A 57,671-nucleotide genomic window follows, 5' to 3' on the forward strand; every position below is an offset into this window, starting at 1 on the left:
CCTCCTCGCCGCCTTCGGCGCCTCCGCAGCCCTCCCCGCCTCCTGGTCCTGGCGGCGGTGGCGCTCCCCGCAGGCCCGGGCACTGTTCGCCGGCATCGCCGCCCACGCCTTCACACCCCTGCACCACCCGGCCTCCTCCGCCGCCGGCACACTGCTCACCGTCGCCGGACACCGGCACGGATGGCCGGTCGCCGTCGGCGGGTCACAACGCATCGCCGACGCCCTGGTCCGCGCCCTCCACGACGCCGGCGGCACCGTGCTCACCGGCACCCCGGTCACCACCCTGTCCCAGATCGGTGACGCCGACATCGTGCTGCTCGACACCTCGGTGGAGTCCGCCGCCGGCATCCTCGGCGACCGCGTGCCGCCCCGGATCGCCCGCGCATGGTCCAGGTTCACCCGCGGACCGGCCGTCGCCAAGCTCGACGTCGTACTCGACGGAGACGTCCCCTGGACATCCACCGACGCCCGGCGCGCCGGGACGGTGCACCTCGGAGGGACCGCGGAGGAGATCGCCGCCGCCGAGCGGGACTGCTGGGAAGGACGCCTCCCCGACCGCCCGTTCACCCTGGTGGGCCAGCAGTACCTCGCCGACCCCTCACGCAGCCGGACGGTCGACGGACGGCGACTCAACCCGCTGTGGGCGTACGCACACGTCCCCGCCGGATGGGACGGCACCGCTGCCGAGACCTTCGACCTCGTCGCCACCCAGATCGAGCGCGCCGCCCCCGGCTTCCGCGACACCGTCGTCGACTGGGCCGCCACCCCGCCCTCCGCGGTCGAGGCACACAACGCCAACAACATCGGCGGCGACATCTCCGGCGGCGCCAACCACCTCAGACAACTCGTGGCCCGCCCCCGGTTCAGCCCGGACCCCTACTTCACCGGGGTTCCCGGCGTGTACCTGTGCTCCTCCTCGACCGCCCCCGGCGGCGGGGTGCACTTCATGTGCGGGGTCCGGGCGGCGGAACGGGCGCTCAGGAACGTGTGACAGCGCCGGGGCGGCCACCCCACAGCCCGACGGCCAGGGCCACGCCCCAGAGCAGGAACATCGGGTCCCACAGCCAGGCGTGACCGATCATGCCCTCCCGGTCGTATCCCCCGTCCGGGACGACGACCCCTCCCAGGACCAGGTTCCCGGTGACCGTGTTCAGCCCTCCCCAGGCGACCAGCACCGCAGCCCCGGCCCAGCTGACTCCCCGCAGTGCGCGACGCAGGACGCGCCGCCGCCCGCCCCCGGTGACCCGGGTCAGCAGCAGAAGCGGGGCAAGGGCGGCCAGGATCTTGACCAGACCGACCGGGACCAGCAGGACCGCGTGTCGCCGCCACAGGTCCACCAGCTCCTCCCCGAGAGTCCCGACCAGCCATTCACCCCCGGCGCTCCAGTAGAGACTGACGAGCCCGTGGAGCGTCCCCACGACGGCGGCAGTGACCAGGGCGGCCTTCCCCCTCCTCACCGGCGGGTGCTCCAGGACCATGTCCCCAGACTACAGGGCGCTCCTGGTCACCGGCGCCCGGTCAGTCGCGCAGCCCGTAGGTCAGCACGGCGTTCCCGCTGGACGTCTGCGTCACGTCCAGTAGACGCAGACGTGTGACCGGAACGGAGTCGTCGAAGAGGTGCCGGCCCTCCCCCGCGATGACCGGGTGCGTGGTCAGGGTGAGCCGGTCGATCATCCCGGCGAGAAACAGTGACCGTACGGTGCCGACACCGCCGAGAACGGCGATGTCGCCGCTCCCGGTCTCCTTCAGTCTCCTCAGGTAGTCGACGGGGTCACCGGTGACCAGGGTGCTGTTCCACGGCAGACCGTCCGGGTACTCCGCGGCCAGCGTGGAGGAGATGACGTGCTTACGCGCCGGGTTGATCCATCCGACGAAGTCGTCGGGCTCGTCTGCGCGTTCAGCGGCGGGCCAGTGGCCCAGCCACTCCCTCCACAGTGTCCCTCCGATGACCGCGTCAGTCACGGGGGCGAGACTGGCGTCCATCGCCGTGCCGTCCTCCTCCCCGAAACAGTCGAACTGCCACAGGTGGGGGTCCTCGACGACACCGTCGAGGGAGTGGAACAGGTGGGCGATCGTCGTGCGGCTCATGGCCGTCTCCTTTCAACCGGTGGTCCCCCGGGGTGGAGGACCTGTCATGTATGAGACGGGACAGGACGTCAGAACTCGTCGGTGTCCGAGAGAATTTCCGGCACACCGAGGTCACCGAACAACCCGGACACCCCCGGCCCCATGAAGTGGGTCAGCCCTGTGATGCGCCCCGCCCTCGTCTCCGGGACGTGGAGGGCGAACGGAGTCCACACCCCGGGCCCGGCGGCGTGGTACACCGCCACCGCCGGGGTGCCGTTCGCCGACGCCGGGAAGGTCCTGGAGTTCCGGCAGACCTGACCGGGCCCGTTCCACCACTGCCTGATGGCCTCCTTCCCCCGCAGCCAGAGTGTGTAGGGCGGCATGCTGAACGTGGCGTCCTCGGCGAGGAGGGCGACGAGTGCCTCCACGTCGAAGGCCTCGAACGCCGCCACGTACCGCTCGAGCACGTCCACGTCGTACTCCGCGGGCGTGTCGGGAAGCCGTCCGCGCAGCGTGGTGCGGGCACGCGCGAGCGCTGAGTTCACGGCGGTGACCGACATACCCAGCAGGTCCGCACATTCTGCGGACCGCCACGCCAGCACATCCCGGAGGATCAGGATCGCCCGCTGCCGCGGGGGCAGGTACTGCAGCGCGGTGATGAACGCCAACTGCACCGTCTCCCTCCGCACCGTCACCTCGGCCGGATCATCGGCCAGACGGGCCGAAGGTATCGGGCTGATCCAGACCGCGGCACCGGCAGTGGCGAGCACCCCCGGCTCCCGCGGGACCCCGCCCGGCCCCGAGAGGTCCGCCGGAAGACTCCGGCGCTGGCGCGCCCTGCCCATGTCGAGGCAGACATTCGTGGCGATGGTGTACAGCCACCGCCGTACCGACGCGCGTCCCTCGAACCGGTCCCGCGCCTGCCACGCCTTGACCAGCGTGTCCTGCACCGCGTCCTCGGCCTCGGCGTGGCAGCCGAAGAAGCGGTAGCAGTAGGCGACGAGTTCGCCCCGGTAGGACTCCAGGCGCTCCTCACACAGGTCAGGCGTCGTCTGACGTCGCTTACCGTTCATGACTGCATACTATCCGCTTCCCACCGTCGGCTCTGGTGGTTCACCCTGTCCTCGGCTACGGTGGATGCCATGGGAACTCTGATCAGCTAGATCTGGACGCCGCGTCGAGAGCTCTCCGCGGCGGGTCCTGAGCACACCTGCGCCGTCCACCGGCCGGCGGGTGTGAGGCCCACCGTCCCTCCTGACGAAGGAGATGAGTCCCTCATGTCCAGACCCCTGTACACACCCCTGTCCGCGTCACCTTCCACGTCGGCTTCCACGTCATCTTCCACAGCCACGCGTGCCCACCGCTCCTGCCTGCTCCGCGGGGTGACCGTCCGCTACACCGACCGTACCGTCCTGGACGGTGTCGACCTCTCCGTCCACCCCGGAGACAGGCTCGCCGTCATCGGCGACAACGGCGCCGGCAAGTCCACACTCCTCGGCGTCCTCGCCGGAACCGTCCCCGTCGACGACGGGGAACGGCACGTGGAGATCCCCGGCGGCATCGCCCTCGCCGAACAGAACCCTGTCTTCGCGCCGGGCGCCAGCGTCGCCGACGCCGTCGACCACCTCGCCCGGGACGTGCGGGCCCTCGAACGGGAGATCACCGGGGTCTCCACACGACTCGCCACGGCCCCGCCCGACGAGGTCCCGCACCTCCTCGAACTGCTCGGGGAGGCCACCGACCGGTTCGAGGCCCGCGACGGCCACCGTTTCGACCTGCGCGTCACCAGGGCCTTCGACGAACTCGACCTGGGAGGACTCGACCGGCGTCGCCCCGTCGCCACGCTCTCCGGAGGCCAGCGCGCCCGGCTCTCCCTCGCCGTGGCACTGTCGTCCCGGGCCGAACTGCTTCTGCTCGACGAACCGACGAACGACCTCGACCACCGCGCCCTCGACTGGCTGTCACACCGGATGGCCGCGCACCGTGGCGGTCTCGTGGTCGTCAGCCACGACCGTGAACTGCTCCACACCGCGGCCCGGGACATCCTCAGCGTGGAGGACGGCACCCTGCAGCGTCACGGCGTCGGATACCGCGGCTACCTTCGGGCCCGCGAGACCGCACGCCGACGGCAGCTTCGCGCCCACGAACAGTGGAAACAGGACGTCACACGGCACGAGTCGCTCCTCGCGACCACGTCGGCACACCTGCGCGCCATCCCCCGCAAGCAGGAGCGTGCAGCATTCGGCCACGGCGCCTTCCGCGCCCGAAGCAGCGACCACGGGGCCACCGGCCGCATCCGTCAGGCGAAGGACGCCCTGGAGAAACTCCGGGCCCACCCCGTGCCACCACCGCCGCAGCAGCTTGCCTTCACCCCTCACTTCCCGCCCGGAACCGAGTCAGGTCCCCTGGTCACCCTGGACCCCGGGCGGGTCACCGGCGCGGGCGAACCCGGGCTCTCGGTGGCCCCGTCCACCGGCGGACTGCAGATCCGGGCCGGCGACCGGTGGCTGGTCACCGGCCCCAACGGTGCCGGGAAGACCACCCTCCTCCGGGCACTCGCCGGGGAGACGGGACAGGTCGGGACGGTACGGCGACGCGCCGGGACCAGGGTCGCGCACCTCCGCCAGACCACCGGGCTGCAGGGGAGCCGGACGTTGCGGGACACCTTCGCCGCGGCTGTCGGCCTGGCACCCGACGACGCCACGGAGGCTCTGCTCACTCTCGGGCTGTTCACCGCCCGGGACCTTCGGACCCCCGTCGGTGAACTGTCTGCGGGACAGCGGCGACGCCATGAACTCGCCGTCGCCGTGACCGTGGACAGCGACGTCATCCTGCTCGACGAACCGACGAACCTCCTGGCCCCGGACCTGGTCGAGCAGATGCACGACGCCCTGTCCCGCTACCCCGGGGCGGTGGTGACGGTCACCCACGACCGACGGTGGCTCGCGGACACCGCCCGGCTCACCCCCGCCGGGCGGCTTCGCTACGCTACCGTGACCCCGACCTGCACCGGTGGACTGGTCGACACCCCGTAGTCTCCCCCAAAGACTCCCCGAAATACGCCCCGGTCAGTGCGCGAAGTGGCGCTCCCCGGTGAGGTACATGGTGACACCGGCCGCCACGGCCGCGTCGACGACCTCCTGGTCACGCACGGAACCGCCGGGCTGGACCACGGCCCGGACACCCGCCGCGGCGAGGGTCTCGAAGCCGTCGGCGAAGGGGAAGAACGCGTCGGACGCGGCGACCGCGCCCTCGGAACGCCGGTCGTCGCCGGCGAGGGTGTTGGCGCGCTCCACGGCGATCTTCGCGGAGTCGACGCGGTTGACCTGCCCCATGCCCACGCCGACGGTGGCGCCGTCCTTGGCCAGCAGGATGGCGTTCGACTTCACCGCGCGCACGGCACGCCAGGCGAACTCCAGCTCGGCGAGGGTCGCGGCGTCGGCGGCCTCACCGGCGGCCAGCGTCCAGTTCGCCGGGTCGTCACCGGGGGCGTCGACCAGGTCTCGTTCCTGGACGAGGACTCCGCCGGAGATCTCACGGTGCTCCACGGCGCCCTCCTTCACCGGCGGGGTGGTCTGCAGGATCCGGATGTTCTTCTTGCGGCTCAGCACCTCCACGGCACCGTCCTCGTAGCCGGGGGCCACGATGACCTCGGTGAAGATGCCGGCGACCTGCTCAGCCATCTCCACGGACACCGGCCGGTTCACCGCGATGACCCCGCCGTAGGCGGACACCGGGTCGCAGGCGTGGGCGGAGCGGTGCGCGGCGGCCACGTCGTCGGCCACCGCGATACCGCAGGGGTTGGCGTGCTTGATGATCGCCACACAGGGACGCTCGTGGTCCCAGGCGGACCGCCAGGCTGCGTCCGCGTCGGTGTAGTTGTTGTAGCTCATGGCCTTGCCGTGGAACTGCTCGGCGTTGGCGAGCCCGCCCTCCTGCCCGGGGGAGGTGTACACAGCGGCGGCCTGGTGCGGGTTCTCCCCGTAGCGCAGGGAGTGGACCCGCTCGGTGACCTGGCCGATCCATTCGGGAAACCGGGAATCGCCGTCCTCCTCCCCCGCCTGTTCCGTCATCCACGACGCCACGGCCACGTCGTAGGACGCGGTGTGTCGGAAGGCCTCGGTGGCCAGACGGGTACGGGCGGTGCGGGTAAAGCCACCGGCCTCCACGGCGGTGAGGACGTCGCCGTAGGCGGCCGGGTCCACGACCACGGCGACGGAGGGGTGGTTCTTCGCCGCCGCGCGGACCATCGACGGCCCCCCGATGTCGATCTGCTCGACGCAGGCGTCGAAGTCGGCCCCGGAGGCCACGGTGTCGGTGAACGGGTACAGGTTCACCACCACAAGGTCGAAAGGTTCGACGCCGAGCTCCTTGAGCTGGGCGAGGTGGTCATCCTTGCGGGTGTCCGCCAGGATCCCCGCGTGGACACGCGGGTGCAGCGTCTTCACACGCCCCTCGAGACACTCGGGGAACCCGGTGAGGTCCTCGACCCGCACCACGGGCACGCCCGCGCCGGCGATCGTCGCCGCCGTGGATCCCGTCGAGACGATCTCGACACCGGCGCGGTGCAGGCCGGTGGCGAGGTCCTCCAACCCGGTCTTGTCGTACACGCTGATCAGGGCGCGGCGGATGGGGCGGGTGGTTTCAGTCATTGATCCAGGCCTTTCGTCCTTCGATGGTGTAACCGCTCTCCGCGGTCTGGTGGAGCACGTCGACGATCAACGCGCGCTCCACGGTCTTGATCCGTTCATGGAGCGTCTCCTCGGTGTCGTCCCGGAGCACCGGGACGGCCCGCTGGGCGATGATCGGTCCGGTGTCCACCCCGTCGTCGACGATGTGGACGGTGGAGCCGGTGAGTGTGACACCGTAGGCCAGGGCGTCCGGCACGGCGTGGGCGCCGGGGAAGGACGGCAGCAGGGCCGGGTGGGTGTTGATGATCCTGCCACGGAAACGGTCGACGAGACCCGCACCGAGAATGCGCATGAACCCCGCACTGACGACCACGTCCGGGGAGAAGGCGGCGATACGCCCGGCCAGGCGGGTGTTCCACCCCTCCCGGTCGTAGCCGGCGACCCGGTCCGGGTTGTAGTCCTCGCGGAACACCGGTACCCCGGCCTGACCGGCGCGCTCGAGCGCCGCACACGGGCGGTCAGCGCCCACGGCGACGATCTCGACCGACGGACCAAGGTCGTCCAGCATGGCCTGCAGCAGAGTGCCGCTGCCCGACGCCAGGACGACGACCCGGAGCGTGTCGCCCCGGTGCCGGACGGTGAGGCTCGCGGGTGCGGAGGCACGCACGGCGTCATCTCCGGCGGTGCCGCCGGACGGTGCAGGGGTTACGGGCTCACTCACGGTGAGTCAGCTTACTGTGTCGTCTCCTCATCCTCGACGTCGGTCTCGTCCTGCTCCCCCGGACCGGAGGCCCCGGTGGCCCCGGTGCCGTCGTGCCCGCCCGGCTCGTTCAACTCATCCTGGGAGTCGGCGCCTCCGGTGTCCCCGCTACCAACCGTGGCGTCAGCGGTATCTGTCGCTTCCGGGTCACCGTCGTCACCGGCGTCACCGGCGTCACCGGCGTCACCGGCAGTGTCCGATTCCCCGGACCCGTCGATGCCTTCTTCCCCGTCTTCTTCCCGGCCTTCTTCCCGGCCTTCTTCCTCCGGTTCCACGGCGTCCGCCCCAGCCCCGGCTCCGGAGTCGTCACCTGAGCCGTCGTCTGCGTCGTCGTCTGCGTCGTCCACGTCCGTCTCCGCATACTCGGCCCCGGCTTCGTCGGAACCGTCGGCACCGTCCGCACCGTCGTTTGGGTAGTCCTCGTCCTCCGCGTACTCTCCGTCCTCTACGTACTCTCCGGCTTCCCCTGCCTCCGGGTCGTCCACGGCATCCGCCGCCGTCTCCCGGACACGGGCGCCCTGCCGCTGAACCCACGCGAACACCAGCAGCGCCGGGACCACGAGCCAGCAGGCGAACACCAGCGGAGTCAGCCACAGCAAAGGCCCGGCGGCCCCGTAGACCCCCAGTGTCCCGCCGGCGGCGAAACTCACCAGCAACCCCAGGACACCCGACGCCACACCGGCGCCGAGCGCCGTGAACACCGGCGACTCCACGAAGGTACGCGTCGTGAAGAAACGGTGGACGATCACCAGCGCAACCACGGCCGGGACCACGAGCAGGAGCTCACCGAACCGCAGCCCGGAATGGGGCAACGCCGCCAGCACCGGAAGCGGGGGAAGATTGGCGTTGGTGACCGCGAAGAGTGACGCCGAGGCGTCACCGACATGCATCTCACTGCCCATGAGGATCCCGGCCGCGCCGACGGCGAGGTTCGGGACATAGAGGACCGACAGCACACTCAACCCGATCCTCCCCCAGGCGTCCGGCGCGATGGAATACGCGTCAGTGAACACGGAGATGTTGAAGACCAGCTGCACCAGCAGTGCCACCAGGCCGGCGACCAGCATCCACCGCACGAAGATCCCCGCCAACCGCACCGACTCCACCGGCCAGGTCGGCAGACCCCGGCGCAACAGAAGGGCACGCCAGATCTTCGGCCCCAGGCCCAGCACGAACACGAAGCCGTTCAGCAGCGCGGTGGACAGCAACGCCACCGCGAGATTCGGCGGCGCGATGGCGAAGACCTTCGAGGCGTCCCACAGCACCAGCCAGGCCAGCACCGTGAGGAGCATCGGCACGCCGACGGCGAGGACCGCGAAGACACGGATGTTACGGACGGTGATCCGGGTGCCGCAGGCCGCCCGGATCCTCCGCGAATGGACGAGGACGATCAACAACGCGGGCAACAGGGGGACGATGCCGAGCTGTGCCCCGGTGAACTCCACCGGCGCGAGGTTGGCGACCATCCAGAAGGAGCCCACCATGGCGGGCACAGCGGTGAAGGTCTCCCCGATACCGACGATGACCGCCAGCGCGATGGCCACCGCCAGGGTGACCGCATGGCTGACCAGGACCGTGGGGGCGAACCGACGGACGTGCGGACCCCACAGGCCCCACCACGACGCCAACGCCCCGCGGACACCCCGGGCCTCCACGACCGGCGCGGCACCGTCCCCGGGGCCCGGCGGGGTGTCGGCGGCCCGCCGCACGGAGGCCTCGGTGGCGCGGGACGGGACCCGCCCGTTCTCCCCCGCCACGAACCGTTCTGCCCCTGTCGTCGACGCGGCTGTACCACGTCCCGGGTCACGCCGCCGAGCGTCCGGACCCCGTCGGGTCCCACGGCGGGGCCGTTGTCGTCTCGAAGTCGGTCGCTGGGATTCGTTGCTCACCTGTCCCATTGTGCACAACGCCCGGACAGTCACCGGGCAGGCACGCCCACGCACGAGTGTTACATCACACCTACCCCCGTCACACCTGTCACACACCGCCCGTGACCTGCTCGTTATGAAGTCCCGTGTGCACCACGCCCCCTCGCCACCCCTCGGCACCGATACCGATTCGTGACCTTTTTCCCGAAACGGCTTGCTCGGGGCGGGGCATGCCGATAGTGTTACGACTCGTTGATAACGATCCGGTCACGATTTGAGACCGATCAGATGACGGCAAGACCGCAAGACTACGGAGAGGTTCACTGAGAATGACTGTTGCACGGCGAGGCGGAGCCCACCGCAAGCTGGACACCGCTGCCAAGCGTCGCATGGCGTTCGTCGCGATCGCCGCCACCGGCGTCGCCGCCGCCGGGGCCACCGGTGCCGGCGCCGCCACTGTGCAGGAGTCCTCCGACCGGGACGGTCAGGGCAACGACATCTCGCTGGCCTCCAACACCGAGGTCCTGGCGCAGGGCGCCGAGGGAAGCGCCGCCGGTGCCGACGTCGACACCGCCGCCGCGCAGATCCTGGCCCTGCCGCAGACCACCCAGATCGAGAACCTCTCCGGTCAGCTCTCCAGCGCCCTGGAGTTCGACGCCGAGCGCGCCGCCGCCGACCTGCTCTCCCGCACCCCCGAGGTCGTCAAGCCCGCCGAGGGCAGTTACACCTCCCCCTTCGCCATGCGCTGGGGCACCATGCACAAGGGCATCGACATCGCCAACGCCATGGGCACCCCGATCGTGGCCGCCATGGCGGGCACCGTGATCGACGCCGGCCCTGCCTCCGGCTTCGGCAACTGGGTCCGTATCAAGCACGACGACGGCACCATCACCGTCTACGGACACATGGCCACCATCGACGTCACCGTGGGCCAGCAGGTCCAGGCCGGCCAGAAGATCGCCGGCATCGGCAACGAAGGCTTCTCCACCGGCCCGCACGTCCACTTCGAGGTCTACCCGACCGAGGGCAATGCCGTGGACCCGGAGCCGTGGCTCCGCGAGCGCGGCGTCGAGCTCTAGGTCCCCTCCCCGTCATCAACACCGGGTACGCACCCGCTGCCTGACCGTCCCCACGGACAGGCAGCGGGTTTTTCCGTGACGTCATGCCGCCCACCCGGCGCAGGAGGCTGCAGGAGGCGACAGGAAGCGGCAGTCGGGCCGGAGGGCCCCCCTTCCTCTCCTGCGACCGTCCCCTACAGTTTCTCCATCGGGACCCCGCCGATGAGCATGAGCCGCACGGTGCCGTTGCTGCCGAAGTCGATCATCACTGTCGCCCGCACACCCTGGCCGTCCACACTCTTCACCGTGCCCAGACCGTACTTGTCGTGGTTGACCCTGTCCCCTACCTCGAGTTCGAGCTGCTTGCCCGACGGACGCAGCACTCCCGAGGACCGCGACGGACCAGGGGACGCCTTCTTCGGTGAGCTGCGCCGCGACGCGCCCGGGGAGGACCAGCCGCCGCCACCGAAACTCGTGCCGTCGGCGTAGCCGCCCGAGGACCCCCAGCTGTCGGACCACGCCGGTGCCGGTTCCTCACGGATCCAGTCGACGAGGTCGGCGGGGATCTCACCGAGGAACCGCGACGGAGGGTTGTTCTGCGGGGTGCCCCAGCTGGAACGGGTCATCGCGCGGGTGAGGTAGAGGCGCTGACGTGCACGGGTGATGCCCACATAGGCCAACCGCCGCTCCTCGGAGAGCTCCGTGGGGTCCCCCAGTGCCCGCATGTGCGGGAACTGCCCGTCCTCCCAGCCGATCAGGAAGACCACGGGGAACTCCAGGCCCTTGGCCGTGTGCAGTGTCATCAGCGTGACCATGTCCTGGTCCTCGGCAGGGATCTGGTCGGCGTCGGCGACGAGGCTGACCCTCTCCAGGAAGGCCTGCAGGCTGCCGGGCTCCGGCTCCCCCTCGGCCAGCACGGCGTCCTCCGCCCCGTCGGACGCGGCCCCCGTCGCCGGCCGGTCGGCCGGTTCCGACGCCCCGGAGGGCATGGCCTCGTAGGCGGCGAGGTTCGCCGCCTCCTGGGAGAACTCGTGTCCCACGGACACCAGCTCGTTAAGGTTGTCCAGTCGGGTGCCGTCCTGCGGGTCGTTCGACGACTCGAGCTCCGAGGTGTAGGACGTGGCGTCCAGGACCGCGCGGACGATCGCACCGACGTCCGGGATGCCGAGCGACTCCCCGTCAGAGGTGCGCATCACCGCGGCCTCGGCCTCCGCACGCAGCGCGTCCATCATCTCCAGGAACCCGGCGATCGCGTTCCTGCCCCGGGCGCTGAGCCCCGGCACCTCGCCACGCCCCGCAGCGGCGAGCCCACCGGCGAAGCTCAGACCCATGTTCTCGGCGTGGACCCGCACCTGCGACAGCGCCCGGTCACCGATGCCCCGGCGAGGGGTGTTGATGATGCGCCGCAGCCCCATCGTGTCGTCGGGGTTGTCCAGGACCTTGAGGTAGGCGACGATGTCGCGGATCTCCTTGCGCTCGTAGAAGCGCGTACCGCCGACGACCTTGTACGGCAGCCCGGAGCGCACCAGGACATCCTCCACCACACGGGAGGAGTTGTTCGTCCGGTACATCACCGCGATATCGCCGTAGGTCGCCTCTCCCCGGTCGACGAGTTCGTCGATGGTCTGGGCGATGAACCTGGCCTCGTCATGTTCGTTGTCCGCGACGTAGCCTCCGATCAGCTCACCGTCGCCGGAGTCGGTCCACAGGTTCTTGTCGCGCCGGCCCTGGTTCCGGGAGATCACCGCGTTGGCCGCGGAGAGGATGTTCTGGGTGGAGCGGTAGTTCTGCTCGAGCAGGATGGTGCGCGCGTGGGGGTAGTCGCGTTCGAACTCCTCGATGTTGCGCACGGTCGCGCCACGGAAGGCGTAGATGGACTGGTCGGCGTCACCGACGACACAGAGTTCACCCGGCTCGCCTGCCTCACCGTCCTGCCCGACCAGCGTGGACACCAGCACGTACTGGGCGTGGTTGGTGTCCTGGTACTCGTCGACGAGGATGTGCCGGAAGCGGCGACGGTAGTGGTCGGCGATGCCCCGGTTCTCGCGCAGCAGACCGACGACCTCGCCGATGAGGTCGTCGAAGTCCACGGCGTTGGCCTGGCGCAGTCGCACCTGGTACTCGCGGTAGACCTGGGCGATGGTCTCGCGGTGCCGGTTGCCGTCCTCCTGCGCCTCACGCAGAGCCTCCCCGGGCCCCTGGAGCTCGTTCTTCCAGTTCGAGATGACGCTGAGCACCGCACGCGGTGCGAACTCCTTGGCGTCCAGGCCGCGGTCGCGGAGGATCATCGTGACCAGGCGCTTCATGTCGTCCGAGTCGTAGATGGTGAAGTTGGAGTTCAGCCCGTCGACCAGCTGAGCATTGGCGCGCAGGATACGCACGCACACCGAGTGGAAGGTGGACACCCACATCCGTTCGGCCGCGGGGCCGACCAGGCCGGCGATACGTTCACGCATCTCCGCCGCGGCCTTGTTGGTGAAGGTGATCGCCAGGACCTGCCACGGCGCCACTCCCCCGGCCAGCAGCCAGGCGATACGCCGGGTGAGCACGCTGGTCTTGCCCGACCCCGCACCCGCGACGATGAGCAGGGGCGACCCGGTGTGCGTCACCGCCTCACGCTGGGCGGGGTTGAGGCCCTCGAGAAGCTGGTCGCGGGTCTGCGTGCTCATCACCCGCCCCTGTCCGTCCACCCCGGCCGACGGTGCCCCGGCCCGGCCCTGCACGGCCGGCACGGCCGGCAACGGCGCCAGGTGCGACGCCGTCTCGGCCATCTCCGCAAGGAGCGCGGCGGCGTCCTCCGGAGGCCGGTCCTCCTCGTCCGGCGGCGGTTCCCACAGCCCGTCCTGACCGTCCCACGGTCCCGACGCGGGCTCCGCGGGAAGGGGGATCTGGTCGTAGGCGTCGGATTGGCCCGGATTCACTGTCGCGTTCTCCTGTCGGTAGGGGTCATGTTCACCCTACAACCCCGTACAGACGTAGAATCAGGGCCATGACGAACGACATGGAGTTCTCCAGCGGGACCGATGATCCGTTGTCCGACGCCCAGATCCAGGACTACCGCAAGGAAATCAACGAACTGGACAGGACAATCATCGAGTCGGTCAAGCGCCGGTCGGAGATCTCGAAGCTGATCGGTCGTACCAGGACCGCGTCCGGGGGGACGAAGCTGGTGTACTCACGGGAGACCGCGATCCTCAACCAGTTCCGCGAGGAGCTCGGCCCCGAGGGAGTCGCCATCGCCAACGCGCTGCTGCAGCTCGGGCGCGGACGCCTCGGCGCCTGAGCCTCGTCCGGAGTTGGCCCGGTCAGGCCAGGCGGAACCCGGCGCCGACACCGCCGGCGGCGTTCATCTCCGCGACGACCGCGTCCCACGTCATCGCCATCACCGGGGAGTGCAGCGGCCCCTGCAGCGGGGTACGGCACGACGGAACCCCCGACAAGCCACCGCTGAGCAGTCCGATCAGGCGCCCTCCGACGTAGACCGGTGCGCCGGAGTCGCCGTGTGACGAGCACACGTGCATGGCGAACCCGGAACCGCCGGTGACGACAAGGGGCCCGCAGGAGGTGCCCGTCGCGATTCCGGTCTTGCACACCTGCGACCCCGCACCGGGCAGTGGGCCGCCGGCGCTGTGGAGTACCGCCGCGTTGTAGGCGCCGGTGACCCGGGCGTTGCCGTTGAGCAGGATGACGCCGTTGTCCACCGACCCGCGACGCTGGAAGGTCCCGATGACCGTCCCCTCCGGGTCATCGGCGGAGCGCACCTGGTCGCCGGCCACCCCGCAGTGCCCGGCGGTGACGGCCACGGTGTTGCCTGCGGCGTCGTGTCCGGCGGCGGTGGCGGTGCACACCGAACCGCCCACGATCAGCGGCGTCGACGGCCCGACGAGGACGGCAGGGCGGGCGTCCTCCGCCGCGGCCGGGACCCCGGGCGAGGTGAAGTACTGCCCCTCGATACGGTGCGGCCCCGGTTCCCCTGTGGCGGTGAGGACGTCGTCGACCACCCGGTCCACGGCGGGGAGTGCCGCCGCCTCCGGGGCACCCGCACCCCCGGCGACGACAGTGGCGGCGGCTGCGACGGTGGCGACGGTGGTGGCGAGTCTGCGGAGGAACCGGGGGTGCATCATGATCGGCATCTTCTCTCGTGGGGGCCGCGTCCGGCGCCGGGTACGGTGGCGGAGGACACGGCACGACGGTGTCTCGTGACGAACTGGCTTCAGCCTATCCCCCGGGCGACCGGCCGGCCTGCGGAACTCGACGACACCGTGGCCCCGCCACCCCCGTCTCCCCACGCCACCGCCGTGGTGCCTGTTTGTGCCCGGTGAAGCACAAAACCACATTCACATGACGGTATAACCGTTGACTTCCCACACATTCCCACAGATACTGGGGACATGTACGCGCCACAACGGCAGGACGTGATCGCCGGAGAGATCCAGGACCGGGGAGGCGTCTCCGTGTCCGAGCTCGCAGAGCGCCACAGGGTGTCCGCCGAGACCATCCGGCGGGACCTCGACGTGCTGGAACGCCAGCAACGGGTCACCCGCGTCCACGGCGGAGCGGTCCCTTACCGGGTCCACAGCGGCAACGAGAACACCGTCGCCGCACGCACGTCGTCCTCCCGTGACGCCAAGGCACGCATCGCCGCAGCCGCCGCGGAACACTTCCCGCCGAGCGGCGGCTCGGTCATCGTCGACTCCGGAACGACCACCGCCCTGCTCAGCCACCACCTCGCCGAACGCCCGGACCTCACCGTGATCACCAACTCCGTGCTCCTGGCCTACCAGCTCTCACTGCAGGTGCCGGCCACCGTGCCCCACCGTCTGCACCTGGTCGGCGGCCGTGTACGCGGCATCACCCAGTCCGTCGTCGGCGCCGACGCCGTCGCCGCGCTGCGCGGACTCCGCGCGGACGTGGCCTTCCTCGGCGCCAACGGCATCACCCCCGACTTCGGGTTCTCCACCCCCGACCAGTCCGAGGCACAGGCGAAACAGGCCATGACCGGGGCCGCCCGAAGACGCATAGCACTCGTCGACGAGGCGAAACTCGGCGAGGAACTGCTCTGCTCCTTCGCCACCACCGACGACATCGACGTCCTCATCACCGACGCCGCGTCCGACAACCCCGTCATCACCGGACTCCGACATGAAGGAATGGACGTGATTCACACGTGATCATCACCGTCACCCCCAACCCCAGCATCGACCGCACCCAGCGACTTCCCGGCCCGCTGGACGTCGGCGGGGTCAACCGGGTCGTCTCCGGCACCGACCAGGCCGGCGGCAAGGGCGTCAACGTCGCCACCGTGATCCACCACGCCGGCGAGGACGTCCTCGCCGTGGTCCCCGCAGACGCCGGCGGCGGCTTCGCCGACCTGCTGCGGGAAGGGCAGGTCCCCGCCAGGTTCGTCGGTGGCGGCGGAGCCGGCGGTGGAGTCAGGGTGAACCTCACCCTCACCGACGGGGACGGTGTGACCACCAAGATCAACTCACCGGGTGACTCCTCCGCCGACGGCCGGGCCCTGGCGGAGGCCGTCGAACAGACACTGTCCGACGTGACCGGTCAGGGCGTCCCCGGACCCCACTGGCTGGTGCTCGCCGGCTCACTACCCCCCGGATTCCCCGACGACTGGTACGCCCGGATGACCGCCACCGCCCACGAACAGGGGTTCCGGGTCGCCGTCGACACCTCCGACGCCGCACTGGCCGCCCTCGTCGACCTCTCGGACCGCAACCCCGCAGCGGCGCCGGACCTCATCAAACCGAACTCCCACGAACTGGCCCAGATCGTCGGCGGCGACGGTGACACGATGGAACAGGCGGCGGCCGACGGCGACCTCTCCGCCGTCGCCGACGCCGCGTCCGCACTCATCGCCCGGGGATTCGGCGCCGCGCTCGTCTCCCTCGGGCCCGCGGGCGCCCTACTGGTCACCCGCGACGGCGCCGACAGCACCGACGGCACCGTCGACTCCTGGTACTGCCCGAGCCCCGCCGTCACCGCGGTGTCCACCGTCGGCGCCGGAGACTCGACACTCGCCGGCTTCGTCATCGGCGCGGTCCGGGGTGAGGACGCCCCGGCGAGGCTCGCCCTCGCCGTGGCCCACGGCTCCACCGCCGTCACCCTCCCCGGAACCACCCTGCCCCGGCCAGACGACCTTCCCACCGCCCTACCCGACGCAAGGAGAGTATGACCATGACCACGCCTCCACCCACCACGCCGGGCGGTCCGGACGACCGCCCGGTCATCATCCCCGAGCTCGTCTCCCTCGACGCCGACATCCCGGCCGAGAAGGAGGCGGTGCTCACCGCACTGGCCGACCTGCAGGTCAAGGCCGGACGCGCCACCGACACCACCCAGCTCCTCGCCGACATCCACGCCCGCGAGGAGAAGGCCGCCACCGGCCTGCCCGGCGGCATCGCCATCCCCCACTGCCGGACCACGGCAGTGGACGAACCGTCCCTCGGATTCGCCCGGCTGAAGACCCCCACGGACTTCGGCTCCGACGAGACCGACGACGAGGGCAAGCCACTGGGCACCGACCTGGTCTTCATGATCCTCGCCCCGGACGGCGCCGGCAGCGCCCACATGAAGGTGCTGAGCACCCTGGCCCGCGCCCTGGTGAAGAAGGACTTCGTCGCCGCCCTGCGCTCCGCCGAATCCGAGGACGAGATCGTCGCCCTGGTCACCGAGGTGCTGAACAGGAAGAAGACCAGGAAGACCGCGCCCGCCCCTGAGGCCACCGGAGCCGCCGGAGCCTCCGGTGACGCCGACACGTCGGCGGCTGCGCCCGCGGCGCCGGCGGCGCGTCGCACCGTGAAGCTCGTCGGCGTCACGTCCTGCCCCACCGGCATCGCCCACACCTACATGGCGGCCGACGCCCTCACCCAGGCCGCCGACGCCCGGGACGACGTCGAGCTCGTCATCGAGACCCAGGGCTCCTCCGGCGGCGACAAACTCACCGCCGCCCAGATCGACGTGGCGGACGCCGTCATCTTCGCCCACGGCGTGGGCATCCGCGACATCGCCCGCTTCGCCGGGAAACCCGTCGTCGACGTACCGGTCAAGAAGGGCATCTCCGACCCCGACGAACTCATCGACCGCGCCGTCGCCGCCTCCACGGCGGAGAACCCGCCCCGGGTGTCCGCCGGCGGTGACACCGCCGCAGACGGCGACACCGGCGACGGCGGCGACACCGAGGTCGGATGGGGACGGCGGATCCAGCAGTCCATCATGACCGGTGTCTCCTACATGGTGCCCTTCGTCGCGGCCGGCGGCCTGCTCATGGCGCTCGGCTTCGTGATCGGCGGCTACAACGTGGCCAACGTCTGGGACACCGTGGTCCAGGACTACTCACTGTGGAACCTGCCGGAGCACCTGCAGTACTCACTGGACGGCTCCGAGGTCGAGATGACCGACCGCTCGGGCATCCTGCTCTACCTCGGTGCCGTGTTCTTCGGCGGAGGGACCACGGCGATGGGCTTCCTCGTCGCCGCCCTCTCCGGATACACCGCCTACGCACTGGCGGACCGCCCGGGCATCGTCCCCGGCTTCGTCGGTGGCGCCGTGTCCGTCCTCGTCGGTGCCGGCTTCATCGGCGGCCTGATCACCGGTGTCATCGCCGGCCTCGTCGCCATGTGGATCCAGACCTGGAAGGTACCGCGCTGGCTCGGCTCCATGATGCCCGTGGTGATCATCCCGCTGCTGGCGACCCTTGTCACCGCGGCGTCGATGTTCGTCGTCCTCGGACGTCCGCTGGCCGCCCTGATGGAGGCCCTGCAGAACTGGCTGGCCGACATGTCGGGCTCCTCCGCCGTCATCCTGGGCCTCATCATCGGCCTGATGATGTGCTTCGACCTGGGCGGTCCCGTGAACAAGTCCGCCTACCTCTTCGCCACCGCCGGACTGTCCACCGGCGACACCGCCGCATTCCAGGTGATGGCCGCCGTCATCGCCGCCGGCATGGTGCCGCCGCTGGCACTGGCCCTGGCCACGGCGGTCCGGCCGAAGATGTGGACCGACGTCGAGCGCGAGAACGGCAAGTCCTCCTGGCTGCTGGGCGCCTCCTTCATCTCCGAGGGTGCGATCCCCTTCGCCGCCGCCGACCCGCTGCGCGTCATCCCCTCGATGATGGTGGGCGGCGCAGTCACCGGCGCCCTGTCCATGGCCTTCGAGGTGGGCAGCCGCGCGCCGCACGGCGGTATCTGGGTGATGCCGCTGATGGAGAACTGGTGGGGCTTCATCATCGCCGTGCTCGCCGGCATGGTCGTCTCCGCGGTCACGGTGATCCTGGTCAAACAGTTCACCGCCAAGGGACCGCAGGACGCCCCCGCCGCAGCGACCGGAGCGGACACAGAGAAGGACACCACGCCCGCGTCCGCCTGAACCAGCTGACAGGCCACGGCACCCCCACCGCACCACGGTGGGGGTGCCGTCGTCTCGGAAGGACCCCGTCCGGACCCCGGACGGACTCAGGCAGGACGTCCGTTGACGGTCATCGCCCCGTCCCGCCCCACCTCGACGTCCGCGGCGAAGGCCGCCGCGAGGTTCACCCGCTGCCAACCGCCGGCCTCGCGTCCCGACTGCGACTGGTCGTCCAACGGATAGCCGGCGGGCAACGCCGTCGCCGCCAGCACCCGCGCACGCTGACCCCAGTCGAGATCCGGGTGAGCCGTCACCAGCAGTTCCGGCGCCCCCTGCGGCACGGTGAAGGCGGCGTCCGGATCGCCGACCCGGCTGAGCCCGTGTGTCATCCCCCTGGTGAACTCGTCCACCGCAGCCTCCGTGGTCCGGTACGGTGCGTCGGCGGCGACCGCCTCCTGCAGTGACATTCCGGTACGCCATTCCAGCTCCGTGCGGATCTCCTCACCCGCCTGGGTGAGGACGTCACGCATCCGTGGGTCGTTCCACCGGTCCGCGGCGGCCGCCTGCCCGGTCATCCTGCCGCCGATGACGTCCAGCGGGTAGTGCACCCCCATCACCATGCGGTTCTGGCCGGCCTCAGCGCCGCGGGCGAGCAGTTGCGGCGCCAGTTCCGGGAGCAGGACGGCGAGCAGCGTCGTCGTCCAGGCCGCCTGGTTGGTGTGACCGGACGGGAAGGACGGGGAGCCTTCGAGGTCGTAGAGGTCCTCGTTGCCGCCACCGGTGTGCCTGGTGATCCGGTCCGGCGCCACGATGAACGGACGGTCGTAGCCGAAGATCTGCTTCTCGATCAGCGTGGAGCTCGCCAACCCGCCGGCCCGGGAGAGGTAGCCGGAATCCATCAGCGCACGGGTCTTCGGTAGCCGGTTCTCCTGCAGTGCGGTGCGCAACGCCTCCCCCAGTGTCGAGCCGAAGCCGTCGGAGAGCGCGGTGAGCAGGTCACCGTCGTCCGCAGCGGCGTCGACCTGTGCCCGACGGACGGTCTCAGGATCCGCGGTGTTGTTGATCTCCACGACAGTGTCGAGGTTCTCCTTCATGACCCCGGGGTGATTCTGACGGAGGTCGTTGAAGTCACGGACGACGTCGTAGTAGATGCCGCCCCGGTACGAGCTGAGGTCGGAGACGTACCAGCCGTAGTCTTCCGGGGCCAACGGCTGCGGGACAGGGGCACCGGGGTGCTGCACCGGCGGGAGTGTTGCGGGCAGGTACTCCCCCACGGCATCGGTCACCGGGCCCGCGTGGGCGGGGACGACGAGCACTCCGGCGGCCAGGGCCACGGTCAGTGCCGGTGCGATCCTGGTGACGACCGTTCGGCGGGTGGTACTCGGGCGGGCGGACGTCGACACCGCGTTCTCCTCTGTCAGTCATCTGTCTGTCATGTGTCAGTGTTCGCCCCGCACGGGACGACGGAACTGTTCCGGACAAAATGATCTTACGGTGCCGGGGTGTCCGCTGCGTGAACACCGGATGGATCGGGGAAGAATTCCTCGCCGAGGGTGCCGGCCGCAGGTGCCGGGAGACGGGGCGCGCGGTCATCGCACCCCATAAGAATGTGATGGATTCATAATCCCTGGTCAGAATCGAAGCAGCGGCCTATGGGGTGCGATGTGTGCGCGGCGGCCCGGGCCAGAGGGCGGACTGTCCGGATAAACGGTCCACACACAGAAGTGCAGGCCACCGGATTTCTCCGGTGGCCTGCACTTTCATTCTTAGTAGCGGGGGCAGGATTCGAACCTACGACCTCTGGGTTATGAGCCCAGCGAGCTACCGAGCTGCTCCACCCCGCGACGGGTAACCGACAAGAACCGGACTTCTCCGTCCCGCTCTCTCAGCGACTCCATTAGTGTAACGCGGACGGTCGCGAATGTGAAATCGCTCCGCCCCACCGCGTCTGTCACAACGAAAAGTGCAGCGCACCGGGGGTTTTCCGGTGCGCTGCACTCAGACGGTCGTCAGCGGAGGGCGTTCCTGGAGGGGCCGTCGGCTACTGCGCGGCACTCACCGCTTCGTCCAGGGCGTCGAGTGCCCGTCCGAACTCCTCGAAGGTGCCGTTCTCGCGGGCGTCGTTGACCCGGTCCATGGCGTCACGGATCGCGGACAGCTGCTCGTCGGTCGGCTCCGAGCCACCGTTCGACCCCGAGCCACGCCCGGCGGACGGCGCCTCCGAGGTGCTCGTCGGCGAGGACGAGGTGGTCGAGTCCGAGTCGGAGTCACTGTCCGAACCGTCCCCGGCGGAGGCGGCGTTCTCGTCCGCGGCATCACCACCGGACTCCGCGATCTCCGTCACGGCGTCCGGGTCGATACCGACCTGTTCGAGGGCCTCACCGACCGTCGGCGCGTAACCCACCGAGCCGTTGTAGCTCACGAGCACACGCAGCAGCTTCGGGAACGCGGACTCCTGGTCAGCACGCTGTGAGTACACCGGCTCGACGTAGAGGATCTGTCCGTCACCGACCGGCAGTGTCAGCAGGTTGCCGTTAGTCAGGGTGTTCGTGCCTTCCAGCAGGGTGCGCTCACGGGCGATCTCGTCGGAGGACATCATCGTGTCCTGCGCCTGCTTCGGACCCTGGGTCTGCGTGTTCGTCGGCAGCTGGCGGACGTAGATCCTGCCGTAGGTCTCCGGGTCGGAACTGACCGTCATGTGCGCGGCCAGGAACTCACGACGCAGACCACGGAACGGGGTGATCAGCTGGAAGCTGGGCCGGTTCGTCTCCGGGTCGGTCGCGACCACGTGGTACGGCGGCTGGTTGAGCTCCTGGCCACCCTCGGGCGCCGTCGGGTCACCGGGGACGGACCAGAAGGCGTCGTTGGTGAAGAAGGTTCCCGGGTCGTCGACGTGGTACTTCGCGATCAGCTCACGCTGGACCTTGAACAGGTCCTCCGGGTACCGCAGGTGCTCCATCAGCTCGTCGCTGATCTCCTCCTTCGGCTTCACCACATCGGGGAAGACACCCTCCCACGCCTTGAGGACCGGGTCCTCCTCGTCGAACTCGAAGAGGTCGACGGTGCCGTCATAGGCGTCGACGACGGCCTTGACCGAGTTACGGATGTAGCTGACGTCGTTGGTGACGGCGCGCTGCTGGGAGGCGGGGTCCTCGGTCAGCGTGTCCTCCGTGGCGGCGTCGAGCTGGGTGCGCTCGGAGTACGGCAGGTTCTCCAGGGTGGTGTACCCGTCGACGACCCACTTGATCCGGCCGTCGATGACCACCGGGTAGGTCTTGGAGTCGGTGGTCAGCCACGGGGCGACCTTGTGGACACGCTCGCGCGGGTCACGGTCGTAGAGGATCTTCGAATCGTCGCCGATGACGTCCGACAGGAGGATGTTCATCTCCTGGAACTTCGCGGCGTACATCGCACGGTGGAAGATGTTCGAGACATCCACTCCACCCTCACCGGTGTAGGTGTACTCGGAGTTGTCGGTGTCGTACTCCCGCGGGGTGCCAGAGCCGTCGTCACCGACGATGGCGTAGTCGGCGTTCACCGCGTCCGCCCCGGCGATGACCGGACCGAAGTAGATGCGGGGCTGCTCCATCTCCAGGTCCAGCTCACCTGTCTGCCGTTCGGCCTCCATGTTCTGCAGGTCGGCGACGGTGTAGATCGGGTAGCCACCACGTGCGGAGGCGGCGTCCTGCGCCACCTCGTCCACGGTGTTCGCCGGCGCCGCGATGAAGCCGTTGCCGTGGGTGTAGACGGTGTGCTGGTTGATCCAGTCCGTCTGGTTGCCCGAGAGCGCATTCGGGTCGATCTCACGGGCGGCGACGACGAAGTCACGCATCTCGCCGTCGACCTCGTAGCGGTCCACCGACAGCTCGTCGGGGAACCCGTAGAAGTTCCGCAGCTGCTGCTGCTGGGTGAACGTCGGCGAGAGCACGTCCGGGTCCAGGAGCCGGATGTTCGACAGGGTGGCGTCGTCGTCGGCGATCGAACGACGCTCACTGGCGTCTCCGGACGACTGTCCGCCCCAGTTGCGCTCGTAGGTCACCTGGCCGTCCGGGTTCTCGTAGTCCTCACGGGCACTGTCCTTCGCGGTCTCGATGCCGTACGCCTGACGCGTCGACTCGATGTTGCGGGCGATGTACTCCCGCTCCTTCTCCGCGCGGTTCGGGTTGACCGAGAACTGCTCCATCACCGCGGGCCAGCCCACACCGATGGCGAGGTTGGCCACGACCATCAGTGCGACGGCGAGCGCCGGGATCCGCAGATCCTTCAGCAGGATCGAGCTGAAGAACATGGCGGCCACGAACAGTGACACCACCAGCAGCAGGATCTTCGCCGGCAGTATCGCGTTGATGTCGGTGTAGGATCCACCGGTGAAGGTGTCGTGCTGGTTGTTCAGCAGGGCGTAGCGCTGGAACCAGTAGTCGACGGCCTTGAGCAGCATCCAGATACCGGCGATGATGACCAGCTGCCGTCGGGCCGGCGCACCGATCCGGGCCTTCTCACCGATCCGGGGGTTACCCGTGCTGATCGTGCCCAGCAGGTAGTGGGCCAGCAGGTTCACCAGGAACGCCACGATGACCAGCACCGAGACCGTCCCCAGCACGAAGGTCAGCAGCGGCAGGGTGAAGGCGTAGAACCCGAGGTCCATCTGGAACTGCGGGTCCTTGACGCCGAAGTCACCACCGGAGAGGAACAGGCGGACGGCACGCCAGTTGCCCTGCGCGACCATGCCGGTGACGACACCGGCGATCAACGGGACGATGACGAGGAACGGACGGATCGCGCGACGGATCTCCGCACGGTTAACCGTCAACGGCGAGTCGTCACCGCCGAGGCCGATCTCCGAGACGTCGGGGAAGTCGGATTCCTTCGGCGCCGCGCGGAACGCGGCGAAGCACGCGCCCCAGACGATGGCGGCGGCCACGAGCCCGAACACGATGAACAAGATCACCCGGGTCACGAGAACGCTGAGGAAAATGGCCTGGAAGTCGATCGACCGGAACCACTGCAGTTCCGTGTAGTTCGAGACCAGGACAGGGACGAGGAAAAAGAGCAGAGCAAGGACGACGGCGACGCTGCCGAGGATCTTGGATCTGCGCCCAGGTTTTGGAATCTCCGGGATGCTCAAGGGTTCAGTACTCTCCTGCTGTCGGTCATGAGAGTCGGACCGACCCCTGATTCCGGCGGTGATGACACCAGATGCACAGGCTGTCGGATGCCGACGACAAAACTGTCTGCGTCTAGACTACTGTCCGCACCCTGCCGCCGTCACCGTGAGGTCCTCCCAAGATGAACGCCAGTAACCACACAGGCGATATCCGCCCGCTCAACGCCGCCCTCCGCGAAGCCGTGGACTTCGTCCACGCCGAGGGCTGGGACCGTCCCGCCACCCTGTTCGCGCTGGTACCGACGGAACTGGTCCAGGATGTCATCGCCTCCGGCGACGCCGGGGACGACGGGGAGCCCGAGACCTCCCCGCTCTCGCTCGTCGTCCAGGACGACCTGCCCGATCACATCCGTCCCGGTTCCGACGAACTCGGCGAGTACATCGCCACCGTCCGCTGGCCCGGGGTCGTCGTCGGGGCGGTGCTCGCGCAGGAGATCATGTTCCGCAACTCGGCCGAGCCGGGGTCCACCCCGCGCCAGGCCCGGATCTTCACCGGGGTCATCGACGGCGGCCCGGACCGCACGCTGCTCCAGCTGCGCCCGACCGAGGAGGACCTCGCCGCGGACCCGTTCGCGGAGGACAAGGTGGAGTTGCTCGGCGGAATGGACGGGGCGGAAATCGCCCCCGGTGTCACGTCCATGCTGCGCTACACCTTCGAGGACTGAGCGGGAAGAGTTCTCAGTCGCAGGTGGGGGTGTCGTCCCCGTTGTTGTACTTCTCCAGGGCCTCGACCGCCCCGTCGAGGGAGTCGACGGACAGCAGGTCGATGTCGCCGTCGTAGGACCGGCTCGCGGCCTCGCTGCAGTTCCCCTCCGGGACGAGGAACACCTCGGCCCCTGCGTGCTGGGCGGCGGCGACCTTGTGGGTGATGCCTCCGATCGGACCCACGGTGCCGTCCGCGGAGATCGTCCCGGTACCGGCGACGAACTTCCCGCCGCTGATGTCGCCCGGGGAGAGTTTGTCGACGACAGCGAGTGAGAACATCAGTCCGGCGCTCGGGCCGCCGATGTCCTTCAGGTTGTAACGGACCTTCAGGTCCCCGGCCGGCTGCGCCACCATCGTGACCCCCAGGTACGCCCGGTCCGACTCACCGGCGTCCTCGGCCGCCGAGGCACCGGAACCCCCGGCGTCACGCAGCTCCTCCGGCACCTCCCCCAGTGTCACGGTCTCCTTCATCTCCTCCTGACCGCGGCGCACCGTCAGTTCGACCTCGTCACCCGGGGAGTGTTCGGCGACAGCCTCGGCGACCTCGGCGGGCAACGTCACCCGGGTGCCGTCCACCGCGGTGATCACGTCGTTCTCCCGCAGCGTCCCGGCGGCGGGCGCGTCGTCGGCCAGTTCGTAGACCGTCGTCTCCAGCGGCTTCCCGAGGTGCCCCATCGCGGCGACCGTCGCGTTGGACTCCGAGGCGGCGAAGGCGGCGGCGTTCCGGCGGGCGACCTCCTCCGGCGTCGAGTCGGACGGGATGACCTGTTCGAGAGGGACGATGGTGTCGTCACTGGCCAGCCAGCGCTTCATCGTCTCAGCGAGACTCAGCCGGGTACGCACCGCCACCGTGGTCATGTTGAGCTGTCCGTCCGACTCCGCCAGCCCCTCGTCCAGCTCCGCGTCCGTGCCGGTGATGTCCACCACCGGTGTGCCGTTGACCTCGCCGAGTGTGTCGTACGTCGGCCCCTCACCTTCCGCAGCGAACGGCACGGTGAGGTTGACGTCGGTCCCGGGGACCGTCGGGATCGCGAGCAGCGCCACCAGAGCCACCACGGGCAGCAGGCCGACGACGACCGTGCGGAAACGACGACGTGCGCCGCCCGTCCGGGCCGCGCTGGCGGTGCCACCGTTGTCGTGGTTGTCACTGAAGGGGGGGATTCTGGAACTCACCCCGGTCACTTTACAGCCCTGCACCGACATGGAGGGTGTTCGCTGTCAGCGCACGCACGTCGGTGCGGCCCTCGGGATCACCCGGGTACTCTCGTGGCATGAGTAATTTCGGATTCGGTTTCAACGGCCCTGACGATGAGTCCGACGACGAGCGTCGGCGGCGGGAGAACGAGAACGGAAACTCCGGGAACGACCCGTTCGGCTTCGGAGCCAACCCGTTCGGCATGTTCTTCGGCCCCCAGGGGGGCCAGGGCGGGCAAGGCGGCCCCCAGGGACCGGGTCTCGGTGACATCCTCAACCAGTTCGGTTCGATGCTGAGCGGATTCGGCAGGGACATGAACTCCCCGGACGCGCAGGGGCCGGTGAACTACGCACTGGCGGAGCGGATCGCGCGCCAGCAGCTGTCCGGCAGCGCGGCGAAGAGCAGTCCCGCCGCCAAGGACAGCCAGGCCGTCGCCGAATCCGTGCGCCTGGTGGAACTGTGGCTGGACGAGGCCACGACGCTGCCGGCCGGGGCGACCGGATCGGTGGCCTTCACCGGTTCCCAGTGGCTGGACGAGACCCTCCCGCGCTGGAAGCGTGTCATCAACCCCCTCGCCGAGAAGCTCGGTGATGCGACGTTGGAGGGCATGCCCGAGGAGATCCGGTCGCAGATGGGCCCGATGATGGGCATTTTCAGCCAGGTCAACGGCATGAACTTCGGGATGCAGCTCGGCCGTTCGCTCGGTGAGCTCGCCGGCAGTGTGGCCATGTCCACCCAGTGGGGCATCCCGCTGGCCGAGGGGTCGGTCGCCGCCATCGCCACCGACCGTCTGGACGACCTGTCGAAGAAGCTCGGCGCCGAGCGCCGGGAGACGCTGATCTACCTCGCCGCCCGTGAGGCGGCGCACCTGCGGCTCTTCCAGCACGTCCCGTGGCTGGTCGAACGCGTGATCCTCGATGTGGAGGAGTTCGCCACCGGCCTGAGTCTCGACAACTCGGCCCTCGAGGAGGCGAGCCAGGAGTTCAATCCGGAGATGCTGGGTGACCCGGAGAAGCTGCAGGAGATGATGTCCCAGCTGCAGAACTCCGACCTCTCCCCCACCATCGTCTCCTCCACCGACCACGCCCGCGTCCGTCTCGAGACGAGCCTGTCGCTGATCGAGGGCTGGGTGGACGTCGTCGTCGGCGAGGCTCTCGGTGAGCGGCTGCCCGTGGCGTCGAGCATCGGCGCCGCCTGGTCGGTCTACCGGGACAACGACCAGCCGGGGATGGAGTCGCTGGTGAAGACCGTGGGCATCAGTCTGTCCGCTCCGAAGGCCTCGGAGGCGGCGGAGCTGTGGCGCCGGTTGACCGTCGCGGTGGGCACGGAGCGTCGCGACGACGTGTGGAACCACCCTGACTTCCTGCCCGTCGACACCGACCTGGACTCCCCCGCCGGGTTCATCGACTCCATCCTCGCCGCCCAAGACGAGGTCGACGGTTTCGACCCCATCGGTGAGATCGAGCGCCTCGAGCGGGAGATCAACCAGGGTTTCGACGCCCCCGGCGACGCCGACGACAGCGACAGCGACGAGAACGGTACCGACGACAGGTAGTCAGTCCACGTCGCCGGACTCGTCTCCGCCGCCGACTCCCCAGCGGCCGTAGGCCTCCAGATACCCCGCAGCGCGTTCCGCCTGCGGGGCCTTCGCCGCCCAGGCGTGGAAGTCGGGCCCGTGGTCGGGGATCCAGGTGTGCACCAGTTCATGGATGATCACCGAGTCCAGGACGTAGCCGGGGACCTCCTTGAGCCGGTCAGACACCCTGATCCGGCCGGAGTCCACCGAACAGCTCGCCCACCGGCGGGTCATGTTCCCCACCCACCGCACGCTGCGGAACTCCGCCCGCCCCTCGAGGTACTTGTCGTTGAGTTCCGCCGCGCGCAGCAGCAGGTCCTCGTCGGACGCCTGCCCGGCGGCCGCGCTGTTCCGCCGCCGCACCCGCTCCACCAGGTCTGTGGTGCTGCGCCGCAGATTCGCCGCATCCATCGACATCGGTGCGAGGACGACCACCCGGCCGCGTTCCATCCTGCCGGCGATGGTGCGCTCGCGGCGGGCGGACAGGCGGATCTCGACGTCCGGGGCGAAGTCGTCGACGACCTCGAGTTGCGCCCGGGTTGGGGTACGCCGCCGTCCTGCCATGAGTCACCTTCCGCGGTCTCGTCGACCCGCTGCACAGTGGCGGGAACGCAGGCTACACTGTGCGTGTCGAGAGCTTGTGTGCCAGTCAGGGGGGATTTTACATGACATCGACCGTCGTCGGGGCCGGGAACATGGTGATGCTGAGGGACGCGACCGCGCTGATCCTGCGCTCCCCGCACCATCTCCAGTTCGGGACTCTCCCGGGCCGCTCACTGGTCCTCACCGTGCCGCCGGGGGTGTCCGCCAACCAGGTGATGCTGGTCCTGCGGGAGTCGATGCGCCCGGTGGACACCACGGAACTCGCCGAACGGCTCGGTCACTGCGGGTTCACCTCCGAGCACGCCGTCGGCGTCCTGGACGACCTGACGGCCGCCGGGTTGCTGCGCCCGGCACCCCGCACCGACACACCGGTGCACGTCACCGGCCCGGCGGGGATGTCGTCGGCGGTCCTGCAGGACCTGCTGCGGCGGGGCGTCACGGCCACGGCGGTCACCCCCGGTGCCCCGGCGTTCGGCCGGCTCGGGCCGGATTCCCTCGTGATCCTCGCCGGCCAGCTGTTCCCGCCGCAGGACGTCACCCACCGGCTGATGACGCAAGGCGTGCCGCACCTGCCCTGCGGGGTCGTAGACGGCACGGTCGTGGTCGGGCCGCTGGTGCGCCCGGGCGACTCCCCTTGCCTGACCTGCCTGGACACCCAGCTGCTCGGCGAGGACCCGGACTGGCGGCTGATCCGCGCGCAGTCCGCGGGCAATGTCGGCCGACCGGGACCGGGGTTGACCGGCGTCGCCTCGGCTGTCGTCGCGGACATCGTCCGGGACGCCCTGGGCACAGGCCGTGCCCTGTGTGACTGGAGTCCGGGGAACCTGGAGGACCGCAGGTTCCTCGACCCCGTCAGCCTGGACGTCTCCCGGACGACTCCGCTGGCGCTGCGCGGTTGTCCGGCCTGTCAGGCGGCCCCGGCACGGTGAGGCCGGCCGGTGGTGGTCAGCGGAAGTTCCGGATGATGCCGAGGATGTCCTCCCCGAACTGTTCGACCTTCATCGGCCCGATACCTGGCACCTGGACGAGTTCCTGCGCGGTCGTCGGCGCCCGGTGGCACACGGCGCGCAGTGTGGCGTCGCTCATGATGACGTAGGCGGGGACGCTACGCGAGGCCGCCAGGGAACTGCGCCACCGGCGCAGTTCCGTCACGAGAACCTGGTCGACGTCCTCGGCGTGGGCGTCGCACAGCCCCAGGATGCGCTGTTCCGGCGTGGTCAGCCGCACCCCGCAGGTGTCGCAGGAGTCCCGGGGCTTCCCTTTCGGCCCCCGTTGCCCCGCACCCTGGTGCGACTGCCGTGCCTGCTGTGCCGCGGCGCGTTCGGCCTCCCAGGGCACCATCCCGTCGAGGAACCGGGTGCGCCGCCTGGTCGCCTTGCCGCCGGGCTGCCGCGCCTGGGACCACGACAGGTGCAGATGCTCCCTGGCCCTCGTGACGCCGACGTAGAGCAGCCGACGCTCCTCCTCCACAGCGTCCTCGGAGTGCGACCCCTTCAGTGCGTGCCGGATGGGCACCGTCCCGTCGACGAGGCCGACGAGGAACACCGCGTCCCACTCCAGTCCCTTGGCGGCGTGGATGCTGGCCAGGGTCACCCCCTGCATCCGGGGCGGGTTCTTCGCCTGGGCACGCTCCTTGAGCAGGCCCATCAGCCCCGGCAGGTCGAGCCCCGGGGTGGTCGTCGCCAGCTCGGCGGTGAGGTCCGCCAGGGCGCTCAGCGACTGCCACCGTTGGCGTTCCTGGGCTCCCTCGGGTTCCGACGGTGTCAGCCCGACGGGCAGCAGGACGGCCCGGACCTGGCCGACGAGGTGACCGGACGGTCCCTCGTCCGGTTCCCCGGCGGCGCGGGCCTGCACCTTCCGCGCCGCCTGGCCGAGCGCCTGTACCGCCTGACGTATCTCCGCACGCTGGAAGAAACCGTCGCCGCCCTTGACCTGGTAGGCGATACCCGCCTGGTCCAGGGCGTACTCGAAGGCCGCGGACTGGGCGTTGATGCGGTAGAGCACCGCGATCTCGGCGGCGGGCACACCGTCCCTGATCAGCGCGGCGATCCGGCGGGCCACGTCCTCGGCCTCCACGGTCTCGTCCGGGTACTCGGAGAACTCAGGGTCCGGCCCGGGCGGACGCTGGCCCTCCAGCACGAGCCGGGTACCGGCGGCCCTGCCCTTCGCCTGCCCGATCACGCGGTTCGCCAGGTCGACCACCTGCGGGGTCGAGCGGTAGTCGCGGTGCAGGCGCACGGTCGTGGAGTCGGGGAACCGGGTGGAGAACCTCAGCAGGTGGTCCGGGGTCGCGCCGTTGAACGAGTAGATCGTCTGGTTGGCGTCGCCGACCACGGTGAGGTCGTCGCGGTCCCCCAGCCAGGCGTCCAGCAGCCGCTGCTGCAGCGGTGTGACGTCCTGGTACTCGTCGACGACGAAGGTCCGGTAGCGCTCCCGGAACTCGTCGGCGATGCCCACCTCCGACTCCAGCAGCCCCGCCATGGACTGCAGCAGGTCGTCGAAGTCCAGCAGCACCCGGTCCGGTGTCGCCTTGGCCTGCTCGTAGCCCTCGAAGATCTTCACGAACTTCTCCGGCTCCACCGGGCAGTCCCGGCGGTCCGGTCCGATGTGGGCGGGGTAGGACGACGGTGCGATGAGCGACGCCTTGGCCCACTCGATCTCTCCGAGAAGGTCGGCCAGCAGCGTGCGGTCGGGTTCCAGTCCGACGGCACGGGTGATCCTGGCGACCAGCGGGAACTTCGAGTCCAGCAGTTCCCACGGGGTGTCCCCCATGACCTTGGGCCAGAAGTAGCGCAGCTGGTGCATCGCGGCGGCGTGGAAGGTCTTGGCCTGCACCCGTGCGACACCCATCATGGTGAGGCGTTCCCGAAGTTCCGCGGCCGCCCGGTTGGTGAACGTCACGGCCAGCACATGGTCGGGGTTGACGAAACCGCCGGACACCAGGTGGGCGATGCGGTGGGTGATCGTCCGGGTCTTGCCTGTGCCGGCGCCGGCGATGATGCTCACCGGGCCACGCGGTGCGGTGGCCGCCCGGAGCTGTTCGGGGTCCAGTGCGTCCAGGTTCAGCTGGTCGAGTCGTCCTGACACGGTGGGTGTTCTCGCCTCCGTCGGGGGTGTGGTTCAGGTCAGTTGGTGTCGGGGGTGCCGGTGATGCGCCGGATGTAGAGAAGCCTGTCGCCGGGCTCCACCGTCTCCGCCTCGGAGGAGTCCACCCGGTAGAGCACGCCTGAGCGCACCACACCGAGGACGATGTCCTCGAGGTTGCGTGGGTTGCCGCCGACCTCGTCCTCCCCCACCACCCGTTCAGCGACGGAGAAGCCCTCGTCGGGGCTGAGCAGGTCCTCCATCATGCCGGTCACCGACGGGCTGACCGTGGCCAGTCCCAGCATCCGTCCGGCCGTCTCCGAGGAGACCACCACGGAGTCCGCACCGGACTGACGCAGCAGGTGGGAGTTCTCCGACTCGCGGACCGAGGCCACGATCGTCGCCGAGGCGGCGATCTCGCGGACCGACAGGGTGATCAGCACGGCGGTGTCGTCCTGGTTCGGTGCCACGACCACCGCCCGTGCCCGGGTCACTCCGGCGAGTTTCAGCACGTCCGACCGCGTGGCGTGCCCCTGGACGGTGACCAGGCCCCTCGACGAGGCGTGTGTGAGCGCCTCGGGGTCGGAGTCGACGACGACGATCTGCGAGGACGGGACGCCGTCGGCGAGGAGGGCGGTCGTCGCCGCCCGGCCCTTGGTCCCGTACCCGATGACGACGGTGTGGTTGCGCATGTGCCTTCTCCAGCGACGAATCTGCAGGGTCTTGCGTGACTCCTCGGTCAGCACCGACAGTGTGGTGCCGACCAGCAGGATCAGGAAGATGACCCGCATCGGTGTGATGACGAGGATGTTGACCAGCCGTGCGGACTGGGTGACCGGGGTGATGTCCCCGTAGCCGGTCGTGGACAGGGACACGGCCGAATAGTAGACGGCGTCGAGGAAGGTGACCACGCCGGTGTAGCCGTCGCGGTCGATGAAGACCACGGCCGAGGAGATGAAGATCAGCGCCAGGGCGTAGAGCATCCGCCGGCTGATCAGCCACCAGGGGCTGACCGGTGCGCTGGCCGGGATGTTGATGATCTTGATCAGGGACCGCGGTGGCAGTGCGTCGATGTCCGAGTCGGACCGGAACCGGTCCCTGAGCCTGTCGTTCACCGCTGCTGCCCCTCTGCGTCGTGGCCACCGTGACCGCCGTGGCCGTCCTGTCCGATCAGTGCGGCCAGTTGCGCTGATGACGGAAGTGTACCCGGTTCGTAGGTCTCGTTGGAGAGCACGTAGTGGAAGGCCGCCCGGACGGAGTCGGGGCTGACCGGCCGTCCCAGTCGTGCGGTCTGGACCTTGGCCCAGGCGAGCCGGTAGACGGCGAGCTGGAGTTCGGCGGCGGCGAGTTCGACCCCGCCGGGCCGTTTCCCGGTCTTCCAGTCGACGACGAACCAGCCGTCCCCGTCGCGGAAGACCGCGTCGATGCGCCCCTCGAAGACGTGCCCCGCCAGGGTGACCGAGTACGCCCCCTCGACGCTCTCCGGGGTGCGACCGGCCCACTCGCTGTCGAGGAAGCGCTGTTTGAGGTGTTCGAGCGCCGGGTCGGTGAGGGTGGCGTCAGCGGCACCGGGCAGGTCGTCCTCGTCCAGGAGGCTCGCGGCACCGTAGTGTCTCTCGACCCAGTTGTGGAAGGCGGTCCCCCGCTTCGTGTACGGGCGGGGCTCCATCGGCACCGGTCGACGGCGGCGGCGGGCGAACTCGGCACGGTCGCGGGACAGCGACACCGCCTCGGTCGCGGTGAGGCGTGCGCCGAGGGGGACGACGACCTCAGGGACCGCCCCGGCACGGAACTCGTCGATGAGCACGCTGGTCTCCTGCGTCCACTGGTCGGCGAGGGTCCCCGGGTCCGGGGCGCGCCGCGTGGCCGCCCCGTCGAGGCGCACGCGGGCCTCACGTACCCTGCGGATGCCGTCGGCCACCGCCGCCGCCCCCTCCCGGGCGGGGTCGGTGAGGCAGGGACGCGGCCACACCGCCGTCGGTGCGGCGGGCGTCTCACGGTGGAAGTCGGCGATGAGGTCGTTGCGTGCGGCCGGGTTGTCCGGCACCATCACCGCGTCCTCCCGGTGGTGCGGCCCCTTCTCCAGGCGGCGGAGTTCGGTCTTGGAGTACTCCATGCCGAGCCCGGACCAGGTCACCACGGACTCCGGGTGGTTCATCCTCGCCCGGTCACGCAGCAGCGTGAGCGCCACCGAAGGGTCGACGGGCTTCCGGTCGGCGTTGTTGAACGCCGCTCCGCTGACCAGCAGCGTCTGTTCACTGCGGGTGACCGCGACGTAAAACAGCCGGTCGTCCTCCCGGGCGCCGTGCACGCCGAGGTCGACCTTGAACCTCTCCTGGGCCTCGACCACACCCTTGCGGTCCTCGACGTCGCCGAGGTCGAGCACCGGGGCACCGGTGTCGTCGTCCGGCCCGGTGGCGGCGTCGCCGCGCAGTCCGGACGGCAGGATCCTGGCGTTCGTCGTCCAGGACGTCACGGCGGGACGTTTCACGGCGTCAGCGTAGGTCTTCCGGGTGGCGTGGGGGACGGCGACGATCTCCCACTCCAGGCCCTTCGCCTTGTGCACGGTGAGCAGTTGGACGCAGTCGGTGCGCACCTCGACTTCTCCGGGGTCCAGTCCCTTCTCCCGCGCCGAGGCGGACCGCAGGTAGTCGACCAGGGCGGCGGGACTGGACGCGCTGAGCTCGGAGAACGAGCGGACGACCTCGGCGAACCTGTCGAGGTGGCTGGTGCCGATCGACCGGTCGGTGGAGCGGTGGTAGCGGGTGAGCACCTCGGTGCGCACCCCGGTCATGTTCTCGATGTCGGCGACGAGGTCGGTCAACGGCTTCGCCAGGGAGTGCCGGCGCAGGAACCGCAGTTCCCGGCCGAGTTCCCCGAGTCGCCGGACCCCCTCGGCGGACATCCCGTAGTCTTCCATGCCGCGCAGGTCCGCCAGGGCCTCGGCCAGGCCGACCGACACCCTGTTGGCGTCGCGGTCGATCTCGGCGAGTCGGCGGCGCACCGTGGACAATGCCGGGGAGTCACCGGGGCGTCCCGCGACCAGCGCGGTGAGCCCCTCCGGTTCACCGGACCCGGCGGATCCGTCCGCCACGCCGTGGGTGTCGCGGCGGGACAGCTGGTCGACGCGCCTGGCCAGGGCCAGGAGGTCGGCGGCCCCGATGTTCCAGCGCACCCCGGTGACCAGTCGGAGCAGGGCCACGTCGTCGTCGGGGTCGACGAGGACACGCAGGGTGGCGAAGACGTCCGCGACCTCCGGGACGTCGAGCAGCCCGGGGCCGGCCGTCATGTCGACGGGCACACCCCGGGCCCGCAGCAGGTCGTGGATCGGCTGCGCGTCGGCGTTCTTGCGCAGCAGCACAGCGGCGGAGAACGGCGCCCCGCCAGGTTCCCGCTGCGCCCTGTGTTCCCGGTAGCGGGCCGCCAGGTCGTCGGCGAGCCACTCGAGTTCCTCTTCGCGGGTGTCGAACCAGCCCAGCTGCACCTCACCGGTCCCCGCCCCGGGCCGGGCGGTCAGCGGCGAGACCATAGGGGTGCCGGTGTCCATCGACCACCTGGACACGGTGTTCGCCAGGTCGAGCACCCGGGCGGGGTTGCGCCACGAGGTGGTCAGCTCGAGGACGGGCGCCGGGCCGGTGGCGGTGGGGAAGTCGGTGCGGAAGTGGGCCAGGTTCGCCGCGGTCGCCCCCCGGAACCCGTAGATGGACTGCATCGGGTCGCCCACCGCGGTGACGGTGAGTCCGGGGTCCGTACCGTTGCCGAAGAGGTTCTGCAGCAGCACCCGCTGGGCGTGGCCGGTGTCCTGGTACTCGTCGAGCATGACCACGCGGAACCTGCGGCGCTGGGCCTCGCCGACCCGCCCGTGTGCCTGGACCAGCTCGGCGGCCCGGGACATCTGCTGTCCGAAGGTCATGAGGTTGCGTTCGCTGAGGGTGTCCCGGTAGGCGGTGACCAGCGCGAGCAGTTCCTGACGGTAGGTCAGGGCGTCGTTGATCGACTCCAGGGTGGTGTCGACCCCCTTGAGCGCCTTGCCGTCCCGGTCGGGCAACCCGTCGATCTCGGCGGCGGTGATGCGGCACTCCTCGGCGACACGGGCGGCACTGACGAGGTGGTTGTCCATCTCGTCGGAGAGGTCGAGCATGTCGTCGATGATCGACGGCAGGGACCTGGAGGTGGTGAATCCGGTGGGCCAGTCGCTGACCACGTCCCGGGCGATCATCCACCGTTCCGTGTCGGAGATGATCCGGCCGGCGGGTTCCATCGGCAGCAGGAGCCCGTACTCACGGACGACCGACCCGGCGTAGGCGTCGTAGGTGGAGACCGTGGGGATGATGTTGTGCAGTGCCTCGTGCCGCGGGTCGTCCGCGGGCAGTGAGTCGAGGAACCCGGACTCGGCGAGGGTCTGCAGGCGTCGCCGGATCCGCTGGCCCAGTTCCCGTGCCGCCTTGCGGGTGAAGGTCAGACCCAGCACCTGTTCGGGGGCCACGAGTCCGTTGGCGACAAGCCAGACGACCCGGGCGGCCATGGTCTCGGTCTTGCCCGCCCCCGCTCCGGCGACGACGAGGGTGGGCCCGGGCTCCGCACCGATGACGGCGGCCTGCTGCGCGGTGGGCCCGAACGGCTGCCCCAGCATCCCGGACAGTTCACGGGGGTCGATCGTGGCCATCTAGATCACCTGCTCCCCTGCCCGGCAGGCCGGGCACAGACATGCGTAGTCGGAGGATTCGCAGTCCTCCGCGGTGGCCCGGAAGACCGGGCCGGTCACCCGGGCGGCGGCCTCGACGGCCAGCGCCCGGAACTCCTCGAGTTCCGCGGCGCTCATCGCGGCCTGCTGGAGCACGGTGACTGACGCGGTGTCGCGCCGCGGGTACACCAGCATCGCGCCGTCCGGTGTCATCCCGGGTTCACCGTCGACGAGCAGCTGGTAGGCGGCCAGCTGCCGGCTCTCGGCCGCCTCCTTCTTCGTCTTGGCCGTACGCCCTGTCTTGAAGTCCACCACGGTGGTACGGCCGTCGACGTCGGTCTCCAGGCGGTCGGTCCGCCCGGCGAGGACGACGGGCAGGCCGCCGTCGGTGGTGCCGACGGTGCGTTCCAGGGTGCGTTCCACCTCCACCGTACGGCCCAGTCCCTCGCGTTCCCGGATCCAGGCGTGGAGCCGGTCCACGGCGGTGAGGCAGCTCTCCGTCAGCGGTGCGGCGGTCCAGGCGGGACCGTCGACCAAGTACGGGACGGCCGCGGAGACGATCTCGCGGGCGTCCCCGTGGTCGAGTCCGGTGGCGAAGCCCTCGGCGACGGCGTGGATGAGGACACCGACCTTCATGGCCTCGGTGGACGCGCCGCCGGTGAGGCCGCGCAGGAAGGCGACGGTGTCGCACCCGTCGTCGAGGGTCTCCAGGGTGGTGGGGCTGATCCGGACGGTCGGTGCGGCGTCTCCGCGGGGCGGGATGACCGCCGGTCCGGTGGTGGACGGCGGCGCGACACCCCACCACTGGTCGGGGTCGGCGCCGTGGACCCCGGCCTCCGCCAGTCGGGCGAGGTTGTGGGCCGCGGCGTCGCGTTCATGCCCGGCGCGGTCGGCGTCGCAGACGACGTCCCGGAGCTCGGCGACGAGCGGTTCCAGGGCCAGTACCCGGGGCAGTGCCGGGGTCGTGGCGGAGTCGACCGGGCCGGTGAACTCGCCGGAAGCTGTGGCGTCTGTGCCGTCGGTGGCGTCGGTGGCGTCGGTGGCGTCGGTGGCGTCGGTGGCTCCCCCTATCTCCTCGAGGAACCGGGAGGGGACGCTGGTGTCGTCCCCGGCGGAGTCGACCGCGGTGACCAGGGTGCGCCGTCTGGCCCGGGACACGGCGAGCAGGAACAGCCGCCGTTCCTCGGACAGTGCTGCGGCGGCCCGGGAGACCGGGACGTCCGGGGAGATCCCGCGGTCGATGAGGTCGACGAGTTCCTGTTGCCCGAACAGTCCGCCCACAGTGGGCCCCGCCGGCCAGCTGTCCTCCTGCACCCCGGCGACGACGACCACGTCCCACTCCCGTCCCGCGGCGGCGTGGGCGGGGAGGATCTCCACGGCGTCGGGGCGGACGCCCCGGCGGTCGCGTCCGCCGGTGGGCAGTTCCTGGGACCTCACGTCCTCCAGGAAGGTCTCCAGGGTCACGGTGGGGGTGCGCTCGACAACGTCGCCGGCCAGGTCGAAGAGGCTCATGACCGCGTCGAGGTCCCGGTCCGCCTGGGACCCGAGTGTGCCGCCGCGCAGCGCCTGGACCTGGAGGGAGGAGGACAGGTCCGCGGCCTGCCACACCGCCCAGAGCACCGCCTCCACCGGAGAGGTGGCTGACTTCTGCTCCAGGGCCGCCCGGCCTGCCCCGATGACCCGCGCGACCCGGTCGACGACCTGGTGTTCGCGGGGACCGAAGCGGCTGGTCCAGCGATCCCGTTCCTCCTCCCCCGCCTGGCCGGTGACGATGGCGGTGACCGCGTCCATCGCGCGCATCCCCGTCCCGGTCAGTACCGGGGCCACGGCGCGTTCCACGCGGCGCAGCATCACCGGGTCCGCCCCACCGATGGGGCTCTCGATGAGCTGCTGCATCTCCGCCGCGCCCAGCGGACGGACCAGGGCGTCGAGGGCGAGCAGGAGCACCCGGACCAGCGGCTGGTCCGCCAGCACCACGCTCGTCGGGTCGACCTTCACCGGCACACCGTGGGACAGCAGTGCCCGTCGCAGCACCGGGATGTCGGCGGTGGAGCGCACGATGACGGCGATGTCGTCCCAGGCCACCCCGTCGACGACGTGGGCGCGTCTGATCTCGTCGGTCACGGTGAGGGTGTCCGCGGTCCGCGACGGCGACCGCCGCACCGCGAGCCCACCGGAGCCGGTGTCCGGCGCTCCGTCGCGGAGCATCACCCGGGTGGGCTGGGCCGGCAGCCTGGTCTCCAGCCGGTTGACCGCCGCCACGAGGTCCCCGGGCAGCCGGTATGACCGGGAGAGCACGACCCTGCGGTCCGCCACAGCGGCGATACCGGTGAGGAAGGACTCGTCGGCGCCACGGAAGTGGAACACGCACTGGTCCGGGTCGCCGGCCACCAGGCTCCGGACACCGGGGGCCATGAACCGGGAGAGGAACCGGCCGGACGCCGGGTCCAGGTTGTGTGCGTCGTCGACCAGGACGAGCCGGATCCGGCCGCGGTGGCGGTCGAAGACGTCCGGGTGCCGGTCGAGTTCCCGGAGGGTCGTGTGCAGCAGTTCCGAGGCGTTGAGGTTGTTCGTCGACGACAGGGCCTGGATCTGCCCGTACTCCCGGAGGAAGTCGCCGGCGGCCGCCCACATCGGCTCGTCGTACCTGGCGCCCAGGTCCTCCAGCCCGGCGGCCCCGACACCACGTTCCGCGGCACGCAGCAGCAGGTCGCGGAGCTGCCGGGCGAAACCCACCAGCGGCAGCGCCGGCCGGATGTCCGCGGGCCACCGCCCGGTCCCGTCCTCGGCGTGGCCACGGAGCAGCGTTCGGATCTGCAGGTCGTGTTCCGCACCCGTCATCAGCCGGGGCTGGGCGCTCCTGCCGGTCGGGTCCTCCTGCGCGACAGCGCGCAGGTAGGCGAAGGCCCAGGAGTGCACCGAGCGCACCATCGTCCCGGTGGTGGCGTAGGAGTCCCGGGAACGCAGGACCCCGGTGATCTGGTCGCGCAGCGCCGCGGCAGCCTCCTTCGACGGGGCCACCACCATGACCTCGTCCGCGGTCCCACCGGCGTCGAGGAAGTTCACCACCGCATCGACGAGCAGTGAGGACTTGCCGGTGCCCGGGCCGCCCAACACGGAGTACGGCAGCCGTGTGTCGAGCCGGGTGTCACCGGCGACGAGCGCGGCGGCCAGGCCGTCCCAGCTGCGTGCAGGCCCGGTGTCGTCCTCCCCCGGACCGGTGTCGAGACGGACCTCGACGGTGCCGGCGGAGCCGATGCGGCGGCGGAGCTCCGCATCGTCCATGGCCTCCTGCCTCGACCGACCTGCGACGGTGTGTGAGGCGTCTCCTGTCCCGCTGAGGTCCGCCATCGCTCAGTGGTCCCGGGATTCCTGCGCCGCAGGTGTACCGGAGGCTTCCGGGGATACATGAGCTGCCGTGCCGGCGGTGGTCACCTCGTCCACCGGGGCGGCACGGCGCACACCACCCACCCTCGCCGAGACCACGTCGCTGACCCGCGACAGCCCGGGCCACGCCTGCGGCAGCGTACCGGGGACCGCGGCGTGGGCGAAGAGGCGGAACAGCACCGCGCGCAGCAGCAGCTGGTCGAAGTCCTGCAGGTGCGACCACCGGTCGAGCAGCCCGTCCTCGGCGTTCGCCCACGCGACGGCGTCGACGACGAGCAACGCCACCGACCACCCCGTCGGACGCCAGGCGGGCACGAAGTCCACGATCGCCGGGTCGGCGTAGCCGTCGTACACCGTGCACCCCAGGGCGTCGCCGTGGACCAGCTGGTCCGGGGCCGTGACCTCGTCGCGCAGGAGGATCAGCCCGGTGGCCTTCTCCATCGCCGCGGCGACGTCGTCACGCGGGACCACCCCCAGGTCCATGACGGGCATGAGCAGGTCGGTGGGGTCGTCCGCCCAGGCCGCGGACTCCGCCACGGCGAAAAGCTCGGTCTCGCTGAATGTCCCTCCCCGCCCGTCACCGGCGGCGGACACCCTGGACGCCATGTCCAGGAACGCCGGGCGCCCCTCCCCCTGCACCGCCCGGTCCAGAGCCTCGTTGAAGCGCAGGACGCTGGCCGCGGTCTCGTCGAAACGGGGTGCGCGGTGGCCGGAGAGGAAGGCGCGCGCCGTCCACCCGCCGACGGCGTACCGGCCGTCGGTGGAGCGCAGCGGGCGGGCGACGGAGACACCGGCGGGGCGGACGCGGTCCATCACCTGGGCGGTCCACGTGGCCCGGGCACGGTCCTCGGACGGCACCAGCACGGCACGGTCGCACCGCCATCCGTCGCCCCACGCGCCGCCGAGTTCCACCGGTGTGGCCTGGGACACCTGGAAACCTGCCCTGATCGCGGCAGGCGGGGCGGCGGCGGGAACAGGTGGGTTCGACACGGAGTTCTCGATCATGGCTACACACTCTAACCCCCGTTCCGGACAGTTCCCTGTGACCGTTCGAACACGCAGGTCACCACGGGACTGTGCCGGGTTCGACCGGGACAGTGCCCCGGCGGCGGTCAGTCCCGCACGTCCACGGGGTCTCCCTCACTGCGCCCGTGCGGGTACGGCCACGGGTTCGGACGGCAGGTCGCGTCCCGTCCGGCCTCCCTGTACTCCTGCCCGGCCTCGAGGTCCTCGAGGTCGCCGTTGTTGAGGCTCAGGGTCTGCTGCATCATCACCGGGGCCAGGACCCCGCCCTCCGGGCACACCTGGTGCCTGGCGAACCCGAGACCGTGACCCACCTCGTGGTTGACGAGGTACTGGCGGTAGGAGCCGAGGTCGCCCTCGAAGGTGGTCGCCCCGCGGACCCACCGGGCTGCGTTGACCACCACCCGTCCGGCGTTGGCCGCTCCCCGATGCTCCCCCTCCACGTCCGGCCCCTGGACGAAGCAGCTGGTCTCCAGCTCGATCTGGCCGCCGCACACCTCCCGGGTGGTCTCCGGGGAGGTCAGCCGGATCCGGAGGTCCGGTGCCCTGCGGTCGGTGACGCTGACGTGGCGGAAGGCGAAGGTGCCGTTCGAGATCCACGACCGCGGGTCCGAGAGGGTGGCGTCCACCGTGGAGGCGAAGGCGTCGCCGCCACCGAACGCGGAGGTGTCGAGGCCCTTCTCCACCTCGACGACGAAGGTGTAGGTGTCGGCGTCGCGCCGGTCCGGGTCACCGGCGGTCATCCCCGCCGAGCCGACGCCGTGGTAGTCGCCGTCGCCCCGCCGGGTCACCTCGCCGCCGGGCGGAAGCTCCCCCACTCCGTCGGTGTCCGGTGCCTCGCCGGGCACCGGTCCTTCCCTGCCCTCGTCCCCGCCCTCATGCCCACTCTCGGAGACGACGGGTTCGGGGGCTCCGGCGCCGTCGCCGGAGTCGCCGCCGTCCCCGGCGATCACCAGTTCGGCAACCACGGCGACGGTGAGCAGGAAGACCAGGGCGCCGCCGACGCTGAGCCACCGGCGCCGCCGCATCTGGCGCTGCCGGAGTCCCTCGGACGGGCCGGAACCTGCATGCCGTGCAGGCTCCCCGCCCCGGCGGGGCGACGCACTGTCGCGCCGTCCGGCCGGCCTGGGCATGTCGAAACGCTCCCGACGAAGTCGTCCGTCCCCGCCCCCGTGCCGGGATGCGGGGGGACGGGGCGGCTCATCGGGGGGCATGTGGTCCACGGTGCGGTGTCAGGCGGGGCCGGGAAGGGTTCCGTCGGGCCCGTTCAGGCGATGAATCCGACGGGGCGCTGGGCGGAGGAACCCACCTCGACGTAGGACACCTGGTCGCGCACGATGATGAAGATCGACCCCTTGTTGTCCTTGAGGGTAAGGGTGCTCGCCGAGTCGGCGCTGTCCGCTGCGAGGAACTGCTCCACCTGCGCCACGACTGCGTCCTGCTCATCTGCACTGCTGATGACGAGATCGCGGGGGTTGTCGACGAATCCGACCTTGATGTCCATATGGTGCCTTCAGGCCTTTCTTTCTCTCTCGCATTGCGATGACTGTAACGTGGACCATCATAGCGACGAACGTGGAGAAGACGATGGAGGGGATGACGCCCGTGGTGAGACCAACATTCCGGGATCTCGGTGTGGCCGCCGAGATCGTCGACGCGCTCGAGGAGGACGGGATCGCGGAGGCCTTCGCGATCCAGGAGCGCACCCTGCCGCTCGCCCTGGTCGGCAAGGACCTGATCGGGCAGGCTCGCACCGGAATGGGCAAGACACTGGGCTTCGGCATCCCCCTGCTGGACCGGCTCTTCGACGACGCCGGGATCGCCGAACTCGACGGGACCGTCCGCGGACTGGTCGTGGTCCCCACCCGAGAGCTCGGGATCCAGGTCGCCGGGGACCTCTCGGCCGCCGCACGCCACCTCTCCGTCGGTGGCCGTCCGTTCACCGTGACCACGATCTACGGGGGTGTGCCCTTCGAGAAGCAGACCGCCGCGCTGGAGGCCGGCACGGACCTGGTCGTCGGCACGCCCGGGCGTCTGCTCGACCTGTCACGCCAGGGCCACCTCGACCTCTCGCACGTCGAGGTGCTCGTCCTCGACGAGGCCGACGAGATGCTCGACCAGGGCTTCCTCGACGACGTGAAGAAGATCATGGCGCAGACCGCCGAGAGCCCGCAGACCATGCTCTTCTCCGCGACGATGCCGGGGCCGATCGTGGCCCTGACCCGGCAGTTCATGAACCGTCCGGTGCTGATCCGCGCGGACCTCGAGGATGCGCGCGCCACCCACGTCACCACGCGGCAGATCGTCTTCCAGTCGCACAAGCTCGACCGGATGAGTGTGCTCGCCAGGATCCTGCAGACTCCGGGCCGGGGCCGCACCATCGTCTTCGCCCGGACGAAGCGCCAGGCGGCGATCATCGCCGGCGATCTCGCCGAGCTCGGGTTCGACGTCGGCGCCGTGCACGGTGACATGCGGCAGAAGGACCGCGAGAACTCCCTGAACGCCTTCCGGGAGGGACGGGTGAGCGTGATGGTGGCCACCGACGTCGCCGCCCGCGGCATCGACGTCGACGACGTCACCCACGTCATCAACTACCAGGTCCCCGACGACGACAAGACCTACGTGCACCGCATCGGCCGGACGGGGCGTGCCGGACGCTCCGGCGTGGCCGTCACCCTGGTCGGCTGGGACGAGGTCACCCGGTGGCGCGCCATCGACGAGACGCTCGACCTCGGCCGGCATGATCCGCCGCAGTGGTTCTCCGGCTCGCCGGAGTTCCTCGCCGAGTTCGAGCTGCCCGGGGACGTCCGGGACCGGGTCGGGCCGCCGCGGAAGGTGCAGGGGTCGGCGTCCGCGACGGCCCCGGCGAAGAGGAGACCACGGCCGTGAACCGGACCGTCAACCGGGATCGTCACCGGCGGGGACGTGGTGTCCCCCCCGAACGACGTTCCCGTACCGACCTGACGGTCACGGCGGTGATCACCGTCGCGGTCCTGCTGCTGGTCCTGGGGACCTGGTTCTTCTCCGACTCGCGGGGCACCTCGCACACCGAAGCCGGCCCCGGGGAGGCCGTCGCTCCCCCGGCGGCGGCCGAGGCACCGCCGGAGAGCCTGCAGGAGATCTGGCGGGCCCGCTCCGAAGCCCCCGGGACTCCCGGGGCCTCCGGCACGTCCGCTGAGCCGGTGCTCGTCGACGGCACCGCCGTCGTCCGCGACGGGAACCGGGTGGCCGGTGTGTCCGTGGAGGACGGCCACGAGGCGTGGAGCTACAGCCGTGACCGGGAGCTGTGCGGGGTGGCGGGCAACTGGGGACGTGTCGTCGCGGTCTACCGGGGGCCGAAGGGGTGCTCGGACGTCACCTCCCTCACCGCCTCCACCGGCCGCTACCAGGACACCCGGTCCTCACTGGGCAGTGGGGACGTCCGGCTGTTCCGCTCCCTCGACCATGTCGGGGTGCTCAGCGACGACCGGGTGGAGCTGTGGCGTTCCGACCTGGTCCGGACGGTGGAGGTCGGGCATGTCGAGGCCCCTGTCTCCGCGGACGCCCAGCCGCTCGACGGCTGCCGTTTCACCTCCGCGCAGACCAGGAAGGACCTGCTCGCCGTCCTGGCGGACTGCGACCGGGAGGACGGCAAGGGCACGGTCAGCCTGCAGGTCGCAGACCCGGACGAGTCCGGGGAACCCGAGGTGACCCACGAGTTCACCGTCCCCCCGGACGCCGAGCTGGTCGGGGCCGCCCAGGAGGCCGCGGTGATCTACGTGCACGGTGACGGGCGCCGGGCCGCCGACGCCGACGACTTCTCCGGCAGCCGCTTCCAGGTCCTGCACACCGACGGGTCCTTCGAGCAGCACCCCGCGGACCCGTCCCCAGCACTGGCGCACCTCGCCGACGGGAGGGGCGATGACCCGTTCGTTCCGGCCACCGGGGACCTCCCCCACCACATGACATGGTTCAACGGCGAACGGCTCGTGGGCTTCGGCCCGACGAACCTGGAACCGCGCTTCAGCGTCCCGGCGCTGGGGCCCGGGGCCGCGATGGCGGGGTCGCTGCTGGTCCCGGTGCCCGGAGGCGTCGCCGTGGTCGACTGGGACACCGGCGACGTCGAGAGGACCGTCCCGGTGGACCGCGGGGACTACGACGGCCCGGTCACCCTCCGCGTCCAGGGCGACGTGGTCGTCGAACAGCGTGGCGACGAGATGGTGGCCCTGCGTCAGCGGGCGTAACGCCGGGCTGCCCACTCCACGGCCGTGGGGTTGAACATCAGCGCCAGTCCGACGACACCGACCGCAGCAGTCGGCAGTCCCAGCTCCGGACGCCCCGAGGAGAACATGTAGACAGAGATCAGCACGAGGAAGAGCTGGAGCATCGCCACCGGCCCCCGGCCCCACCGGCGTCCGGTGGACAGGCACCAGCCCGCCACGGCGACCACTCCGCCGAAGAACCCGAACCACGCCGCGGTCCCCCACCCGTAGCCGATCGACTCCGCGGCGACGCCACCGAACTGCGCGGTGGTGTCCTCGTCGCCCCGCACGGCACCGACGGCGAGGTAGACCGCGAAGGCGAGTCCGGCGATCCCCTCGACCAGCCCGATCCACCCCGCCCACCGCACGCTCGGGGGGAGGACCAGTGCCGTGCCGTCGTCGTGGTTCCCGGGTCGCTTCGGATTCTCAGGGCTCATGGGTGCAGATTGTACTGTTCGACGCCGTCCACCCCTCAACCGGCGGGGAGCCCGCCGGTGCGCACGGCAGCGCACGGCAGCGTACTGGACCGAGCTGTCCGTTAACCCACCCTTACCTAAAGGGCCAAATCATACCCCTGTGAGCTTAACCACAAAAATGCCCGACCCCCTAGCGGACTCCACCGTGACGTGCCACTATTGCACATGTAACGGAGAGAGGGACACGAGGTTACGGACAGGTTACACAACCGGAACCGGCCCTACTTTTCCACCCGACACCATTACTGTGGCCTACTCTACCGTGGCCCGGTGCGTGTCAACGAATCCCCCACCGACGACTCCGAACCGTCCCCCACGGCGACGGGCATGACCGCCCGCCCACCTGCCCTGAGTGAACGGCTCGCCACACTGCACCAACACTGTTGAAGGAGAAGATCACCATGGACTGGCGCCACGAAGCCATCTGCCGTTCCGAAGACCCCGAGCTGTTCTTCCCGGTGGGCAATTCCGGCCCCGCACTCGCCCAGATCGCCAAGGCGAAGCTGGTCTGCAACAAGTGCCCGGTCACCAACGCCTGCCTCGCCTGGGCCATCGAGTCCGGCCAGGACGCCGGCGTCTGGGGCGGCATGAGCGAGGACGAGCGCCGTGCGCTGAAGCGCCGCAACAACCGCGGCCGCGCCCGCACCCGCGTCGCCACCGCCTGACCGCGACCCCGACGTACCCAGGGGTGATTTCTCCCCTGACGTACTCCCCCGGTATCCTGAAACGGTTATACGTACCATCTACACCGTCAACGAGGAGCCGTCATGAGCAAGCGTGGCCGCAAGCGTAAGGACCGTCGCAAGAACAAGGCGAACCACGGTAAGCGTCCGAATTCCTGATATTCGCACAGCACCGACGAGGCCCGGCCCGGGATGAGACATCCCGGGCCGGGCCTCGCTGTGAGAGATCAGTCGGAGTAGCGGATCCTCACCGACGTCGTCGTCACCGTCGCCTGCAGGGAGGTCATGATCCGGCCGCGCAGTTCCTGCGGGGCCTGGCCACAGCACCGGGAGCGAAGGAGCTCACGGACCTGCTGCTCGATACCGAGCGCCTCCAGGCATGAGGGGCACGCGTCCACGTGCCGCTCGAGCCGGGCGCGGGCGCGGCGGTACTGCTCACCCTCACAGTCACCGTTCTTGACGTCGATGTACTTGTAGAGCACCTCGACAAGCTCGTCGCACTCGCTCCGTCCCGTCCCGCTGCACGGGTTGTCGCCCATGTTCCCAGGGTTGTCAGACATTCCTTGTCACACTCCTCAGATCTTCCCTGCCGGCCGCTTCGCCGTTCCGATGCCGTGCTCGACGGCGACGTCCTTGAGTTTCGCCCGCAGCTGCCGCCGACCGCGGTGCAGTCGGCTCATCACCGTTCCGATCGGCGTGTCCATGATCTCGGCGATCTCCTTGTACGGCAGCTGTTCGACATCCGCGTAGTAGACGACCATGCGGTAGTCGTCCGACAGGCTCATCAGGGCGTCCTGGATGCGCTTGTCGGGAATCCGGCGCAACGCCTCGATCTCCGCCGACTGCAGGCCGGTGGAGTCGTGCGACGCCGAATCAGCCAGCTGCCAGTCGGTGACCTCCTCGTCCGATGTCTCCTTCGGACGTCGCTGCGCCTTGCGGTACTGGTTGATGTAGGTGTTGGTGAGGATGCGGTACATCCACGCCTTCAGGTTGGTGCCGGGCCGGTAGGAGCCGAACGCCTGGAACGCCTTCATGTAGGCGTCCTGGACAAGGTCCTGGGCGTCGGCGGGATTGCGGGTCATCCGCAACGCCGCACCGTAGAGCTGGTCCAGCAGCGGCAGCGCATCCTCCTCGAAGCGTGCGAGCAGTTGCTCGTCGCTGTCACCGGTGCGCTTCACTGGGTTGTTCATGGGCTCCTTCCCGTTCACCCTGTCGGACTCAACGCCACGTGCGTCGGTCTTGTTCCCACCCATCTTAGTCCTGTGTGTGCGCCGTCCCCTCCCGGTCAGCCCCGCCAGCACCCGTGAGTTCCGGACCGTTCACGGCGACACTGCCCACCCGGCGGTCGGCTTCCCTGGTGCGCAGCACGCCGAGCACCCGGTCACCGGGCACGGACGCCGCCAACGCCCGCCGGTCGTCGTCGGACCCGTCCAGCCACGCCAGCGCCTCCTCCCCACCCGCAGCCCCGGTGCCGCCTGTACCGCCGGCACCCAGCAGCAGGGGCATACGGTCGTGCAACCAGTCGACCGGCCCCGCCGACGCCGTGGTCACCATGGTCGCCGTCAGTCGCGCCCCGCCGTCCCCGTCAGACGGACGGCACAGGCCCGCCGCCACGAGCGGGCCGGACGGGGCGTCGACGTAGTGCGGCTGCCGGTCCTTCCACTCGTACCAGCCGTCCATGACGAACAGGCAGGGTGCCGACCCCCGGAAGCTGGCCTTGTCGAAGACGGTCTCCCCACGGGCGTTGAACAGCACCGTGCCGGGACGCCAGGGCGCCGGATAGCCCCACTCCGCCGGCCCGAGGGTCACCGCACCGGCGAAGCGGCGGAGCACGGGGACGGTGTGGGTCGGCGCGATGTTCCAGCTGGGCCGCGGCAACCTCCCCGCCACCCCGACCCGCTCACCGACGAGCCGCGACACCGCCGCGAGGACCGTCTCGGTGGTACTGAACATCACGTAGCGTCCGCACATGTCACCGAAACTACCTCCGTTGGCCCACCTGTGGACCGGCACGTGGGATAATGGCGGCCATGACAGCCGAACTGTGGCCTGCTCCCGTGGCCTCCTCCCCCGTGTCCGCGACCGTGTCTGTCCCCGGGTCGAAGTCGATCACCAACCGCGCCCTGGTGCTCGCCGCCCTGGCGGAGGGACCGAGTGTCGTCGAGGGTGCCCTGCGCAGCCGCGACACCGACCTGATGGCGGACGCCCTGAACGCTCTGGGGGCCTCGGTCGCCGTCGACGGGGACACCTTCACCGTTACCCCCGGTGAGCTGCACGGGGCGGAGATCGAGTGCGGTCTCGCGGGCACGGTCCTGCGGTTCCTCCCCCCGGTGGCGGCGTTGGCGGACGGGGAGGTCCTGTTCACCGCCGACGACGCGGCGCAGAAGCGTCCGATGGGCGGGACGTTGGCCTCGCTGGACGCCCTGGGCGCCCGGGTCACCGGTTCCGGCGACGCGGGCCGCCCACTGCCCTTCCGGGTCACCGGCACCGGTGGACTGCGCGGCGGCGAGGTCCACATCGACGCCTCGGCGTCGTCCCAGTTCGTCTCGGGCCTGCTGCTCGCCGGCGCCCGCTTCGACGACGGGGTGACCGTGGTGCACACCGGCACCGCGATCCCGAGTCTGCCGCACGTGGAGATGACGGTGGAGATGCTGCGCGCGGCCGGTGTGCGGGTCGACACCGGGTTCAACCGGTGGACGGTGCACCCCGGGCCCGTCGCCGGCCGGCACTGGTCCGTGGAACCGGACCTGTCGAACGCCACGCCGTTCCTCGCCGCCGCGGCCGTCACCGGCGGCACGGTGCGGGTACCGGACTGGCCGTCGACGACCACCCAGCCCGGTGACCAGTTCCGGGTGATCCTGCAGGACATGGGGGCGGATGTCGAGCACCACACCCACAGCGGCGTGCTCGAGGTCACCGGTGCCGCGGGCGGGTCTCTGCAGGGCATCAGCTGGGACCTGCACGACGTCGGCGAGCTCACGCCCACCGTCGCCGCACTCTGCGCCGTCGCCGAGGGCCGCAGCCACCTCTACGGCATCGCCCACCTGCGCGGGCACGAGACGGACCGGCTCGCGGCACTGCAGCGTGAACTGTCCTCGCTGGGCTGTGGGGTCACCCAGACCGAGGACGGACTGGTCATCGACCCGCAGCCGTTGCGCGGCGGGGTGTGGCACACCTACGCCGACCATCGCATGGCGACCGCGGGGGCGGTTCTGGGCCTGGTCACCCCGGACGTCCTGGTGGAGGACATCGCCACCACCGCCAAGACACTGCCGGACTTCGACCTGCGGTGGACGCAGATGGTCGAGGGCTGAGTGCACTGATGGCACGTTCCAGCGGCAGGCGGCAGTACGACGAGTCCGACATCCGGGTCCGCCCGGGCAAGGGCACCCGCCCCAGGACGAAGGACCGTCCCGACCACAAGGACGCCCTCACCGGCATGGTCGTCACCAAGGACCGGGGACGCTGGGGGGTCGTCATCGACGGGAGCGACCCGGACGCCCCTCCGGCGATCTGCATGCGGGCCCGTGAACTCGGCCGCACCCCGGTCGTGGTCGGTGACCGGGTCGCGGTGGTCGGGGACGTCTCGGGACGCGACGGGACACTGGCCCGCATCGTCCGGCTGGAGGAGCGCTCCACGGTGCTGCGCCGCACCGCCGACGACACCGACCCCTATGAACGCATCGTCGTCGCCAACGCCGACCAACTGCTGATCGTCACCGCCGTGGCCGACCCGCCGCCACGCTCGGGATTCGTCGAACGTGCCCTCATCGCGGCGTTCGTGGGTGGTCTCCGGCCGGTGCTCTGCCTGACCAAGTCGGACCTCGCCGACCCCTCCGCCTTCGCCGCAGAGTTCGCCTCCCTGGACGTGGAGGTGATACTCGGCGGGGTCGACGATCCGCTCGGCCCGGTGACCGACGTGGTCACCGGGCACCTGACCGCACTGATCGGCCACTCGGGTGTGGGGAAGTCCACCCTGGTCAACCGGCTGGTCCCGGGCGCGGACCGTGAGACCGGCGTGGTGTCGGGCGTGGGCAAGGGACGGCACACCTCCACCCAGTCGGTGGCACTGCGCCTCCCCGGTGGCCCCGACGCCGGCTGGATCGTGGACACCCCGGGGATCCGCAGCTTCGGGCTCGCCCACGTGGACCCCGACACGGTGATCGGGGTCTTCGAGGACCTGGGCGCCGTCATCGGCGACTGCCCGCGGGGATGCACCCACGCCGGTCCCCCGTCCGACCCCGAGTGTGCCCTCGACTCCCTGACCGGTGCGAGTGCCCGACGGGTGACCGCGGTGCGCTCACTCCTGGAGGCCCTGCGCAGCAACAATGACTGGGAGATGTGAGCCCGGCGCCCCGGATCAGTCGGCCGAAGGCTGCACGGACCGGATCACCGCGCCTCTGAGGGCGGCGGAGTCCACGACCGTGTGACCGCCGTGCATCCGCAGCGGGAGGTCGTTGACGTCGACGCCCTCCAGCCCGACCGCGCCGCTGTCCCCGGCGGAGAGCATGACGGGCCTCCCACGCCTGCGTGTCTCCATCCGCCTCACCGTGCCGCGCAGGACACGGTCGCCGACCTCCAGGGCCGCCGGCGCCCCCACCACCACCGCGCCGGACTCCACGGTACCGGTGAACAACCTGCCCCTCCCCGTGACGGTGAAGACGTCGTCGACCCGGAACACGAAGGGCGTGGCCGGGTCCACCGTCTCCGCCTGCCGGTGTGGCCGCCCGCTGAACAATGCCATGTGCCGAGCATAGAGGATGCCCGGTCAACCGGCGCGCGAAGCTATACCTGTCTATTTTTATTAATTCAAAGTTGTGAGAGTTCAAATCTGTCGGTACGGTGGTGTCATGCGCACAGATCCGACAGCATCCTGGGCCGAGCAGGTGCGGCAGCTGGGGCTCCGGGCCACACCGGGCCGCGTCGCCGCCCTGCGGTACCTGCATGACCACCCCCACAGCACCGCCGCACAGGTCCACGCCGGGATCAGCGGGGAGCTGCCCACGGTGTCCATGCAGTCCGTCCACAACGTGGTCAACGATCTGAGCGCACGCGGACTCCTCCGCCGCATCGACCTCCCCGGCGCGGGTGCCGCACGTTTCGAGACCAACGCGGAGGACAACCACCACCACATCCAGTGTGTGGTGTGCGGCCGGCTCGAGGACGTCGAGTGCGTCATCGGCCACGCCCCCTGCCTGACCCCCGCCGAGGGGCACGGTATGCACACCGTGCTCGCGGCGGACGTCATGTTCCGCGCCGTCTGCGAGGACTGCGCGACCGACGAGAACACCCACACCCCGACCCACACCCCGACTCACACCCAGGAGAAGATCCATGACTGACCCGATGTCCGGTTGCCCTGTCGCCCACGGCGGCGGCTCCACGCCCCAGGGCGGCCACGCGCCGCAGGAGTCCCAGGCCGAGCGCGGCGAGGCCCAGGGCGCCCGCCTGCCGCTGCCCACCGAGGGCAACGCGAACCAGCGTTGGTGGCCCAAGCGGCTGAACCTGCGGCTGCTGGCGCACAACCCGCAGGAGATCCGCCCGACCTCGGCGGACTTCGACTACGCCGAAGCCTTCAGCCGTCTCGACCTCGCCGAGGTCAAGAAGGACATCGAGGAGGTCCTGACCACCTCGCAGTCGTGGTGGCCGGCGGACTTCGGCCACTACGGTCCCCTGATCATCCGCATGGCGTGGCACTCCGCCGGCACCTACCGCTCGCAGGACGGACGTGGTGGCGGCGGCGCCGGCCAGCAGCGCTTCGCACCGCTGAACAGCTGGCCCGACAACGTCGGCCTGGACAAGGCCCGCCGCGTGCTGTGGCCGGTGAAGAAGAAGTACGGCCAGAACCTCTCCTGGGGTGACCTGATGATCCTGGCCGGCAACGTGGCCCTGGAGTCCATGGGCTTCGAGACCTTCGGCTTCAGTGGTGGCCGCGAGGACGTGTGGGAGCCGGAGGACGTCTACTGGGGTTCGGAGACCGACTGGCTCGGTACGGACGCCCGCTACGCCGGCACCAACGAGACCTCCCGTGAGCTGCAGAAGCCCTTCGGCGCCACCACCATGGGCCTCATCTACGTCAACCCGGAGGGTCCGGAAGGCACCCCCGACCCGGCCGCCGCCGCGCACGACATCCGCGAGACCTTCGGCCGCATGGGGATGAACGACGAGGAGACCGTCGCCCTGATCGCCGGCGGCCACACCTTCGGCAAGACCCACGGCGCCGCGCCCGACAACGAGGAGAACGTGGGCCCGGACCCCGAGGCCGCACCGTTGGAGCGCCAGGGCCTGGGCTGGGAGAACCACCACGGCGAGGGCAAGGGCGACGACCAGATCACCTCCGGCCTGGAGGTCACCTGGACCTACCACCCCACCCGCTGGGACAACGAGTTCTTCCACATCCTCTTCGCCTACGAGTGGGAGCTCACCAAGGGCGAGGGCGGTCACTTCCACTGGCGTCCGAAGGACGGCGGCGGCGCCGACATGGTCCCCATGGCGCACTCGGACGGCCGGCGTGAGCCGCGCATGCTGACCACCGACATCTCCCTGCGCGTCGACCCCGCGTACGAGAAGATCTCGCGTCGTTTCAAGGACGACCAGGAGGCCCTCAGCGACGCCTTCGCCCGCGCCTGGTTCAAGCTCACCCACCGTGACATGGGCCCGAAGTCCCGGTACATCGGCCCCGAGGTCCCCTCCGAGGACCTCCTGTGGCAGGACCCGCTGCCCGAGCCCGAGGGCGAGGGTCTCACCTCCGCCGACATCGAGTCGCTCAAGGGCAAGGTCCTGGACTCCGGTCTCGGTGTGTCCCGCCTGGTGAAGACCGCCTGGGCCTCCGCGTCCACCTACCGCGGCACCGACTTCCGCGGTGGCGCCAACGGCGCCCGGATCCGTCTCGAGCCGCAGCGCAGCTGGGAGGCCAATGAGCCGGCCCAGCTCGCCGAGGTGCTGTCCACGCTGGAGTCGATCCGCACCGACTTCAACGAGAACAACGCCCCACGGCACCTGTCCCTGGCTGACCTGATCGTCCTGGCGGGCAACGCCGCCATCGAGAAGGCCGCCGCCGACGCCGGCACTCCGGTGACCGTCCCGTTCACCCCGGGACGCGTGGACGCCTCCCAGGAGCAGACGGACGTCGAGTCCTTCGCCTACCTGGAGCCCCGGGCGGACGGCTTCCGCAACTACCAGGCCTCCGACCTGGACGTCCCCGCCGAGCACCTGCTCGTCGACAAGGCCGACCTGCTGGGCCTCACCGCCCCGCAGATGACCGTCCTGGTCGGTGGCCTGCGCGCTCTCGGCGCCACCCACGGTTCCTCCGACCACGGTGTCCTCACCGACCGGCCGGGCGTGCTCAGCAACGACTTCTTCGTCAACCTGCTGGAGCTCGGCAACGACTGGGTCGCCGTGGACGGGAACGCCACCGTCTTCCGCTGCACCGACGGTGAGACCGGCGAGGAGAAGTGGACCGGCACCAGGGCGGACCTGGTCTTCGCCTCGAACTCCGAGCTGCGTGCCCAGGCCGAGGTGTACGCCAGCGACGACGCCGCGGACAAGTTCCTCGCCGACTTCGTCGCCGCGTGGACCAAGGTCACCGAGGCCGACCGCTTCGACCTGCACCGCTGACACGCCCTGCGGGGCGCTGTGACGCCCGCGCAGTGAACGGGTCCGCCCCCACCGGTTCTCCGGTGGGGGCGGACCCGTTTCGCACGTCGGTCGTCCGCCGACCTACATCAGGTCGACGAGGACCCCGAGTTCACGGGAGTCGTACCAGCTCATCAGGTTGTCCTCGCAGTCACCGAGCGTGATCTCCGCGTCCTGGTCCCCCAGGTCGGCGGCGTCGACGGCCTCGATCGCCGCCGCGGTGGCCGGCTCATTGCCCTCGTCGTCCACGTGGATCGCCACCAGGTCGTCCACCGAGACCACCGGTGAACTCAACCGGACGACGGACTCACCCTTCTCCGGCTCCGGGGTGACCGTGGCGTCGTCCAGCTCGAAGGAGGCCACGACCCGACGGTGCGGGAAACGGTCCTCGTCGCCGATCCCCAGCAGCCGCAGGGACGCCCGGGCGGCCTCGAGGAAGGCCGCGTAGGAGATCTCCTCGTCGTCCCCCGCGGTGTAGAACTCCCGCAGCGCCGGGGTGAGCGCGAACCCGACACCCGAACGCACCGGCATCCTCCCCTCGCGTGCGAGGGTCCCGAGCATGCCGAAGGTCGCCGGTACGAAGACTCGCATCCTAGTACGTCCCTTCGAGTCCGAGCAGCCCGGAGATCTCCACGATCGCCCGGTCGAACTGCTGGTAGTACACGCCGATCAGGCCGGACTCCACCGCACCCTTGACGTTGAGGATCGAGTCGTCGACCAGGATGCAGTCACTCACGTCGACGCCGAGCCGGTCCGCGGTGATCATGAAGATCTCCGGGTCCGGCTTGTCCACACCGACCTCCCCGGACAGGACCACGGTGTCGACGTAGCCGGCCTCCTCCCAGGTGCGGATCGGGTCCGCACCGGGGCCACCCGGGTCGTTCGAGAGGATCGCCGTTCCGTAGCCGGCGTCCCTGGCCGCGGTGAGGACCTTGCGCCAGCGACGGCGGTCCTCCTCCGCTCCGTCGAGGACGCCACAGTAGTCCACAATCAATGCTCGCATAACTCACATTGTGCCACGCTGACCGCTATCATCGTCGAGCATGGGGGCTGTACCGGGGAACACCGAGGAAAAGACACCTGCGTCACCGGCGAGGACGCGCTACGAGGCGGTGCCGGGACTGGTCTACCTGCGCCGTCCGGGGCCGGTGGCCACGCGCGGGGTCCGCTCCCCCGCCGACGCACCCTCCACCGGGGCCACGAGCACCTCAGACACCGCAGTGGCGGCGGATCCGCCGCCGGCCACCGACGGACGCACTGCGCCGGCGGTCCGGGCCCGCGTCGGGATGCTGGTCGGGGTCTGGCTGGAGGTGCTCGACGGCCGGCGTCCGGTCTCCGTGCTCAGGAAAGGCCCGTTCTCGCCCCGGGTCTCCGACGACCTGCGGGGCCGGATCCGCGACTCCCGCCCGTCGCCGGGCGACACCTCCCCCCGGCCGGTGTCACGGGTGCTGAGCGTGCACCTGCCGCCCACGCACCCGGAGCGGCTCACGTTCACCGCCAGTGTGGCCCACGGTGACCGGGTACGGGCGGTCGCCGGACACCTCGCCCGCTACGACGGGCGCTGGCGCATCGAGACGCTCACGCTGATCTGACCCCGGTCCGCCCACCGGCCGGTCGACGTGCACCGGCGGTCGGCGGGCCTACCCGCCGATGATCGTCTTCGGCACCGACTTCTGCTGCTCCTGCTCCTGCGAGGTGCGGGTGTCAGCCGGGTCGTCGATGTTCAGGGGACCGTCCTGCGGCCCGCCCTGTTCAGCCTTCTGCTGCCGGAGCTGCTTTCGCACCAGGAAGAGCTGACGGATCGTCTCCTCCTTGATGCCGTCGTTCATCCGGCCGAACATGTCACCGCCCTCACGCTGGTACTCGACCAGCGGGTCGCGCTGCGCCATGGCCCGCAGGCCGATGCCCTCCTTGAGGTAGTCCATCTCGTAGAGGTGCTCGCGCCACTTCTGGTCGACGACGTTGAGCACCACGCCGCGCTCCATGCCGCGCATCTGGTCCTCGCCGCCGACCGAGGTGACCGACTCCTCCAGCTCGTCGTAGAGCTTGTGTGCGTCCTCCTGCAGTGCGCGGAGCAGCTGGGAGGCGGTGAGCTCGCCGGGGGAACCGTACTCCGAACCGTCGATCAGTTCGGTGTAGGACACCGACGGACCGTAGAGGGCGTCCAGCGCCGACCACAGTTCATCGAGGTCCCAGTCCTCCACGTAGCCTTCGGCGGTCGCGCCGTCGACGTAGGCCGCGATGGTGTCGTCCATCATCGCGCGGACGTTGTCGGCGATGTCCTCGCCCTCGAGAATCTGACGACGCTCCCGGTAGATGACCTTGCGCTGCTCGTTGAGGACCTCGTCGTACTTGAGCACGTTCTTGCGCATCTCGAAGTTCGAGTTCTCCACCTGGGCCTGCGCACCCTTGATCGCGTTGGTGACCATCTTGGAGTCGATCGGCATGTCGTCCGGCACATTGAGCCGGGTCATGAGGTTCTCCATGGTCTGACCGACGAAACGGGTCATCAGGTCGTCACGCATCGACAGGTAGAAACGGGTCTCACCCGGGTCTCCCTGACGGGCCGAACGGCCACGCAGCTGGTTGTCGATACGCCGTGACTCGTGGCGCTCGGTGGCCAGCACGTACAGTCCGCCGACCTCGCAGACCTTCTCGGCCTCCTCCTTCGACTTCCGGCGGGCCTTGACGATCTCCTCGTCCCAGGCCTCCTGGTACGCCTCGGGGTCCTCGACCGGGTCGAGCCCACGCTCACGCAGGGTGAGGTCGCAGATGATGTCGGGGTTGCCGCCGAGCACGATGTCGGTACCACGGCCGGCCATGTTCGTCGCCACCGTGACGGCGCCGAGACGGCCCGCCTGGGCCACGAACTCGGCCTCCTTCTCGTGCTGCTTGGCGTTGAGGACGTTGTGCCGGATGTGCCGCGCCTGCAGGAGCTTCGACAGGTACTCGGACCGCTCCACGGAGGTGGTGCCGACGAGGACCGGCTGGCCCTTCTCGACACGCTCGGCGATGTCGTCGGCCACGGCCTCGAACTTCGCCTCCTGGGTCTTGTACACCAGGTCGATGTGGTCGTGGCGCTGGTTCGGCTTGTTGGTGGGGATCGACGCCACGTCGAGCTTGTAGATCGACTTCAGCTCCGCGGCCTCGGTCTCGGCCGTACCGGTCATACCGGCCAACTTGTCGTAGAGGCGGAAGTAGTTCTGCAGGGTCACCGTGGCGAGGGTCTGGTTCTCGTTCTTGATCTCCACACCCTCCTTCGCCTCGATGGCCTGGTGCATGCCCTCGTTGTAGCGGCGCCCGTCAAGGATGCGGCCGGTGAACTCGTCGACGATGACGACCTCACCCTTGCGGACGATGTAGTCCTTGTCCTTGGTGAACAGCTCCTTGGCCTTGATGGCGTTGTTCAGGTAGCTGACCAGCTGGGAATGCTCCGGGGAGTAGAGGTTGTCGATGCCGAGCTGGTCCTCGACGAACTCCACGCCCTCCTCCTTCACACCCACGGTCTTCTTCTTCGGATCGACCTCGTAGTGGATGTCCAGGGTCATCTTCGGCACGATCCGGGCGAAGGCGGTGAACCACTGGGAGGAGCCGGACACCGGGCCGGAGATGATCAACGGGGTACGAGCCTCGTCGATGAGGATGGAGTCGACCTCGTCGACGATGGCGTAGTTGTGGCTGGAGTCCCGCCGCTGGACCAGGTCGTCCAGGGAGTGGGCCATGTTGTCACGCAGGTAGTCGAAACCGAACTCGTTGTTCGTCCCGTAGGTGATGTCCGCGGCGTAGGCCTTGCGCCGGTCCGCCGGACGCTTGCCCGACAGGATGACGTCCGTCTCCAGGCCGAGGAAACGGTGGACACGGCCCATCCACTCCGAGTCACGGCGTGCGAGGTAGTCGTTGACGGTGACGACGTGGACACCCTTGCCCGACAGGCCGTTGAGGTATGCCGGGAGCACACAGGTCAAGGTCTTGCCCTCACCGGTCTTCATCTCCGCGACATACCCCCAGTGCAGGGCTGCACCACCCATGACCTGCACCTTGTAGTGCTTCTGCCCCAGCACGCGCCACGACGCCTCACGTGCCGTGGCGAAGGCCTCGAGGAGGATGTCGTCGAGGCTCTCCCCCTTCTCGAGACGTGCGCGGAATTCAGCGGTCTTGCCCTGCAGTTCCTCGTCCGAGAGGGCGGCGTACTCGTCCTCCTTGGCGATGACCTGGTCCGCGATCGCGGACAGTCGCTTGACGGCGCGGCCTTCACCGAGGCGGAGAATCTTCGAAAGTCCTAGCACGTGCTATTCGTCCCTTACCTTGTGTTGCACCTGTGGGTTCTTGCTGGCGTTGTTGCTCGGGGTCTTGAACGGGTACCCGGGCACCCGTGCGAGATCAAGCTTTCAGTCTACCTCCGCCACCGCGCCTTGCACAGCAGAAGACACCGTAGGTGCCGACGACACCTGCGGCACCGACGGCACAACGCGG

The 57,671-nt window shown here is 70.0% G+C and carries 45 protein-coding genes and 1 tRNA gene; 18 read left to right on the forward strand and 28 right to left on the reverse strand.

Features of this window, described 5'->3' with window-relative positions; translation table 11 throughout:
- On the forward strand, window positions 1–991 hold a 991-nt coding region (locus tag Q0A34_RS02975), incomplete at its 5' end, for an NAD(P)/FAD-dependent oxidoreductase (RefSeq protein ID WP_291478319.1).
- On the opposite strand, the gene Q0A34_RS02980 is transcribed toward Q0A34_RS02975, so the two are convergent.
- The 3 genes from Q0A34_RS02980 to Q0A34_RS02990 all read right to left on the reverse strand — a co-directional run bounded on the left by Q0A34_RS02980 (window position 978) and on the right by Q0A34_RS02990 (window position 3,140).
- Window positions 978–1,478 carry a DUF3995 domain-containing protein gene (locus Q0A34_RS02980; protein ID WP_291478320.1) on the reverse strand — a complete coding sequence of 167 codons (501 nt, stop codon included), beginning with the start codon at window positions 1,476–1,478 and terminating at the stop codon, window positions 978–980. The two genes, Q0A34_RS02975 and Q0A34_RS02980, sit on opposite strands and share 14 nt — an antisense overlap.
- A 40-nt stretch (window positions 1,479–1,518) precedes the next feature.
- Entirely contained in the window at window positions 1,519–2,088 is a 570-nt protein-coding gene (locus Q0A34_RS02985) for a dihydrofolate reductase family protein (RefSeq protein ID WP_291478322.1), read from the reverse strand.
- 68 nt (window positions 2,089–2,156) lie between these two features.
- Window positions 2,157–3,140: an RNA polymerase subunit sigma-70 gene (locus Q0A34_RS02990; protein ID WP_291478324.1), complete on the reverse strand. Its 984-nt coding sequence runs from the start codon at window positions 3,138–3,140 to the stop codon at window positions 2,157–2,159.
- Between the two features lie 204 nt (window positions 3,141–3,344).
- Here Q0A34_RS02990 and Q0A34_RS02995 point away from each other — a divergent pair, with 204 nt between their 5' ends.
- On the forward strand, window positions 3,345–5,102 hold the full coding sequence (locus tag Q0A34_RS02995; RefSeq protein ID WP_291478326.1) for an ABC-F family ATP-binding cassette domain-containing protein: 1,758 nt from the start codon (window positions 3,345–3,347) through the stop codon (window positions 5,100–5,102).
- Window positions 5,103–5,135: 33 nt separating this feature from the next.
- On the opposite strand, the gene purH is transcribed toward Q0A34_RS02995, so the two are convergent.
- The 3 genes from purH to Q0A34_RS03010 all read right to left on the reverse strand — a co-directional run bounded on the left by purH (window position 5,136) and on the right by Q0A34_RS03010 (window position 9,215).
- Window positions 5,136–6,719 carry a bifunctional phosphoribosylaminoimidazolecarboxamide formyltransferase/IMP cyclohydrolase gene (gene purH / locus Q0A34_RS03000; RefSeq protein ID WP_291478328.1) on the reverse strand — a complete coding sequence of 528 codons (1,584 nt, stop codon included), beginning with the start codon at window positions 6,717–6,719 and terminating at the stop codon, window positions 5,136–5,138.
- A complete protein-coding gene (gene purN / locus Q0A34_RS03005; protein WP_291478402.1) occupies window positions 6,712–7,365 on the reverse strand; it encodes a phosphoribosylglycinamide formyltransferase in 654 nt (217 codons plus the stop codon). The genes purH and purN overlap by 8 nt, the downstream gene beginning before the upstream one ends.
- Window positions 7,366–7,430: 65 nt before the next feature.
- On the reverse strand, window positions 7,431–9,215 hold the full coding sequence (locus tag Q0A34_RS03010; RefSeq protein WP_291478330.1) for a DUF6350 family protein: 1,785 nt from the start codon (window positions 9,213–9,215) through the stop codon (window positions 7,431–7,433).
- Between the two features lie 440 nt (window positions 9,216–9,655).
- Here Q0A34_RS03010 and Q0A34_RS03015 point away from each other — a divergent pair, with 440 nt between their 5' ends.
- Complete coding sequence (locus Q0A34_RS03015; RefSeq protein ID WP_291478332.1) at window positions 9,656–10,405, forward strand: M23 family metallopeptidase; 750 nt, start codon at window positions 9,656–9,658, stop codon at window positions 10,403–10,405.
- Between the two features lie 173 nt (window positions 10,406–10,578).
- Here the strand turns inward: Q0A34_RS03015 and Q0A34_RS03020 are convergent, their stop codons facing one another.
- A complete protein-coding gene (locus Q0A34_RS03020) occupies window positions 10,579–13,053 on the reverse strand; it encodes a UvrD-helicase domain-containing protein (RefSeq protein ID WP_291478403.1) in 2,475 nt (824 codons plus the stop codon).
- 320 nt (window positions 13,054–13,373) lie between these two features.
- On the opposite strand from Q0A34_RS03020, the gene Q0A34_RS03025 reads away from it, so the two are divergent.
- The gene (locus tag Q0A34_RS03025; protein ID WP_291478334.1) at window positions 13,374–13,667 is read left to right on the forward strand and encodes a chorismate mutase; all 294 of its coding nucleotides are present in this window, start codon (window positions 13,374–13,376) and stop codon (window positions 13,665–13,667) included.
- A 22-nt stretch (window positions 13,668–13,689) separates the two neighbouring features.
- On the opposite strand, the gene Q0A34_RS03030 is transcribed toward Q0A34_RS03025, so the two are convergent.
- On the reverse strand, window positions 13,690–14,508 hold the full coding sequence (locus Q0A34_RS03030; RefSeq protein WP_291478336.1) for a hypothetical protein: 819 nt from the start codon (window positions 14,506–14,508) through the stop codon (window positions 13,690–13,692).
- Between the two features lie 267 nt (window positions 14,509–14,775).
- Here Q0A34_RS03030 and Q0A34_RS03035 point away from each other — a divergent pair, with 267 nt between their 5' ends.
- From Q0A34_RS03035 to Q0A34_RS03045, 3 genes are read left to right on the forward strand one after another with little or no spacing between them, the layout of a single operon-like run.
- Window positions 14,776–15,555 carry a DeoR/GlpR family DNA-binding transcription regulator gene (locus Q0A34_RS03035; protein ID WP_291478338.1) on the forward strand — a complete coding sequence of 260 codons (780 nt, stop codon included), beginning with the start codon at window positions 14,776–14,778 and terminating at the stop codon, window positions 15,553–15,555.
- Complete coding sequence (locus tag Q0A34_RS03040) at window positions 15,552–16,571, forward strand: 1-phosphofructokinase family hexose kinase (protein WP_291478340.1); 1,020 nt, start codon at window positions 15,552–15,554, stop codon at window positions 16,569–16,571. Before Q0A34_RS03035 ends, Q0A34_RS03040 begins: the two co-directional genes overlap by 4 nt.
- Before the next feature lie 2 nt (window positions 16,572–16,573).
- Window positions 16,574–18,763 carry a fructose-specific PTS transporter subunit EIIC gene (locus Q0A34_RS03045; protein ID WP_291478343.1) on the forward strand — a complete coding sequence of 730 codons (2,190 nt, stop codon included), beginning with the start codon at window positions 16,574–16,576 and terminating at the stop codon, window positions 18,761–18,763.
- Between the two features lie 86 nt (window positions 18,764–18,849).
- On the opposite strand, the gene Q0A34_RS03050 is transcribed toward Q0A34_RS03045, so the two are convergent.
- The 3 genes from Q0A34_RS03050 to Q0A34_RS03060 form a co-directional block, all read right to left on the reverse strand.
- Window positions 18,850–20,145, reverse strand: coding sequence for a phosphatase PAP2 family protein (locus Q0A34_RS03050; protein WP_291478345.1), 1,296 nt, complete (start codon window positions 20,143–20,145; stop codon window positions 18,850–18,852).
- Window positions 20,146–20,512: 367 nt separating this feature from the next.
- Window positions 20,513–20,586 (reverse strand) — tRNA-Met (locus Q0A34_RS03055).
- 197 nt (window positions 20,587–20,783) lie between these two features.
- Entirely contained in the window at window positions 20,784–23,867 is a 3,084-nt protein-coding gene (locus Q0A34_RS03060; RefSeq protein ID WP_291478347.1) for a UPF0182 family protein, read from the reverse strand.
- Window positions 23,868–24,028: 161 nt separating this feature from the next.
- Here Q0A34_RS03060 and Q0A34_RS03065 point away from each other — a divergent pair, with 161 nt between their 5' ends.
- Window positions 24,029–24,571 (forward strand): PPA1309 family protein, encoded by a 543-nt coding sequence (locus tag Q0A34_RS03065; RefSeq protein ID WP_291478349.1) that lies wholly within the window; start codon window positions 24,029–24,031, stop codon window positions 24,569–24,571.
- Window positions 24,572–24,584: 13 nt separating this feature from the next.
- Here Q0A34_RS03065 and Q0A34_RS03070 read toward each other — a convergent pair whose 3' ends face one another.
- The gene (locus Q0A34_RS03070; protein ID WP_291478405.1) at window positions 24,585–25,676 is read right to left on the reverse strand and encodes a PDZ domain-containing protein; all 1,092 of its coding nucleotides are present in this window, start codon (window positions 25,674–25,676) and stop codon (window positions 24,585–24,587) included.
- Between the two features lie 206 nt (window positions 25,677–25,882).
- Here Q0A34_RS03070 and Q0A34_RS03075 point away from each other — a divergent pair, with 206 nt between their 5' ends.
- Complete coding sequence (locus tag Q0A34_RS03075) at window positions 25,883–27,361, forward strand: zinc-dependent metalloprotease (protein WP_291478351.1); 1,479 nt, start codon at window positions 25,883–25,885, stop codon at window positions 27,359–27,361.
- Here the strand turns inward: Q0A34_RS03075 and Q0A34_RS03080 are convergent, their stop codons facing one another.
- The gene (locus tag Q0A34_RS03080) at window positions 27,362–27,946 is read right to left on the reverse strand and encodes a SprT-like domain-containing protein (protein WP_291478353.1); all 585 of its coding nucleotides are present in this window, start codon (window positions 27,944–27,946) and stop codon (window positions 27,362–27,364) included.
- A 101-nt stretch (window positions 27,947–28,047) separates the two neighbouring features.
- Between Q0A34_RS03080 and Q0A34_RS03085 the strand changes: the two genes are divergently transcribed.
- Window positions 28,048–28,914, forward strand: coding sequence for a TOMM precursor leader peptide-binding protein (locus Q0A34_RS03085; protein ID WP_291478355.1), 867 nt, complete (start codon window positions 28,048–28,050; stop codon window positions 28,912–28,914).
- A gap of 16 nt (window positions 28,915–28,930) precedes the next feature.
- Here Q0A34_RS03085 and Q0A34_RS03090 read toward each other — a convergent pair whose 3' ends face one another.
- The 7 genes from Q0A34_RS03090 to Q0A34_RS03120 form a co-directional block, all read right to left on the reverse strand.
- The gene (locus Q0A34_RS03090) at window positions 28,931–31,072 is read right to left on the reverse strand and encodes an ATP-dependent DNA helicase UvrD2 (protein WP_291478360.1); all 2,142 of its coding nucleotides are present in this window, start codon (window positions 31,070–31,072) and stop codon (window positions 28,931–28,933) included.
- 38 nt (window positions 31,073–31,110) lie between these two features.
- Entirely contained in the window at window positions 31,111–32,184 is a 1,074-nt protein-coding gene (locus Q0A34_RS03095; protein ID WP_291478364.1) for a potassium channel family protein, read from the reverse strand.
- Window positions 32,181–35,735, reverse strand: a complete 3,555-nt coding sequence (locus Q0A34_RS03100; protein WP_291478366.1) for a UvrD-helicase domain-containing protein — start codon at window positions 35,733–35,735, stop codon at window positions 32,181–32,183. The genes Q0A34_RS03095 and Q0A34_RS03100 overlap by 4 nt, the downstream gene beginning before the upstream one ends.
- A complete protein-coding gene (locus Q0A34_RS03105; protein WP_291478369.1) occupies window positions 35,736–39,038 on the reverse strand; it encodes an ATP-dependent DNA helicase in 3,303 nt (1,100 codons plus the stop codon).
- A 69-nt stretch (window positions 39,039–39,107) separates the two neighbouring features.
- Entirely contained in the window at window positions 39,108–40,145 is a 1,038-nt protein-coding gene (locus tag Q0A34_RS03110; RefSeq protein ID WP_291478370.1) for a TIGR02569 family protein, read from the reverse strand.
- A 107-nt stretch (window positions 40,146–40,252) separates the two neighbouring features.
- Window positions 40,253–41,296: a DUF3152 domain-containing protein gene (locus tag Q0A34_RS03115; protein WP_291478372.1), complete on the reverse strand. Its 1,044-nt coding sequence runs from the start codon at window positions 41,294–41,296 to the stop codon at window positions 40,253–40,255.
- 134 nt (window positions 41,297–41,430) lie between these two features.
- A complete protein-coding gene (locus tag Q0A34_RS03120; RefSeq protein WP_291478374.1) occupies window positions 41,431–41,667 on the reverse strand; it encodes a DUF3107 domain-containing protein in 237 nt (78 codons plus the stop codon).
- A gap of 92 nt (window positions 41,668–41,759) precedes the next feature.
- Between Q0A34_RS03120 and Q0A34_RS03125 the strand changes: the two genes are divergently transcribed.
- Together Q0A34_RS03125 and Q0A34_RS03130 are read left to right on the forward strand one after the other, a co-directional pair.
- Window positions 41,760–43,052: a DEAD/DEAH box helicase gene (locus tag Q0A34_RS03125; RefSeq protein ID WP_291478406.1), complete on the forward strand. Its 1,293-nt coding sequence runs from the start codon at window positions 41,760–41,762 to the stop codon at window positions 43,050–43,052.
- On the forward strand, window positions 43,049–44,386 hold the full coding sequence (locus Q0A34_RS03130) for a hypothetical protein (RefSeq protein ID WP_291478376.1): 1,338 nt from the start codon (window positions 43,049–43,051) through the stop codon (window positions 44,384–44,386). The genes Q0A34_RS03125 and Q0A34_RS03130 overlap by 4 nt, the downstream gene beginning before the upstream one ends.
- Here Q0A34_RS03130 and Q0A34_RS03135 read toward each other — a convergent pair.
- Window positions 44,374–44,841 carry a hypothetical protein gene (locus tag Q0A34_RS03135; protein WP_291478379.1) on the reverse strand — a complete coding sequence of 156 codons (468 nt, stop codon included), beginning with the start codon at window positions 44,839–44,841 and terminating at the stop codon, window positions 44,374–44,376. The two genes, Q0A34_RS03130 and Q0A34_RS03135, sit on opposite strands and share 13 nt — an antisense overlap.
- Before the next feature lie 440 nt (window positions 44,842–45,281).
- Between Q0A34_RS03135 and Q0A34_RS03140 the strand changes: the two genes are divergently transcribed.
- Window positions 45,282–45,545 (forward strand): WhiB family transcriptional regulator, encoded by a 264-nt coding sequence (locus tag Q0A34_RS03140; RefSeq protein ID WP_038546744.1) that lies wholly within the window; start codon window positions 45,282–45,284, stop codon window positions 45,543–45,545.
- Window positions 45,546–45,790: 245 nt separating this feature from the next.
- On the opposite strand, the gene rsrA is transcribed toward Q0A34_RS03140, so the two are convergent.
- The 3 genes from rsrA to Q0A34_RS03155 form a co-directional block, all read right to left on the reverse strand.
- A complete protein-coding gene (gene rsrA / locus Q0A34_RS03145; protein ID WP_291478380.1) occupies window positions 45,791–46,123 on the reverse strand; it encodes a mycothiol system anti-sigma-R factor in 333 nt (110 codons plus the stop codon).
- A 15-nt stretch (window positions 46,124–46,138) separates the two neighbouring features.
- Entirely contained in the window at window positions 46,139–46,753 is a 615-nt protein-coding gene (locus Q0A34_RS03150; protein ID WP_291478382.1) for a sigma-70 family RNA polymerase sigma factor, read from the reverse strand.
- A 64-nt stretch (window positions 46,754–46,817) separates the two neighbouring features.
- Window positions 46,818–47,534 (reverse strand): SOS response-associated peptidase, encoded by a 717-nt coding sequence (locus Q0A34_RS03155; protein WP_291478383.1) that lies wholly within the window; start codon window positions 47,532–47,534, stop codon window positions 46,818–46,820.
- 50 nt (window positions 47,535–47,584) lie between these two features.
- Between Q0A34_RS03155 and aroA the strand changes: the two genes are divergently transcribed.
- Together aroA and rsgA are read left to right on the forward strand one after the other, a co-directional pair.
- Window positions 47,585–48,877 carry a 3-phosphoshikimate 1-carboxyvinyltransferase gene (aroA, locus tag Q0A34_RS03160; protein ID WP_291478384.1) on the forward strand — a complete coding sequence of 431 codons (1,293 nt, stop codon included), beginning with the start codon at window positions 47,585–47,587 and terminating at the stop codon, window positions 48,875–48,877.
- An 8-nt stretch (window positions 48,878–48,885) separates the two neighbouring features.
- Complete coding sequence (gene rsgA, locus Q0A34_RS03165; protein WP_291478386.1) at window positions 48,886–49,908, forward strand: ribosome small subunit-dependent GTPase A; 1,023 nt, start codon at window positions 48,886–48,888, stop codon at window positions 49,906–49,908.
- Between the two features lie 15 nt (window positions 49,909–49,923).
- On the opposite strand, the gene Q0A34_RS03170 is transcribed toward rsgA, so the two are convergent.
- Window positions 49,924–50,307 carry an elongation factor Tu gene (locus Q0A34_RS03170; RefSeq protein WP_291478388.1) on the reverse strand — a complete coding sequence of 128 codons (384 nt, stop codon included), beginning with the start codon at window positions 50,305–50,307 and terminating at the stop codon, window positions 49,924–49,926.
- A gap of 106 nt (window positions 50,308–50,413) precedes the next feature.
- Here Q0A34_RS03170 and Q0A34_RS03175 point away from each other — a divergent pair, with 106 nt between their 5' ends.
- Window positions 50,414–50,905, forward strand: a complete 492-nt coding sequence (locus Q0A34_RS03175; RefSeq protein ID WP_291478389.1) for a transcriptional repressor — start codon at window positions 50,414–50,416, stop codon at window positions 50,903–50,905.
- Window positions 50,898–53,180: a catalase/peroxidase HPI gene (gene katG / locus Q0A34_RS03180; protein WP_291478391.1), complete on the forward strand. Its 2,283-nt coding sequence runs from the start codon at window positions 50,898–50,900 to the stop codon at window positions 53,178–53,180. Before Q0A34_RS03175 ends, katG begins: the two co-directional genes overlap by 8 nt.
- Window positions 53,181–53,282: 102 nt before the next feature.
- Here katG and Q0A34_RS03185 read toward each other — a convergent pair whose 3' ends face one another.
- Window positions 53,283–53,789, reverse strand: coding sequence for a hypothetical protein (locus Q0A34_RS03185; protein WP_291478392.1), 507 nt, complete (start codon window positions 53,787–53,789; stop codon window positions 53,283–53,285).
- A gap of 1 nt (window position 53,790) precedes the next feature.
- Window positions 53,791–54,201 (reverse strand): HAD-IA family hydrolase, encoded by a 411-nt coding sequence (locus Q0A34_RS03190; RefSeq protein WP_291478394.1) that lies wholly within the window; start codon window positions 54,199–54,201, stop codon window positions 53,791–53,793.
- A gap of 40 nt (window positions 54,202–54,241) precedes the next feature.
- Between Q0A34_RS03190 and Q0A34_RS03195 the strand changes: the two genes are divergently transcribed.
- Complete coding sequence (locus Q0A34_RS03195; RefSeq protein WP_291478396.1) at window positions 54,242–54,790, forward strand: Rv3235 family protein; 549 nt, start codon at window positions 54,242–54,244, stop codon at window positions 54,788–54,790.
- A gap of 48 nt (window positions 54,791–54,838) precedes the next feature.
- Here the strand turns inward: Q0A34_RS03195 and secA are convergent, their stop codons facing one another.
- Entirely contained in the window at window positions 54,839–57,484 is a 2,646-nt protein-coding gene (secA, locus tag Q0A34_RS03200; RefSeq protein ID WP_291478398.1) for a preprotein translocase subunit SecA, read from the reverse strand.
- Window positions 57,485–57,671 lie beyond the last annotated feature (187 nt).

Source organism: Corynebacterium sp., from assembly GCF_022712195.1.
Taxonomy (GTDB): Bacteria; Actinomycetota; Actinomycetes; order Mycobacteriales; family Mycobacteriaceae; genus Corynebacterium.

Bases quoted from the DNA above. Each gene is read 5' to 3' on its own strand.
- Q0A34_RS02980 (WP_291478320.1), bottom strand. From the start codon at position 1,478: ATGGTCCTGGAGCACCCGCCGGTGAGGAGGGGGAAGGCCGCCCTGGTC.
- Q0A34_RS02985 (WP_291478322.1), bottom strand. From the start codon at position 2,088: ATGAGCCGCACGACGATCGCCCACCTGTTCCACTCCCTCGACGGTGTC.
- Q0A34_RS02990 (WP_291478324.1), bottom strand. From the start codon at position 3,140: ATGAACGGTAAGCGACGTCAGACGACGCCTGACCTGTGTGAGGAGCGC.
- Q0A34_RS02995 (WP_291478326.1), top strand. From the start codon at position 3,345: ATGTCCAGACCCCTGTACACACCCCTGTCCGCGTCACCTTCCACGTCG.
- purH (WP_291478328.1), bottom strand. From the start codon at position 6,719: ATGACTGAAACCACCCGCCCCATCCGCCGCGCCCTGATCAGCGTGTAC.
- Q0A34_RS03015 (WP_291478332.1), top strand. From the start codon at position 9,656: ATGACTGTTGCACGGCGAGGCGGAGCCCACCGCAAGCTGGACACCGCT.
- Q0A34_RS03020 (WP_291478403.1), bottom strand. From the start codon at position 13,053: ATGAGCACGCAGACCCGCGACCAGCTTCTCGAGGGCCTCAACCCCGCC.
- Q0A34_RS03025 (WP_291478334.1), top strand. From the start codon at position 13,374: ATGACGAACGACATGGAGTTCTCCAGCGGGACCGATGATCCGTTGTCC.
- Q0A34_RS03030 (WP_291478336.1), bottom strand. From the start codon at position 14,508: ATGATGCACCCCCGGTTCCTCCGCAGACTCGCCACCACCGTCGCCACC.
- Q0A34_RS03035 (WP_291478338.1), top strand. From the start codon at position 14,776: ATGTACGCGCCACAACGGCAGGACGTGATCGCCGGAGAGATCCAGGAC.
- Q0A34_RS03045 (WP_291478343.1), top strand. From the start codon at position 16,574: ATGACCACGCCTCCACCCACCACGCCGGGCGGTCCGGACGACCGCCCG.
- Q0A34_RS03065 (WP_291478349.1), top strand. From the start codon at position 24,029: ATGAACGCCAGTAACCACACAGGCGATATCCGCCCGCTCAACGCCGCC.
- Q0A34_RS03075 (WP_291478351.1), top strand. From the start codon at position 25,883: ATGAGTAATTTCGGATTCGGTTTCAACGGCCCTGACGATGAGTCCGAC.
- Q0A34_RS03080 (WP_291478353.1), bottom strand. From the start codon at position 27,946: ATGGCAGGACGGCGGCGTACCCCAACCCGGGCGCAACTCGAGGTCGTC.
- Q0A34_RS03085 (WP_291478355.1), top strand. From the start codon at position 28,048: ATGACATCGACCGTCGTCGGGGCCGGGAACATGGTGATGCTGAGGGAC.
- Q0A34_RS03100 (WP_291478366.1), bottom strand. From the start codon at position 35,735: ATGGCCACGATCGACCCCCGTGAACTGTCCGGGATGCTGGGGCAGCCG.
- Q0A34_RS03105 (WP_291478369.1), bottom strand. From the start codon at position 39,038: ATGGACGATGCGGAGCTCCGCCGCCGCATCGGCTCCGCCGGCACCGTC.
- Q0A34_RS03110 (WP_291478370.1), bottom strand. From the start codon at position 40,145: ATGATCGAGAACTCCGTGTCGAACCCACCTGTTCCCGCCGCCGCCCCG.
- Q0A34_RS03115 (WP_291478372.1), bottom strand. From the start codon at position 41,296: ATGCCCAGGCCGGCCGGACGGCGCGACAGTGCGTCGCCCCGCCGGGGC.
- Q0A34_RS03120 (WP_291478374.1), bottom strand. From the start codon at position 41,667: ATGGACATCAAGGTCGGATTCGTCGACAACCCCCGCGATCTCGTCATC.
- Q0A34_RS03125 (WP_291478406.1), top strand. From the start codon at position 41,760: ATGACGCCCGTGGTGAGACCAACATTCCGGGATCTCGGTGTGGCCGCC.
- Q0A34_RS03135 (WP_291478379.1), bottom strand. From the start codon at position 44,841: ATGAGCCCTGAGAATCCGAAGCGACCCGGGAACCACGACGACGGCACG.
- Q0A34_RS03140 (WP_038546744.1), top strand. From the start codon at position 45,282: ATGGACTGGCGCCACGAAGCCATCTGCCGTTCCGAAGACCCCGAGCTG.
- rsrA (WP_291478380.1), bottom strand. From the start codon at position 46,123: ATGTCTGACAACCCTGGGAACATGGGCGACAACCCGTGCAGCGGGACG.
- Q0A34_RS03150 (WP_291478382.1), bottom strand. From the start codon at position 46,753: ATGAACAACCCAGTGAAGCGCACCGGTGACAGCGACGAGCAACTGCTC.
- Q0A34_RS03155 (WP_291478383.1), bottom strand. From the start codon at position 47,534: ATGTGCGGACGCTACGTGATGTTCAGTACCACCGAGACGGTCCTCGCG.
- aroA (WP_291478384.1), top strand. From the start codon at position 47,585: ATGGCGGCCATGACAGCCGAACTGTGGCCTGCTCCCGTGGCCTCCTCC.
- rsgA (WP_291478386.1), top strand. From the start codon at position 48,886: ATGGCACGTTCCAGCGGCAGGCGGCAGTACGACGAGTCCGACATCCGG.
- Q0A34_RS03170 (WP_291478388.1), bottom strand. From the start codon at position 50,307: ATGGCATTGTTCAGCGGGCGGCCACACCGGCAGGCGGAGACGGTGGAC.
- Q0A34_RS03175 (WP_291478389.1), top strand. From the start codon at position 50,414: ATGCGCACAGATCCGACAGCATCCTGGGCCGAGCAGGTGCGGCAGCTG.
- katG (WP_291478391.1), top strand. From the start codon at position 50,898: ATGACTGACCCGATGTCCGGTTGCCCTGTCGCCCACGGCGGCGGCTCC.
- Q0A34_RS03185 (WP_291478392.1), bottom strand. From the start codon at position 53,789: ATGCGAGTCTTCGTACCGGCGACCTTCGGCATGCTCGGGACCCTCGCA.
- Q0A34_RS03190 (WP_291478394.1), bottom strand. From the start codon at position 54,201: ATGCGAGCATTGATTGTGGACTACTGTGGCGTCCTCGACGGAGCGGAG.
- Q0A34_RS03195 (WP_291478396.1), top strand. From the start codon at position 54,242: ATGGGGGCTGTACCGGGGAACACCGAGGAAAAGACACCTGCGTCACCG.